This window comes from Pseudomonas sp. M2(2023) (genome assembly GCF_030263955.1).
Classification (GTDB): Bacteria; Pseudomonadota; Gammaproteobacteria; order Pseudomonadales; family Pseudomonadaceae; genus Aquipseudomonas; species Aquipseudomonas asiatica.
The window spans coordinates 1,835,828-1,891,304 of sequence record NZ_CP127114.1; the positions used below are offsets into that span (position 1 = coordinate 1,835,828).

At 62.6% G+C, this 55,477-nt stretch carries 54 protein-coding genes and 4 pseudogenes (2 of these 58 cut by a window edge); 37 read left to right on the top strand and 21 right to left on the bottom strand.

What is annotated here, in order from left to right:
• A protein-coding gene (rssB, locus tag QN085_RS08480; protein ID WP_015269551.1) for a two-component system response regulator RssB crosses the window boundary here: on the top strand, positions 1–357 show its end. It extends 828 nt beyond the left edge of the window; only the last 357 of its 1,185 coding nucleotides appear in the window; its start codon lies off the left edge, out of view; it ends in the stop codon at positions 355–357.
• Positions 354–836 carry an anti-sigma factor antagonist RssC gene (gene rssC, locus QN085_RS08485; protein WP_013971741.1) on the top strand — a complete coding sequence of 161 codons (483 nt, stop codon included), beginning with the start codon at positions 354–356 and terminating at the stop codon, positions 834–836. The genes rssB and rssC overlap by 4 nt, the downstream gene beginning before the upstream one ends.
• A gap of 140 nt (positions 837–976) precedes the next feature.
• Here rssC and QN085_RS08490 read toward each other — a convergent pair whose 3' ends face one another.
• The 3 genes from QN085_RS08490 to dusA form a co-directional block, all read right to left on the bottom strand.
• A complete protein-coding gene (locus QN085_RS08490) occupies positions 977–2,827 on the bottom strand; it encodes an alkaline phosphatase D family protein (protein ID WP_039614143.1) in 1,851 nt (616 codons plus the stop codon).
• Between the two features lie 206 nt (positions 2,828–3,033).
• Positions 3,034–3,960, bottom strand: a complete 927-nt coding sequence (gene tal / locus QN085_RS08495; RefSeq protein WP_023660668.1) for a transaldolase — start codon at positions 3,958–3,960, stop codon at positions 3,034–3,036.
• A 345-nt stretch (positions 3,961–4,305) separates the two neighbouring features.
• A complete protein-coding gene (gene dusA, locus QN085_RS08500; protein ID WP_047595296.1) occupies positions 4,306–5,316 on the bottom strand; it encodes a tRNA dihydrouridine(20/20a) synthase DusA in 1,011 nt (336 codons plus the stop codon).
• 104 nt (positions 5,317–5,420) lie between these two features.
• Between dusA and QN085_RS08505 the strand changes: the two are divergent.
• The 13 genes and pseudogenes from QN085_RS08505 to QN085_RS08565 form a co-directional block, all read left to right on the top strand.
• A pseudogene (locus QN085_RS08505) lies at positions 5,421–5,879 on the top strand (site-specific integrase); the annotation flags it as partial.
• Positions 5,858–6,316: pseudogene (locus QN085_RS08510) on the top strand (phage major tail tube protein); the annotation flags it as partial. The pseudogenes QN085_RS08505 and QN085_RS08510, both read left to right, overlap by 22 nt.
• A 48-nt stretch (positions 6,317–6,364) precedes the next feature.
• Complete coding sequence (locus QN085_RS08515) at positions 6,365–6,661, top strand: phage tail assembly protein (RefSeq protein WP_056804617.1); 297 nt, start codon at positions 6,365–6,367, stop codon at positions 6,659–6,661.
• A 131-nt stretch (positions 6,662–6,792) separates the two neighbouring features.
• The gene (locus QN085_RS08520; protein ID WP_502945368.1) at positions 6,793–10,683 is read left to right on the top strand and encodes a phage tail tape measure protein; all 3,891 of its coding nucleotides are present in this window, start codon (positions 6,793–6,795) and stop codon (positions 10,681–10,683) included.
• A gap of 9 nt (positions 10,684–10,692) precedes the next feature.
• Positions 10,693–11,538, top strand: coding sequence for a phage tail protein (locus tag QN085_RS08525; RefSeq protein ID WP_232859054.1), 846 nt, complete (start codon positions 10,693–10,695; stop codon positions 11,536–11,538).
• The gene (locus tag QN085_RS08530) at positions 11,513–11,719 is read left to right on the top strand and encodes a tail protein X (protein ID WP_285690397.1); all 207 of its coding nucleotides are present in this window, start codon (positions 11,513–11,515) and stop codon (positions 11,717–11,719) included. The genes QN085_RS08525 and QN085_RS08530 overlap by 26 nt, the downstream gene beginning before the upstream one ends.
• A gap of 60 nt (positions 11,720–11,779) precedes the next feature.
• Positions 11,780–12,823, top strand: a complete 1,044-nt coding sequence (locus QN085_RS08535) for a phage late control D family protein (RefSeq protein WP_285690399.1) — start codon at positions 11,780–11,782, stop codon at positions 12,821–12,823.
• 37 nt (positions 12,824–12,860) lie between these two features.
• The gene (locus tag QN085_RS08540) at positions 12,861–13,430 is read left to right on the top strand and encodes a glycoside hydrolase family 19 protein (RefSeq protein WP_285690401.1); all 570 of its coding nucleotides are present in this window, start codon (positions 12,861–12,863) and stop codon (positions 13,428–13,430) included.
• A complete protein-coding gene (locus QN085_RS08545) occupies positions 13,430–13,951 on the top strand; it encodes a lysis system spanin subunit (RefSeq protein WP_285690402.1) in 522 nt (173 codons plus the stop codon). The genes QN085_RS08540 and QN085_RS08545 overlap by 1 nt, the downstream gene beginning before the upstream one ends.
• Before the next feature lie 151 nt (positions 13,952–14,102).
• Positions 14,103–14,897 carry a DNA adenine methylase gene (locus tag QN085_RS08550; RefSeq protein ID WP_285690404.1) on the top strand — a complete coding sequence of 265 codons (795 nt, stop codon included), beginning with the start codon at positions 14,103–14,105 and terminating at the stop codon, positions 14,895–14,897.
• A gap of 709 nt (positions 14,898–15,606) precedes the next feature.
• Positions 15,607–15,870 carry a type II toxin-antitoxin system HicA family toxin gene (locus QN085_RS08555; protein ID WP_285690407.1) on the top strand — a complete coding sequence of 88 codons (264 nt, stop codon included), beginning with the start codon at positions 15,607–15,609 and terminating at the stop codon, positions 15,868–15,870.
• Entirely contained in the window at positions 15,860–16,303 is a 444-nt protein-coding gene (locus QN085_RS08560) for a type II toxin-antitoxin system HicB family antitoxin (protein WP_285690409.1), read from the top strand. The genes QN085_RS08555 and QN085_RS08560 overlap by 11 nt, the downstream gene beginning before the upstream one ends.
• Positions 16,300–16,812: a hypothetical protein gene (locus QN085_RS08565; RefSeq protein WP_285690411.1), complete on the top strand. Its 513-nt coding sequence runs from the start codon at positions 16,300–16,302 to the stop codon at positions 16,810–16,812. Before QN085_RS08560 ends, QN085_RS08565 begins: the two co-directional genes overlap by 4 nt.
• Positions 16,813–17,517: 705 nt before the next feature.
• On the opposite strand, the gene QN085_RS08570 is transcribed toward QN085_RS08565, so the two are convergent.
• The 3 genes and pseudogenes from QN085_RS08570 to QN085_RS08575 all read right to left on the bottom strand — a co-directional run bounded on the left by QN085_RS08570 (position 17,518) and on the right by QN085_RS08575 (position 19,845).
• Positions 17,518–18,384 (bottom strand): hypothetical protein, encoded by an 867-nt coding sequence (locus tag QN085_RS08570; protein ID WP_285690413.1) that lies wholly within the window; start codon positions 18,382–18,384, stop codon positions 17,518–17,520.
• Between the two features lie 287 nt (positions 18,385–18,671).
• Positions 18,672–18,773: pseudogene (locus QN085_RS25955) on the bottom strand (tRNA dihydrouridine(20/20a) synthase DusA); the annotation flags it as partial.
• A gap of 202 nt (positions 18,774–18,975) precedes the next feature.
• Positions 18,976–19,845, bottom strand: coding sequence for an AraC family transcriptional regulator (locus QN085_RS08575; protein ID WP_023660670.1), 870 nt, complete (start codon positions 19,843–19,845; stop codon positions 18,976–18,978).
• Positions 19,846–20,251: 406 nt separating this feature from the next.
• Between QN085_RS08575 and QN085_RS08580 the strand changes: the two genes are divergently transcribed.
• Positions 20,252–21,289, top strand: a complete 1,038-nt coding sequence (locus tag QN085_RS08580) for a sterol desaturase family protein (RefSeq protein WP_013971788.1) — start codon at positions 20,252–20,254, stop codon at positions 21,287–21,289.
• Between the two features lie 33 nt (positions 21,290–21,322).
• On the opposite strand, the gene puuE is transcribed toward QN085_RS08580, so the two are convergent.
• The 5 genes and pseudogenes from puuE to QN085_RS08605 form a co-directional block, all read right to left on the bottom strand.
• Positions 21,323–22,216, bottom strand: a complete 894-nt coding sequence (puuE, locus tag QN085_RS08585; RefSeq protein WP_023660671.1) for an allantoinase PuuE — start codon at positions 22,214–22,216, stop codon at positions 21,323–21,325.
• Entirely contained in the window at positions 22,216–23,088 is an 873-nt protein-coding gene (locus QN085_RS08590) for a GNAT family N-acetyltransferase (RefSeq protein ID WP_023660672.1), read from the bottom strand. The genes puuE and QN085_RS08590 overlap by 1 nt, the downstream gene beginning before the upstream one ends.
• A gap of 639 nt (positions 23,089–23,727) precedes the next feature.
• A pseudogene (locus QN085_RS08595) lies at positions 23,728–23,922 on the bottom strand (nucleotidyltransferase family protein); the annotation flags it as partial.
• Between the two features lie 456 nt (positions 23,923–24,378).
• A complete protein-coding gene (locus tag QN085_RS08600; RefSeq protein WP_023660674.1) occupies positions 24,379–24,819 on the bottom strand; it encodes a type II toxin-antitoxin system YafO family toxin in 441 nt (146 codons plus the stop codon).
• 8 nt (positions 24,820–24,827) lie between these two features.
• On the bottom strand, positions 24,828–25,331 hold the full coding sequence (locus tag QN085_RS08605; protein ID WP_023660675.1) for a hypothetical protein: 504 nt from the start codon (positions 25,329–25,331) through the stop codon (positions 24,828–24,830).
• A gap of 503 nt (positions 25,332–25,834) precedes the next feature.
• Between QN085_RS08605 and QN085_RS08610 the strand changes: the two genes are divergently transcribed.
• From QN085_RS08610 to QN085_RS08640, 7 genes are all read left to right on the top strand, one after another.
• Complete coding sequence (locus QN085_RS08610) at positions 25,835–26,089, top strand: hypothetical protein (RefSeq protein ID WP_015269621.1); 255 nt, start codon at positions 25,835–25,837, stop codon at positions 26,087–26,089.
• A gap of 103 nt (positions 26,090–26,192) precedes the next feature.
• Positions 26,193–26,480, top strand: a complete 288-nt coding sequence (locus QN085_RS08615; protein WP_015269622.1) for a DUF3077 domain-containing protein — start codon at positions 26,193–26,195, stop codon at positions 26,478–26,480.
• Positions 26,481–26,590: 110 nt separating this feature from the next.
• On the top strand, positions 26,591–27,166 hold the full coding sequence (locus QN085_RS08620) for a hypothetical protein (protein WP_023660676.1): 576 nt from the start codon (positions 26,591–26,593) through the stop codon (positions 27,164–27,166).
• Positions 27,167–27,632: 466 nt separating this feature from the next.
• Positions 27,633–28,115: a formate dehydrogenase subunit gamma gene (locus QN085_RS08625; protein WP_013971800.1), complete on the top strand. Its 483-nt coding sequence runs from the start codon at positions 27,633–27,635 to the stop codon at positions 28,113–28,115.
• On the top strand, positions 28,109–29,686 hold the full coding sequence (locus QN085_RS08630) for a formate dehydrogenase beta subunit (RefSeq protein WP_013971801.1): 1,578 nt from the start codon (positions 28,109–28,111) through the stop codon (positions 29,684–29,686). Before QN085_RS08625 ends, QN085_RS08630 begins: the two co-directional genes overlap by 7 nt.
• Positions 29,683–32,565, top strand: a complete 2,883-nt coding sequence (gene fdhF, locus QN085_RS08635; RefSeq protein ID WP_013971802.1) for a formate dehydrogenase subunit alpha — start codon at positions 29,683–29,685, stop codon at positions 32,563–32,565. Before QN085_RS08630 ends, fdhF begins: the two co-directional genes overlap by 4 nt.
• Complete coding sequence (locus QN085_RS08640) at positions 32,562–32,765, top strand: formate dehydrogenase subunit delta (protein WP_013971803.1); 204 nt, start codon at positions 32,562–32,564, stop codon at positions 32,763–32,765. The genes fdhF and QN085_RS08640 overlap by 4 nt, the downstream gene beginning before the upstream one ends.
• Positions 32,766–32,907: 142 nt before the next feature.
• On the opposite strand, the gene uspL is transcribed toward QN085_RS08640, so the two are convergent.
• The gene (gene uspL, locus QN085_RS08645) at positions 32,908–33,771 is read right to left on the bottom strand and encodes a universal stress protein UspL (RefSeq protein WP_013971804.1); all 864 of its coding nucleotides are present in this window, start codon (positions 33,769–33,771) and stop codon (positions 32,908–32,910) included.
• A 154-nt stretch (positions 33,772–33,925) separates the two neighbouring features.
• Here uspL and QN085_RS08650 point away from each other — a divergent pair, with 154 nt between their 5' ends.
• On the top strand, positions 33,926–34,543 hold the full coding sequence (locus QN085_RS08650; protein WP_013971805.1) for a MiaE family protein: 618 nt from the start codon (positions 33,926–33,928) through the stop codon (positions 34,541–34,543).
• 22 nt (positions 34,544–34,565) lie between these two features.
• Here QN085_RS08650 and QN085_RS08655 read toward each other — a convergent pair whose 3' ends face one another.
• The gene (locus tag QN085_RS08655; protein WP_013971806.1) at positions 34,566–34,886 is read right to left on the bottom strand and encodes an ElaB/YgaM/YqjD family protein; all 321 of its coding nucleotides are present in this window, start codon (positions 34,884–34,886) and stop codon (positions 34,566–34,568) included.
• 129 nt (positions 34,887–35,015) lie between these two features.
• Between QN085_RS08655 and QN085_RS08660 the strand changes: the two genes are divergently transcribed.
• Positions 35,016–35,279, top strand: coding sequence for a hypothetical protein (locus tag QN085_RS08660; protein ID WP_003256287.1), 264 nt, complete (start codon positions 35,016–35,018; stop codon positions 35,277–35,279).
• A gap of 18 nt (positions 35,280–35,297) precedes the next feature.
• On the opposite strand, the gene QN085_RS08665 is transcribed toward QN085_RS08660, so the two are convergent.
• Positions 35,298–35,780 carry an LEA/WHy family protein gene (locus QN085_RS08665; protein WP_013971807.1) on the bottom strand — a complete coding sequence of 161 codons (483 nt, stop codon included), beginning with the start codon at positions 35,778–35,780 and terminating at the stop codon, positions 35,298–35,300.
• A 135-nt stretch (positions 35,781–35,915) separates the two neighbouring features.
• On the opposite strand from QN085_RS08665, the gene QN085_RS08670 reads away from it, so the two are divergent.
• Together QN085_RS08670 and QN085_RS08675 are read left to right on the top strand one after the other, a co-directional pair.
• Positions 35,916–37,037 carry a sigma-70 family RNA polymerase sigma factor gene (locus tag QN085_RS08670; protein WP_013971808.1) on the top strand — a complete coding sequence of 374 codons (1,122 nt, stop codon included), beginning with the start codon at positions 35,916–35,918 and terminating at the stop codon, positions 37,035–37,037.
• A 274-nt stretch (positions 37,038–37,311) separates the two neighbouring features.
• Complete coding sequence (locus tag QN085_RS08675; RefSeq protein WP_052484836.1) at positions 37,312–39,690, top strand: TonB-dependent receptor; 2,379 nt, start codon at positions 37,312–37,314, stop codon at positions 39,688–39,690.
• Between the two features lie 114 nt (positions 39,691–39,804).
• Here QN085_RS08675 and QN085_RS08680 read toward each other — a convergent pair whose 3' ends face one another.
• A complete protein-coding gene (locus QN085_RS08680) occupies positions 39,805–40,695 on the bottom strand; it encodes a LysR family transcriptional regulator (protein ID WP_023661939.1) in 891 nt (296 codons plus the stop codon).
• A 102-nt stretch (positions 40,696–40,797) separates the two neighbouring features.
• Here QN085_RS08680 and QN085_RS08685 point away from each other — a divergent pair, with 102 nt between their 5' ends.
• From QN085_RS08685 to QN085_RS08710, 6 genes are all read left to right on the top strand, one after another.
• Complete coding sequence (locus tag QN085_RS08685; protein ID WP_015269635.1) at positions 40,798–41,877, top strand: extracellular solute-binding protein; 1,080 nt, start codon at positions 40,798–40,800, stop codon at positions 41,875–41,877.
• Positions 41,878–41,902: 25 nt separating this feature from the next.
• On the top strand, positions 41,903–42,868 hold the full coding sequence (speB, locus tag QN085_RS08690; protein WP_013971812.1) for an agmatinase: 966 nt from the start codon (positions 41,903–41,905) through the stop codon (positions 42,866–42,868).
• A 185-nt stretch (positions 42,869–43,053) separates the two neighbouring features.
• Positions 43,054–43,371 carry a hypothetical protein gene (locus QN085_RS08695; RefSeq protein ID WP_013971813.1) on the top strand — a complete coding sequence of 106 codons (318 nt, stop codon included), beginning with the start codon at positions 43,054–43,056 and terminating at the stop codon, positions 43,369–43,371.
• A gap of 23 nt (positions 43,372–43,394) precedes the next feature.
• Complete coding sequence (locus tag QN085_RS08700; RefSeq protein ID WP_023662596.1) at positions 43,395–44,546, top strand: PQQ-dependent sugar dehydrogenase; 1,152 nt, start codon at positions 43,395–43,397, stop codon at positions 44,544–44,546.
• 151 nt (positions 44,547–44,697) lie between these two features.
• Positions 44,698–45,804, top strand: a complete 1,107-nt coding sequence (gene zapE / locus QN085_RS08705; protein WP_013971815.1) for a cell division protein ZapE — start codon at positions 44,698–44,700, stop codon at positions 45,802–45,804.
• Positions 45,805–45,818: 14 nt separating this feature from the next.
• The gene (locus tag QN085_RS08710) at positions 45,819–46,400 is read left to right on the top strand and encodes a DinB family protein (protein WP_013971816.1); all 582 of its coding nucleotides are present in this window, start codon (positions 45,819–45,821) and stop codon (positions 46,398–46,400) included.
• Between the two features lie 130 nt (positions 46,401–46,530).
• Here QN085_RS08710 and QN085_RS08715 read toward each other — a convergent pair whose 3' ends face one another.
• The 3 genes from QN085_RS08715 to QN085_RS08725 form a co-directional block, all read right to left on the bottom strand.
• The gene (locus tag QN085_RS08715; RefSeq protein ID WP_013971817.1) at positions 46,531–47,529 is read right to left on the bottom strand and encodes an alpha/beta fold hydrolase; all 999 of its coding nucleotides are present in this window, start codon (positions 47,527–47,529) and stop codon (positions 46,531–46,533) included.
• A gap of 75 nt (positions 47,530–47,604) precedes the next feature.
• Complete coding sequence (locus tag QN085_RS08720; protein ID WP_013971818.1) at positions 47,605–48,042, bottom strand: YqaA family protein; 438 nt, start codon at positions 48,040–48,042, stop codon at positions 47,605–47,607.
• Positions 48,042–48,470 carry a DUF411 domain-containing protein gene (locus QN085_RS08725; RefSeq protein WP_015269641.1) on the bottom strand — a complete coding sequence of 143 codons (429 nt, stop codon included), beginning with the start codon at positions 48,468–48,470 and terminating at the stop codon, positions 48,042–48,044. The genes QN085_RS08720 and QN085_RS08725 overlap by 1 nt, the downstream gene beginning before the upstream one ends.
• Positions 48,471–48,762: 292 nt before the next feature.
• Between QN085_RS08725 and QN085_RS08730 the strand changes: the two genes are divergently transcribed.
• A complete protein-coding gene (locus QN085_RS08730) occupies positions 48,763–49,389 on the top strand; it encodes a hypothetical protein (protein WP_230397112.1) in 627 nt (208 codons plus the stop codon).
• Between the two features lie 9 nt (positions 49,390–49,398).
• On the opposite strand, the gene trhP is transcribed toward QN085_RS08730, so the two are convergent.
• Complete coding sequence (gene trhP, locus QN085_RS08735) at positions 49,399–50,718, bottom strand: prephenate-dependent tRNA uridine(34) hydroxylase TrhP (protein ID WP_013971822.1); 1,320 nt, start codon at positions 50,716–50,718, stop codon at positions 49,399–49,401.
• A 133-nt stretch (positions 50,719–50,851) separates the two neighbouring features.
• On the opposite strand from trhP, the gene QN085_RS08740 reads away from it, so the two are divergent.
• Complete coding sequence (locus QN085_RS08740; protein ID WP_013971823.1) at positions 50,852–51,916, top strand: AI-2E family transporter; 1,065 nt, start codon at positions 50,852–50,854, stop codon at positions 51,914–51,916.
• Positions 51,917–52,032: 116 nt separating this feature from the next.
• Here the strand turns inward: QN085_RS08740 and phnX are convergent, their stop codons facing one another.
• Entirely contained in the window at positions 52,033–52,860 is an 828-nt protein-coding gene (gene phnX / locus QN085_RS08745) for a phosphonoacetaldehyde hydrolase (RefSeq protein ID WP_013971824.1), read from the bottom strand.
• 34 nt (positions 52,861–52,894) lie between these two features.
• Positions 52,895–54,001 (bottom strand): 2-aminoethylphosphonate--pyruvate transaminase, encoded by a 1,107-nt coding sequence (locus tag QN085_RS08750; protein WP_013971825.1) that lies wholly within the window; start codon positions 53,999–54,001, stop codon positions 52,895–52,897.
• Between the two features lie 112 nt (positions 54,002–54,113).
• Here QN085_RS08750 and QN085_RS08755 point away from each other — a divergent pair, with 112 nt between their 5' ends.
• Together QN085_RS08755 and QN085_RS08760 are read left to right on the top strand one after the other, a co-directional pair.
• The gene (locus QN085_RS08755) at positions 54,114–54,977 is read left to right on the top strand and encodes a LysR substrate-binding domain-containing protein (RefSeq protein ID WP_013971826.1); all 864 of its coding nucleotides are present in this window, start codon (positions 54,114–54,116) and stop codon (positions 54,975–54,977) included.
• Between the two features lie 57 nt (positions 54,978–55,034).
• Positions 55,035–55,477 carry the 5' portion of an AraC family transcriptional regulator gene (locus tag QN085_RS08760; protein ID WP_024086600.1) on the top strand. The gene runs 580 nt beyond the window's last position, so only the first 443 of its 1,023 coding nucleotides appear in the window; its start codon is at positions 55,035–55,037; the stop codon falls past the right edge of the window.

A 55,477-nucleotide genomic window follows, 5' to 3' on the forward strand; every position in this document is an offset into this window, starting at 1 on the left:
GACACCGGCCTGCTGACCTACGCCGTTGGCGGCCATCTGCCGCTGCCGGTGCTGCACACCCCCGAGCACACCCGCTACCTGGAAGGCCGCGGCCTGCCGGTGGGGCTGTTCGACGAGGCTACCTACCAGGACCTGGTAGTGGAGCTGCCGCCGCAGTTCAGCCTCAGCCTGATGTCCGATGGCATTCTGGACCTTTTGCCGGGTGACACGCTCAAAGATAAAGAAACCGCCCTGCCGGAAATCGTCAGGGCAGCAGGTGGCAGCCTGGATGGGCTGCGTCAACGATTCGGATTGGCTACGCTTGGGGAGATGCCGGATGATATCGCCCTATTGGTGTTGAGCAGGAACCTTCAATGAGTACCGGTAGAATCCAGTTCGCCGAGCAGAGCGGTACCTTCGTCCTGAAATTCGTCGGTGAAGTGCGGCTGACCCTGTGTTCGGCGCTGGATGCGACGATCGAGAAGATTTTCACCGCGTTGAACTTCTCGGCGATTGTCATCGACCTGACCGAAACCGAGAGCATCGACAGCACTACCCTGGGCCTGCTGGCCAAGCTGTCGATCCTGTCGCGCCAGAAGGTGGGCCTGTTGCCGACCGTGGTCACCACCAACCCGGACATTTCCCGGTTGTTGCAGTCGATGGGCTTCGATCAGGTGTTCAACATCGTCGATCGGCCAATCCCGTGTCCGGAATGCCTGACCGACCTGCCATCCCAGGACCAGAACGAAGATGTGGTGCGCTCCAAGGTGCTGGAGGCGCACAAGATCCTCATGGGCCTGAACGACTCCAACCGCGAAGCCTTCCATGACCTGGTCAATGCGCTGGAGCGGACCTGATCTTCAGCCTGTACCGGCCTCTTCGCGGGTAAACCCGCTCCCACAGGTTATGCACCAGTCTTGAGTCATGCACTCTACCTGTAGGAGCGGGTTTACCCGCGAAGAGGCCGGCAAGGCCAACACAAGCATTACCTGCCTGATCACCCTCGCCGCGCAAACTCGGTAGCCTCACCCCCACCCGCATCCAGCTGATACACCCGCGCCGGCCGCCCCTGTTCATCGAAGAACACCTGCCCCAACCCCGCACCGTTCCACAACCGCTCGCCAGCCTTGCTATGGCTGGGCGTACGCGGCACCACCTCCATTTCCCGCCGCTTGGTAAACCAGTTGAGCGGCGAGCGCGGCGCATACAGCCAGCGGTTGAGCCGGTCGAGCACATCCAGCAGGCGCCGCGGGAATTCGTTCTTGATCCCGCTGCTGGTCACCTGCCACAAGTGCGGGCTGCGCTGGCGGTGGCGGATCAGCACTTCATAGACGAACGAGTAATGCACATCGCCGGACAGCACCACGTAGTGCCCCGGCGTGCGCGAGTGGCGGAAGATGTTGAGGATGACCTGCGCTGCGCCGCGGTGGGCCATCCAGTTCTCGGCATCCACCAGCAGCGGGTAGCCCAGCCAGCTGAACAGCTTCTGCACCGTCTCGATCAGCTTCACGCCAAAAATCGGTGCAGGCGACACGATGATCGCCGAGGGGTGGTCCAGCAGTGCTTGCTGCAACTCGCTCAGCGCCTCCCAGTCGAGCAGCCCGGACGGCTTGGCCAGGCTGCTTTCGCTACGCCAGCGGCGGGTGCGGGTGTCCAGCACCAGCAAGGGTGGGTTGGTGGGCAGGCTGAACTGCCAGCCCTGGAAGCGCAGCAGTGCGCCGATCAGCTCATCCTGGGTCTGGCTGTTCAACGCCTGGCATTGCCCGACCAGTGGCTTGCAACCCTGCGGGTCGTTACCCCAGGCCTGGCACAGCAGGTAGCCGAGCAGGGCATTGCCGATGATCCGCCGCGAGAAGGGGTGGCCGTAGGCGGTTTCTTCCCATAGCGCCGATAGGTTCCAGTCGTCGGTGATGTCGTGGTCGTCGAAGATCATCAGGCACGGCAGGTGGGCCATCACCCGCGCTACCTGGCCGAGGTTGTCGGCAAACGCCTGGATCAGCGGCAGCTCCTGCCGGTAACGTGCCTGGCGCGGTGCGGTGAGCCCGTCGGGCATGTCCAGGTTCACCAGCTGCCAGGGCACCGGTGACCACACCAGCAGGTACATGGCCATGACCTCGGCGAAGGTCACCAGGTGGTTGTCGGCGTTGCTGGACGAGAAGATCGGCTTGCGCTTGCCGCCGAAAAAGCGCTCGCGCAGGGTTTCGTTGCGTTCCTGCGCCGGCAGCAGGTCGGCGCGGTGGTAATAGCAGGCCGGGTGCTGGTACAGCGCCTGGCTGTCGGGCACCACCGCGCCCTCCAGTTGCTCGTCGAACAGGCCCAGCCGCGCAATCAGGCTGTGGATGGCGCGCAGCATCGGGCCGGCGACGTCGTCGGCATAGACCTGGTCGCCGGTCATCAGCAGCACGGCGGGGCGGTCCGCGGGTTTTTCGCAGGCCTGCAGCAGGCGGTCGGCGCATAGCAGGCCATCGGCGGCCGGAAAATGCGGCTTGCGGCAGGAACCGTGCAGCAGGTGGTCGAGCCGATCGCGCAGTACCAGGCTTGGGCGCCGGGCGCCGGGGTAGAGCAGGTGCGGCGCCCAGCCTGCGATGCCCTGGCCGTTGATCAGCAGGTCATAGTCGAGCAGCTGGTTGCAGGGCAGCGGCTGGGCGAAGTGGATGTCCAGCAGGTGGATGAAGGCGTGCTGGCCCACCGCCACCACCTGGCAATCGACCTGGGCCTCGCCTGCCGGGAAGATGAATTCGGGTTGCAGCGGTTGCGTGGCGACCAGCCAGATGGCCAGGCGCTGGGGTTCCAGGCGGCGCAGTACCGGGCCGGCGAGTACGAGGGGCAATGGGGTAGAGGAGGTCATCGACAGCTCAGGTGGCTTCTCGGGCCTCTTCGCGGGTAAACCCGCTCCCACAGGTACAGCGCCAACTTCTGGCCTGTGGGAATCCTTGTGGGAGCGAGTTTACCCGCGAAGAGGCCCTGGAATTCAATACAAATCTAAGGCCAGGTAAAACAAAACGGGCGGAAAATGCTGAACACTTCCCGCCCGTCAGGCAATCCCGAAATGTATCAGGCCTTTTCAGCCATCAACATCTCCAGCTTCTCCTGGTCCCGCGCGAACTGGCGAATGCCCTCGGCCAGCTTCTCGGTGCCCATGGCATCTTCGTTCATGGCCCAGCGGAACTGACTTTCGTTCAGCTGTTGCTTGGCCTCGCCGGCATTGCCCGGCTTCAGCACCTGTGGCAGGTCGCCCTGGTCATCGCTGAGCTGCTGCAGCAGTTCCGGGCTGATGGTCAGGCGGTCGCAGCCGGCCAGCTGTTCGATCTGGCCGATATTGCGGAAGCTGGCGCCCATTACCACGGTGCCGTAGCCGTTGGCCTTGTAGTAGTTGTAGATGCGAGTGACCGACTGAACGCCCGGGTCTTCGGCGCCCACGTATTCCTTGCCGGTGCTCTTCTTGTACCAGTCGTAGATACGCCCCACGAACGGCGAAATCAGGAACACCCCGGCATCGGCGCAAGCCTGGGCCTGGGCGAAGGAGAACAGCAGGGTGAGGTTGGTCTGGATGCCTTCCTTCTCCAGCTTCTCGGCGGCGCGGATGCCTTCCCAGGTGGAGGCCAGCTTGATCAGCACGCGTTCGCGGCCAACACCGGCGGCTTCGTACAGCTCGATCAGCTTGCGCGCCTTGGCCAGCAGCGCGGGTTCATCGAACGACAGGCGGGCATCGACCTCGGTGGAGATACGCCCCGGGATGACCTTGAGGATGCCCGAGCCCACGGCCACCGCGAACTTGTCGCAGGCCAGGTCGACATTACCCTTGGCATCGGCCTTTACCTGCTTGAGCAGATCGGCGTAACCCGGGATGGCCGCAGCCTTGAGCAGCAGCGACGGGTTGGTGGTGGCATCGACCGGTTTCAGGCGGGTGATGGCGTCCAGGTCCCCGGTGTCGGCGACCACGGTGGTGAACTGCTTGAGTTGTTCCAGCTTGGAGGTCATGGGCGTGCTCTGTCCTGTGCAATGACTCGACATTACCCGAGCCCCGACGGCCACTCAAGGGCTCGCGAAGCGCGGTGCGAAAGGTGAGGATTCGAGTCGCAAGCGGCCCCTAGGTTCCGCATCTGCTTGCAAGGGCCGCTGGAGATACAACTGGCTTACACAAAATGTGGTGGTTTGCGCCATCCCTGTAGGAGCGGGTTTACCCGCGAACACCGGCGAAGCCGGTGCCATGTACCGAGTTGTTTTCTTCGCGGGTAAACCCGCTCCCACAGCATCTGCATATATCTGAACCCCTGCGGCATCCTGGAGGGGATGGTTTGCTGGCGATCAGGCTCACCTGCTGAATTACCGCCCCTGCAACAGCTCCACCGCCTGGTCGAACACCGCCAACGGCTCCGCCACCTTGTGGATATCCGCCGACAGCAACTGGCGGAAGCGCCGCGCCCCCTTGAACCCTTGGGCCAGCCCCAGGATATGCCGGGTAACGTGGTGCATCGCGCCACCACTTTCCATGTGCGCGACGATATAAGGCCGCAACTGCGCCAGCGCCTCGCTGCGGCTGACCACCGCCGCCTCGCTGCCGAACAGCTGCTGGTCCACCTCGGCCAGCAGGTAAGGGTTGTGGTACGCCTCACGCCCCAGCATCACCCCATCGAAGGTTTCAAGGTGTGCCTGGCACTCGGCCAGGGTCTTTATCCCGCCGTTGAGCACGATCTCCAGGTCCGGGAAGTCCGCCTTCAACTGCGCCGCCACGTCATAGCGCAGCGGCGGAATCTCACGGTTCTCCTTCGGCGACAGCCCTTCCAGGATCGCGATGCGCGCATGCACGGTAAAGCTCCCGCAACCTGCCTCGCGCACCTGGCCGACGAAGTCGCACAGCTCGGCGTAGCTGTCGCGGCCATTGATACCGATGCGGTGCTTGACCGTCACCGGGGTCGACACTGCATCGCGCATGGCTTTCACGCAATCGGCCACCAGCGCCGGGTGGGCCATGAGGCAGGCGCCGATCATGTTGTTCTGCACCCGGTCACTCGGGCAGCCGACGTTGAGGTTGACCTCATCGTAGCCAGCCTCCTCGGCCAGGCGGGCACAGGCGGCCAGGTCGGCCGGCACGCTGCCGCCCAGTTGCAGGGCCAGCGGGTGCTCGGAGACGTCGTGGCGCAGGAAACGCTGGGCGTCGTTGTGCAGCAGGGCACCGGTGGTGACCATTTCGGTGTACAGCAGGGTGTTTTTGGAAAGCAGGCGCAGGAAGAACCGGCAATGGCGGTCTGTCCAGTCCATCATGGGGGCAACGCTGAACCGGCGTGACGGCTCAGGGCGCGTGGTTTGTGGCTTTGAGGCTGATTCTAGGGGCATTCTGGTCTACGCATTTTTGTGCCGTTTTTGGGGGTTTTTGGGCGTTTTTGGTGTGACAGTGGTACGATGTACCACCGCCAATCACGCTTGTACCACCGAAAATCATGGCAACGATCAGAGCAAGGAAAAAGGCCGATGGGACGGTCAGCTACACCGTCCAGATCCGCCTCAAGAAAAAGGGTGTCATAGTTTACCAAGAAGCCCAGACATTCGCCCGCAAGCAGGCTGCTCAAGCCTGGGCGAAGCGACGGGAGACCGAATTGGCGGTACCTGGCGCTATCGAGCGGGCCAGCCGCAAGGGGCACACGGTCAAGGACATGATCGAGCGCTACCTGGTCGAAGCCGAGAAAGCCCGGCCGCTGGGTGAGACGAAGCGGCGAACATTGAATGCCATCAAAAAAAGCTACTTGGGCGAGAAGGTGGACTCCGACCTCACTCAGCAGGTGCTGGTGGATTACGCGCTCTGGCGCATGAGTCCTGAAGGTGGAGGCATTAAACCGCAGACGGCCGGCAATGACCTGGCGCACTTGGGGTCGGTACTGTCGCTGGCCAGGGCGGCGTACCGAGCTTGACCCTGCCCAAGCTCACCCTCAAAACCGAGGAACACCGTGCCGGCGGCATGGACATGGCAATCGAGCTGGACATGGGCATGGAGAAGATGGAATCCAACTTCACCACCACCGGCGTGCGCAAAGAGTCGCTGAAGTTCTTCGGCCTGGCCGACGGTAACGCCTTTAACGGCACGTTCCGGGGCTCCTACAAGGGCCAGAAGGGCGAAACCAAGGCGGTGATCGTCACCCTGCGCGGCACCCTGAAAGAGATCGACATGGGCGACTGGAAGGCCGGCGACAAGGCCGAGCTTAAGCACAGCGTTGCCACGACTTACTACAAGCTGGAAGTCGGCGGCGAAACCATCTACGAGATTGATCCGATCGGCATGAAGCGCGTCATCAATGGCGTCGACCAATTGGCCAGTCAGCGCCGCGACCTCGGCCTGTAACCCCTTCCAATCCTTTCATCTCCCTTTTCGATTCAAGGAAACCCGACCATGGCCAAGCCACTGCCGAAGTTCATCAAGCTCGATGCTGACCGCGTTACCGTAACGCTGACTAGCCCGGCCGAGCTCAACGGGGTCCAGCAGGACACCATCACCCTGCGCGCGCCGACAGTGCGCGATATCCGCAACTCCACCAAGACCTCCGACGGCGACGACGAACAGCGCGAGCTGAACCTGTTCGCCTCCCTGGCCGAGGTTCACGTCAAAGACCTCGAGGGTCTCAAGTACAAGGATTACAACCGCCTGGCCACTGGGTACAACTTTTTGGTGCGAGACGACGAGCTTTAATCCGGCCACGCAGAAGCAGGCTGCCAAGCGACTTGCGGCCGAGTTGAATTTCTCCGCCGCAGAGATCCTGACCATGTCCTACGCGGACATGGTTTGGTGGCTTACGGATTGAGCTTGTATAGGGGGCACCGATGGCAAGCAGGCTAGCGTTATCGCTGGTGATCGGGGGTGCCGTCGCCTCATCGGTAGGCGCTGCATTCAAGACGGTCGAGAACGGCATCCAGAAGCTGGAAGCCAAAGGCAACAAGGCCAAGGTGCTGAAAAGCACCATTGGCGAAACCATCAAGCTACGCGATGAGTGGAAGCGTGCACATGACAGCGGTGCTGCCGGTGCCGACAAACTCCAACGTAAGCTGGACAGCAATCTGGATACATTGCGCAAGCAAGGTGTCGAGGTTGGCCGCCTCAGTCGTGAGTATCAGCGCCTGGGGCGTGAGGCCAAAGCCGCCGACCTGCAGCTAAAGGGTCACCAACAGCTGCAGGCGGGCAAGTCTTCGCTGAAGTCGAACATTGGCCAGGCTGTGGTCGCTACAGGCGCCGCCGCCGTGCCGACGATGATCAGCGCGAACTATCAGGCGATCATCCGTGACATTGCGATCAAGGCTGATATCGTCAACAAGCCGCAAGAGCAGCAGCTGACCCGGACGGTGATCGACACGGCCGCCGACACCGGGATGGCGCGCAATGACGTGGCCGACCTGGTCAACCAGCTGGTCGGCGCCGGCATGGAGCTGGACAAGGCGCTGTCGTATGCGCCGGTCGCGGCCAAGTTCGCCATTGGTCAAGGCGCCTCGGGCGTCGACACGGCGTCGATGATCCAGGCGCTGCAGCAAAACGCCAAGATCAGCGACCCTAAGGTCATGCAGCAGGCTCTGGAGGCGATCGCCTACCAGGGCCAGGCGGGTAGCTTCGAGGCCAGTGACATGGCCAAGTGGTTCCCGCAGCTGCTGGCCGGCATGGAGAAAAACGGGATCACCGGGCTCGACGCGGTGACCTCGCTGGGCTCCATGCTGCAAGTGCAGATGAAGACCGCCGGCAGTTCGGACGAAGCGGCGAACAACCTCAAGAACTGGATGGAGAAGATTGGCTCCAGTGAGGTGGTCAAGGCCTACAAGGACGCTGGCATTGATTATCAGGGGTCGTTGAATACCGGCCTGCAGAAGGGCATGAACGTCATTGAGGCGTCCATGGCCCTGGCCATGAAGTACGTCGAGGCGACCGATCCGGCGAAGGCCAAGCAGATCGAAGCGGCCAAGGCCAATATCGACAAGGAGGTCGACCCGGAGAAGGCCAGGGCGGCGCTGGAGGCCCTGGAGAAGACCTTGCGCACCGGCGATATCTTTGCCGACATGCAGGTCAAGGCCGCGCTCACGGCCTACGGGCAAAACAGGGGCCTGTATGAGGAACTCAAAGCCGACTCCAAGAAGGCCACAGGCATCCTCGACAAGAACCTGGCTGAGCGCCGCGAAACATCAGCACAGCAGTGGGCCGAGACGGTTCAGGCAGCTGACGACGCAATGCGCAGCATTGGCGACGCGATCCGCCCAGCCACCGACATGGCGGCGAAGGGGCTGACGGCGGTTGCCCGTGGCATCACCACACTGTCGGATGAGTTCCCGGCCGTCGTGACGGGTATTGTCGGCACCGTGGCGGCCATCCTGGCGCTTAAGACTGCATCCAGTGCGTTCAAGATCGGGCGGGGCGTGTTCAATATCACGCGCGGTCGAGGTCTGGAAGGATTGGCTGGCCGGGTAGGGCGTGGTGGTCGGACGCCCATCGAGCTGCCCAAGACGGGCAACAAGGTGGTCGACACGGGCCTGGGTGTGCTGGGCAAGGTGTTTTCTTCCCGCTCGACCGAGGCGGCACCGGCCAATGACACCGTAACCGGCGGAAACGACCCGCAACGGGTGTTCGTGGTCAATGCCGATGCCATCGGCGGGATTGGCAGTAGCGTTGCAAATAGCGCCCCGGCAGCGTCTGCGAAGGGTAGTCGCAGAAGTCGCCGCCGGGAGCGCCGACGCGCGGTGCGACAGGGCACTGCGGTGCGGCCTGCTGCGAAGGTAGAAGCGCCCCAAACGCCGGTGGCCAGGCCTCGGCCGTCGCTTCCAGCAGCCTCGGCGGCGCTGACCGGCGCCGACGAACTGGGCAAGGTCGCGCGCTCGGTGCGTGGTGTCACGCGCCTGGCCAAGCGCCTACCGGGCGGCAATCTCATAGACGCCGGCGCAACCGCGCTCGATGTCGCGCTGAACGCCAAGACTCAGGATGAAAAGGCCGAGGGTTACGGCGGCGCCGCTGGCAGCCTGGCGGGTACCCTCGCGGGTGCTGCTGCAGGCGCTGCCATCGGTTCGGTGGTGCCGGTCATCGGTACTGCAGTGGGTGGCGCGGTGGGTGCTGTGCTGGGCGGTCTGGGTGGCGAATCACTAGGCGGCTGGCTGGGTAAGCGCTGGTTTGGCGACGAGCAGCCCGAGGCCGAGGATAAGGCGGAGCCGCCGTTGCCGGCAGCGCCGAAGCCTGCCCCTATGCCGACGGTGGTGGTCGATAACCGCGTGACGGCCGCCAAGGCAGTGCCGACGCCGCCGAGACCGGCCCTAGGTGATGCGGTGCGCAACATGGCCACCTCGGCCCCGGCCGAGTCTAGCGTGTCGTATGAGCCGCGCGATCCCGAGTCATTGGAGGCCAACCTGGTCCCGCCGAAAGCCCAACCGCAACCGCCGCCGGCAACGCCGCCGGCGAAGCTGGGCGAGACGGTGCGCGAGGTTCCCGGCAAGTCGACGCAGGTTCCTGTGGTGATCGACAACCGCGAGCGCAGGCCGTCCGCTGATGCTGTGCCACCACAAGCCACTACCCAGCCGGCGACCCCGTCGCCTGGTGTGGGCGATGTGGTGCGCGACCTAGCGGCCAAGCCGGTGCCGGCGGCACCTCGGGTACCCGAGCTGGTCCAGCCAGCCAAGGCGGGCGCTCCCGGCTTGGGTGACGCCGTGCGTCAGGTGGAGGCCCCGGTGCGTCCGGCACCTGAAGCTGGTCTCCCTGTGGGAGAGATGAGCGACGAGGAAATCGAGCGGCGTCATGACCAGCTGCCGGCCTTTGCCAAGCGCGACTTGTTCGAGGGTGTCGGGGGCTTTTCGGGTACCGGGGCAGGGTTGGGGGAAGACTTTTCGCCGACCCTGTCGCTGGATCCACCCGCTGCGCCGCCTCGCCCTGCGCCTGTGCCGGTTGATACTGGGCATGCACTTGGCATGGTCATGCGTGACCTGGTGGCTAGGCCGGTGCCGGCGGCGCCACGGATGCCCGAGCTGGCCCAGCCAGCTAAGGCGGCCGCTCCCGGTCTGGGTGACGCCGTGCGTCAGGTGGAGGCCCCGGCGCGTCCGGTGCCTAAAGCTGACCTCCCTGTGGGGGAGATGAGCGACGAGGAAATCGAGCGGCGCTATGACCAGCTGCCGGCCTTTGCCAAGCGGGACTTGTTCGAAGGTGTTGGGGGCTTTTCGGGTACCGGGGCAGGGTTGGGGGAAGACTTTTCGCCGACCCTGTCGCTGGATGCACCCGCTGCGCCGCCTCGCCCTGCGCCTGTCCCGGTTGATACTGGGCAGGCGCTTGGCATGGTCATGCGTGAGCTGGCGAAGGTGCCGCAGGTACCTGCTGGCATCGCGCCAGCCATTACCAAGGTCGTGGATCGCAGCCAGCCCGAGCTGCTGAAAGGTGAGCAGGGCGGGCCTTTGGACAAGGCCGGCTTGGGCGAAGTGGTGCGCGACATGGTGGCCAAGTCGGTGCCAGCAGCGCCACGGATGCCGGAGATGGCTCAGCCAGTCAAGGCGGCCACGCCTGACCCAGCACAGGCGCCGAAGGTGGACCAATCGTTTTCGTTCGCCCCCAGCATCAAGATCGATGTGCAGGGCGATGTGAAAGACCCTTCCCAGGTCGTTCGCGCAATCGAGTCCCCCCTGCGGCAGCTGTTCGATACGTGGCAGCGCGAAGTATCGGCGCGCATGACCTCGGCCCAACTGTACGACCAACCGCACGTTTAAGGAGGGCCTATGGCCTACATGGAGCAGCTGGAATCATCCCTGTCTGGGTTGGTTTCAGCTGGGGAGGCTGGGCGCAAGAGCATGGACGGGATGCTGGTCCCGCTCAATGGCGCCATTGGCAGTATCACGGGCGCCGCGTCGGAGCTGGAAAACATCCCGTTCGTGGGGCCCGAGGTCGGAGCCAAGCTGGGGCGGATCATGCGCAGCATCAACGTGGCGCAGTCGCAGGTGGGGCAAGTGGCGTCGATGTATAGCCGAGCCGTCACAGGCGCCGCCCAGGTGCAGGAACGGCTCGGCACGTTCAAGACAATGGCGGCCAAGGCCACGGCCGAGGCCCGGCGGGTGGCTGGGATGATCAGCCCGTCGCTGTCCAACGTGCTGCCCTCCGGCGGCTTGTTGCCAGAGGCTACGCCGAAGCCCGAGGCGGTCGCGCCGTTCCCGCACCTGTTGATCATCCAGCCGCATGACCCGAAAAAGCAGCCGTATTACTTCAACCTGGACACGGCCGCTTTTGACGAGCTGCGCCGGCAAACGTCGTTCCGCTGGGCTGGCCAAGAGCGCTTGCGCCGAAGCGTGGCACAGCAGGCGGTGGGCTTGGGTGAGGAAAAGATCACACTCAAGGGCGCGATCTTCCCCCACCACAAGGGCGGTATTAAACAGCTCAACGTATTGCGCAGCATCGGCCGCAACCTGCAGCCACTGAAATTGGTCACGGGCTATGGCGAGGTACTGGGCGACTGGTGCCTGGTCAGCCTCGACGAGGAACAAAGCCACCTGCTGGCGGGCGGTATCCCCCGTAAGCAGGGTTTCAACCTGGAGTTTGTGAGCTATGGCAACGATCTGCAGAACGTCTGACGGGGACCTGCTCGATGTGATCTGCCAGCACCATTACGGCAACCTCAACGGCACGGTCGAGGCCGTGCTCAAGGCCAACCCGGATTTAGCCAGGGAGCCGCAGCCGTACCGAGCCGGCCTGCTGATCGTCCTACCTGAACTGTCGGCGCCGGCGGTCGAGCTGCTGCAGCTGTTCGACTGACCCCACATTACGCATGACGAAGCCCCGCCCAGTGCGGGGTTTCTTGTTTCTGGAGCGCGCATGAAACCAACCTATCGAATTATTGCGGACCGCAAGGACATCACCGCGCTAATCAATGACCGCCTACTGCTGCTGCGGATCTCGGACAAGCCAGGCATGGAGTCGGATGAGTTTGAGCTGCGCATTGATGACCGCGATCAGGCTGTCGCCCTGCCTGGGCGGGGAGGGCTGGTGGAGGTCTTGCTGGGTTACGAAGGCCAGCCGCTCAAGCGCATGGGCGCGTACACGGTCGACGAAGTGCAGTTATCCGGCCCGCCTGATGAGCTGACTATTCGCGGCAAGGCCAGCGACATGCGCGGCAGCGGTAAGACCATCCGTAGCGGCAGTTGGGAGAATGTGCCGTTGTCCGAGATCGTCACTGAAATCGCCAAGCGCAACGGCTGGGAGGTGGTTTGCCCGGTCACGACAAAGGTCGAGCGGATCGATCAGCGCAACGAGTCGGACTTCAATTTTGTCACGCGCTTGGCGCGACAGTACGACAGCACCGCCAAGGTTGCCGACGGCAAGCTGCTGGTTATGCCCCGGCAGGGTGGGAAGAGCACGTCGGGCAAGTCATTGCAGGTCGTCACCGTCAACAAAACGGACGTCTCCCGCTATCAGTTCCGGCTAAGCGACCGCAGCACGCAGAAGGCAGTGAAAACCCAGCATCAGGATCAGAAGACCGGCGCTTTGAAGGTGGTCCAGCTGGACAACAACGAATCGCCGGACGGCCTGCCCCCAGTTCACACCGACCGCCATATCTACCCCAACGAGACTGCTGCCAGACAGGCCGCCAAAGCGCGGCTGGCCGCGTTCAACCGCAGCACCGCCGGTGTGCGCTTGGAGATGGCGGGCCGGCACGACCTGTTCGCAGAGTGCTCAGTGAATGCCCAGGGCTTCAAGGTCGGGCTCGATGGCGAGTACCTGGTGGAAAGCGTGGAGCAAGTGTTCACGGCCAGCGGGTGGACCACGACCGTGGAGTGCAACGGCGGCAAGAAGGGCAAGGCCAAGGCCTCTGGCAAGAAAAAGAAAGACGACAAGCCGCTCAAGGTTGAGCAGCTCTAACCCCCATGGCCGTATACGGCCGTCACTGGAGAAACCAATGGCTATCTCAGTTCAACAGCTGCAACAGATCCTTCCCAACGCCGGCCGCAAAGCCGGCGTTTTTGTTCCCGGCCTCAACGCAACAATGGGCAAGTACTCGATCATCACCCCTCGGCGTATGGCTGCGTTCCTTGCGCAAGTCGGCCATGAGTCGGGCCAGCTGCTGTATGTGCGAGAGCTCGGTAATGACGCCTACCTAGCCAAGTACGACACCGGGCAGTTGGCGGAGCGCCTCGGCAACACCCCGGCGGCTGATGGTGATGGTCAGCGGTATCGTGGTCGCGGGCTTATCCAGATCACGGGCCGCGACAACTACGAAGCCTGCAGCGAAGCGCTGTTCGGTGACAGCCGCCTGCTCAATACCCCCGACCTGCTCGAGCAACCGGTCTACGCCTCGCTGTCGGCCGGCTGGTACTGGCAGCGGGCGGGGCTTAATACCCTGGCTGACAAGGTGCTGCAGGCCGATGACTCGGTGTTCGAGCTAATCACCCGCCGTATCAATGGCGGCCTGAATGGGCTGAAGGATCGCCAGACCCTCTACAAGCGTGCGCTTGAGGTGCTGCAGTAATGCCGCTCAATTGGCGAATCGCACTTCTCGCCGCTGCTGTTGGGCTCTATGTGGGCGGACGAGGGGCCTGGATATGGCAGGCCAGCGAATACGGAAAGCAACTGGCAGACAAGGATCGAGCTCATGGTCGTGAACGTGAGGAGGCAGCAGCTGCAGCCTTGCAGCAGTTGGCAGCGCAGAAAAGTCAGCGACAAGCCTTGGAAGATCGCCTGCAAGAGCAGGGCAAAACACATTGGAAGGAGATGAACGATGCACAACAGATTCAAGCTCGCCTGCGTGACAGGCTGGCTACTGCTGATTTGCGGCTGTCAGTCCTTGTCGACGCCGAAACCTTTGCCGCCCCGGGTAGTGACCGTGGGGTGCGAGAAGCTGCCGGCACCGGAGGCGTGGTTCATGGAGCCGTTCGCGCCCAACTTGACCCAGCGCATGCTCAACGAATTGTTGGCATCACCGACGACGGTGACCGAGGACTGATCGCACTGAAGGCCTGCCAGGCCTACGTCCGCGAAGTCATCAAATGAAAAGAGGCGAGCCGGGTAGATGCGCCAACATCCAGCCCGGCCCGCCGAACTCGCAGACCATTCCTGCAAGTCCAGCCGTGGCCTCTGCCTTGTGCACAAAGCGCGGCGAGCCTAACACCTGTTTATTCATACAGTAAAGACTTGCATACCTATGACCTCTCCAATCATCCCTTGGATGGGTGGCAAACGCCGCCTGGCCGACCGCTTGATCCCTCTCTTTCCCCCTCATGAATGCTATGTTGAAGTCTTCGCCGGCGGAGCCGCGTTGTACTTCATGCGTCCCCAGCCCGCGCCCGTGGAGGTGCTCAACGACCTCAACGGCGACCTGGTAACGCTCTATCGGGTAGTGCAGAACCACCTTGAGGAATTTGTGCGCCAGTTCAAGTGGGCGCTCAGCTCGAGGCAAATCTTCGAGTGGCAGAAGATGACGCGCCCTGAAACCCTGACCGACATCCAGCGCGCCGCCCGGTTCTTTTACCTGCAGCAGCATGCCTTCGGCGGTAAAGTCACCGGGCAAACGTTCGGTACCGCGACAACGGGGCCGGCAATCAACCTGTTGCGCATCGAGGAGAACCTATCCGCCGCCTGGCAGCGACTCGCAGGCACCTACGTCGAGAACCTGTCCTGGCTCGCCTGCGCCGAGCGCTACGACCGACCACACACGTTCTTCTACATGGATCCGCCTTACTGGCAGACCGCTGGTTATGGACTTGATTTTCCGTTCGAGGAGTACGAGCGCATGGCTGACTTCATGCGCCGCTGCAAGGGCAGGGTGATGGTCAGCATCAACGACCATCCAGACATTCGGCGTGCCTTTGACGGCTTCCACTTCGAATGTCTGGATATCCGCTACAGCAGCACGAACCAGCGGCAAGGCAAGGCTGAGGTGACCGGCGAATTGGTGATCATGAACTGGCAGCCGTCATCGCTGGGGAGCTTGTTCTGAACTACCAGTGGCAGTCACGAACTGGATCTCCTCACTAGATCAAGGGTAGTAGGTCGGTCAGTGGCCCACTGGCTATCATCCCCGAAAGGAGCAAGATCGATGCATCTGAGTGAAGTGAGTCATACCACATCCATGAAAGCGTCAAGGCTAACCTAGCAACCCTCGAGATCCATGTCGAGGCGATTTCATCTGGAATAGAACACCTACGGGCGTGAGCGATCACACAGCTAGCGGTGGAAGCCCAACTCTCGACAGCGCACCCATAAGACTGGCTATCCGTTCACATCCCTCTTCCTGTCATTGCCTTGGCGAGTTCGACACCGCAAGCCTGGGCGATCAGCTGTACGGGACGGAGCTTATCAGTGCCTGAGGGTATGGAAGCCAGATAATTTGCCGCTCCGATTTTCCTATTCATGCTCCGCCGAAACGCCCCTCCATCAGAGAGTAGCTTCACCGCTTCCTTCGGACATCGCCCCCGACGCTTCAAAACACTCCATACGTTCTCAACCCAGGCGTCTCTAGGGGAACACTGCTGCAGATATGCGTTCATAGCTTTGTGAACGGCTTGTTCGAGTGAGACCAAAATGCCATGATTCGCGCCATCCCGTACGGAGCAGATCAGCAGGGTAGCACGGATGATACAGAAGCCATTTGCCAGCAATTTGCAACTGGATTATAGTTGCGGTGTGTACGCTCGCAGGAGCGTCGCATGAGCCAGATCGACAAGGTGATCGAAAAGCTCGTCAAGACCCCGGCGCCCAGGGATTTCACGTGGGCGCAGCTTCAAAAGGTGATGAAGCATTTTGGTTACAAGGAGTTGGAAGGAAGTGGATCAAGGAAAAAATTTGTGCATCCTACAACCAAACATAAAGTGTTATTGCACAAACGACACCCTGATAGCACTCTTATAGGTGCGCAAATCGAAGATATTATTGAAGCACTAAAATCACAGGGTTATTTATATGACGAATAAGACACTTGAGTACAAAGGATTTCAAGGGTCGATTGATTTTGACGTGCAGGCATATGTGATGCATGGCAAAATTCTTCATATCAACGACTTAGTTACGTATGAAGCGGAAAACCTCAAGGAGTTAGAGGCTGCTTTCAAAGAGGCCGTTGATGACTACCTTGAAACCTGTGAATTCCTTGGCGTTGCTCCCGAAAAACCGTTTTCGGGTTCGTTCAATGTTAGAGTCGGAACCTCGCTACATAAAGACTTAGCGATGTTTGCAGCCCGGCAAGACACCTCGATAAATGAAGTGGTTAAAGAAGCGCTGCGCTGCCATATTGATGGGAAGTATAATGAGGTGCATCACCATCATTATACGCAAAGTCTATATCAATCCGACGAGATAACTTTTAGTCCGCCAGCCACCCGCCCACATCTGGTACTTGTACAATGAGTCTCGATTTAATTACTCTCAAACACATAACGATTCGCAGTGTGCATGGAGATCATTTCAAGGCTGACGTAGTAGATGGAAATTCTTCTTTTAAAGCTCGGTTCAGCTTGTCAGTAGAGGGCGAAAGCAAATCAACGAGCGCCACTAAAGAGCTTCACTTTTCAGTCGGGCTGGAATTTGAAGCGACTTTGCACGACGTTGATAAACCTTTTTTTAAAATTGAGATAGCTGGAAATTTCAAGGCTGCCGCTAAAAATCGCGAAGTTGTCACGCAGTGGATCAATTCTAAAGAGGGCGCTCATGTCCTCGGTGCGACCCTTTACCCATACCTTCGCTCATTAGCTAAGCCGCTGATTGAAGGTCTAGGCGCATCACATATCGATTTCCCATGGAGTACTCCGCCTCTTGGAAAAGTGCTAATAACCGACACAGAAGAAGACTCTGAGCAATCGGTACCTTTGCCTCCAACGACAAATAAGCGCAAGGCGGCCCCAAAGCCTAAGCCTTAATTAAATTAAAACTGATCAGGTTTCATTATCACCGGATATACTAGGTGAGCATTAAACATTCTGGGCGCCATGGGAAGTGCTGCGCGTACGCTTGTGGCTTCATCCTATATGGGGGCCAGAATTGCCTGGGCCTGCTAGGGGCGAAAGACAAGCCACAGACCTTTCGAGCTGGGTATTTATTGACGTCTTATCGACACTACCTTGGCATTGGAGCCATCACAGTTAGTCGGGGATGAACTCGCCCTCTTCCTGGTGGCCCTGGAGTAGTGCTGGGGGCTTGCCCATCACTTAGGTCACATATGACGCTGTGTTGGCCTACGCTGTACCGCCCACCTCGATCACTTGAGACGCTATGGTTCATCCATAGCGAGCGCTCCTCCAGCGCTTCTCTGACGGCGACTGGTTCGAGCGCATCGGCTCAAGCGTGTCGGCTATGGTGGAGGCTTGTTCATCCAGGAGCATGCTTTAATTTCGAGAATTATTCGGGCAAATTTTGGAAAATCTCTAGGGCTCATTAGGCCTCTCCACCAACTCTTGAGAAGCTGGTTATGCTGGGTTACAGCGGCCCATTGAAAACGTCGGGCGTGTTCAAAGCCCTATGTTAGGCCTTACGTTAACTCAGCGAGGTCTGCTTTCTCCCTAAAGCCTGTCTAAAGACTTTGCATTGAAAGTCTTTAGTCCAGTGTTGGGGTTCTAAGAGTTAAGTTAAAAAGGTACTCCAGTAATCTTGGGGAATAACGGGTCGCTGAAATTTATGGTTTCCGCTGAGCCATTATTTTCGACTGTAATCCCATGACTTTCGAGGTCTATCAGGCGCCCAATGCTGTTGCCATTTACAAATAGCTCTTCACCGTGGCTGAATAATTCGTCGTTAAAGGAGTATCTCCTGCCTTTGGCTGTTGGAGAGGAGAGGGTTCGCCCTCGGATTTGCTTCGGGCCGGATTCAAGAGTTGAGATTCGGCTCGATATATCATTAAGGGAGGCAAGGATGAGGCTGGTGTCTTCCGATACTTCAATCTTATGTGGTAGCTGAGCAGGCTTCGTCCCTAGAAGCTGTATCATTGAATTTACATCGTTGGGGGCGGCGGCAGTTTCGGAGAGGGCCAAGGTTATTTTTGATATGTCTGCTTGAACCTCGTCAATTCGAAGAGTGTGACTGTACTCAGTTGTTCGTAGTCCTTGAATGTCAAAAATTCTTGAAGTGATTGTGTCTTTGATTAATACGGTGGGTAGGTTGAAGGCTTGGCGAACCCCAAGTTCATATAGTACGTTGGGGTTTCGACCGCTTAAATCGCAAATGACTATGTCGCTTTCAATAATTTTTTTAAGGATATCAATTATGATGTAGTTACTTGCTGCGACGAAGTCAGCTCTCTGAGCAGTATAGCCAGCGGCGACGCACGCAGGCTTTATAAGATATTCGTATACCCTTCTGAAGTGTCCGGGATCATATCCGTCCATATCAGCGATAGGCATCATCACAAAGCAAGTTTTCGCAGCGGAGCTAGGCTCGTTTTTTTTTACGGTTTTCTGTTCATTGGGAGTTTCAGAATTTTTTTCTTTAGCGGTCATCCAGACCTTCCTCTAGTTAGGAGAGCAAATTAAGAAATTGGTAAATAGTGAGCTTGTAGATGCGTTGCCTCGGAGCAAGCGATTATTCTTGACTTTCCGCTAGTTAATTTTGTTGCCCGATGGCTCAAGCTGATTGTGAGCGCTCATCGAGGTCCAAAGTAATTCCGATTAATAGCATTCTGACATGTCGTCCTGTCAAGAGGAATTTTTTAGCGATACTGGCTTACAGGTGGTACACAAATGGTACTCGTACAAGATGGCAGAGCTGAAAGCTAGATTCAATGTGCCCTACAGCTAAAATGGCACCAATCCATCATGGGTGCAACGCTGAAGCGACGGGAAGGCTCAGGGCGCGTGGTTGCTGGGTTGGAGCCTGGGTTTGTGGTCATATCGTTCAACGTGTCTTGTACCAAATTCAGCAATTTCGAGGGTGTTTGTAGCAAACCGAGGGAGCGACGTAGCAAAAGTCGGCGGCAGGAGATCGGTGATTGCCAGGGCAGGCAGCTAGTTTACCAAGAGAGCCGGGCATCCGTCTGGACTCGATCTATGCGCGGCCCTGCAGCCTTCTCCCCAGATTAGCCACCAGCCAACTTACTTGAGCGGCACGTAGATATCCGTTTGCCATTGCTCCAGCGGCGTTTCCGGATACACGCTCAAGTAGTGAAAGAACAACGGATGATCCCGCAGTTCCTCATCGCTCGAAGGCAGCCAGTCCCGATAAAGCGGATAGATGGTTTCGCCAATGTAGTCAGGCGAGCCGGTATGCCGGATCACGGCGCAGCGGCCCGCCGGGATGATGCGTTCGTGCACGCCGAAATCGTTGGGCTGCACGGCTTCGCATATCTCGCCACACACGGCGAAGCGAAAGGCGTGCGCCGGGGTGGTGTCGGGGTTGTCGTAGGGGATGCCGAAGGTTCGGCTGCTGGCCACCGGTGACTGGCGGCTCTGAATGCGCCATTGGCGAAAACGCGCAACGCTTTCACTGACCAGGCCGGGCGCCCCTTGGTGTTCGAGCGCGGCCACATGGGTTTCGGCGAAATCCACGATACGGATCTGCATGGTGATACTCCTTGAAAGATGAGGAACAACGAAAACCGCACTCCAGGCCTGCCAGTTCGGGGCCTTGGCGAATACGCTCGGCGCCATGCCAAACGCACGCTTGAAAGCCCTGGAAAAGGCTTCGGGGCTTTCGAAGCCGGCGCCGAAAGCTGCCTCCAGCACGGAGATGGCAGGCGAGGCGACCAGTTGGTGCGCCGCGCGTCGAAGCCTCATCAGTTGCACATACCGTGAAACCGGAATGCCCATGTATGCCGTGAACTGCCGATGGAAATGAAATGCCGAGAAGTGCGCGACGCGGCTCAGGGCATTTACCGACAGGTCACCTTCGAGGTGGCTGTCGATGTAGGCAAGCACGGCTTCGAACCGTTTCGCGTAGGTCGCTTTGTGCTGTGAGTCAGTCAACGAACGGAATCTCCGGGAGGTGCGGTGAGCGCTAGCATCCGTTGTTCAGCCATGCAGGCGCCTAGCCGGGATTGCTGTATCGGGGATTGTCTTGACCGTGCCGTGGATGGCACCGGTGCTTCGGTGTTCGCAGGGGAGGGCAGTAGGGTGAATGCAATCGCTGGCGCTTCCGTGCGAGGGGAAGCACCAGCGTAACCGGCCCGGCATGATCGGTCGACTGGGCGAAGCGGGTCGTTCACGCTGATCAATGAACTCCGAGCCTCGCCAGCGCACTCCGCCGCCCAGTTTCAACTGCGGCAGTGCCTGCAGGCGGGAGCTGGTGAGGCAGCACCAGGCCATGCATAAAACCACTGGAGTAAATCAATCTGATTTACAATTGCGTCCCTTTTGCCGAGGCTGACGTTTCGTGGATGCCCTGTCGCTTGTCTATGAGCACCTGACCGATTGGGTGATCACGCCTGTTACCGACCAGTTTCTCGGCATTTTCAATGTGAATGGCCGTTTCGGGGCCTTGTTCCTTTGCATCTCCTATGGCGCAGCCTATGGCCTGTTCCGCTTCAGGAAGCAGCGCGGCCTGAGCGACGCCCAATCGTTCTGGCAATTCATCGGCGGCGCCCGGGTACATCTGCATCCGTCGGCGCTGCTGGACTACCGCTACTACTTCGTGCGGGCCATCCTCAAGGTTGCACTGGTGCTGCCCGTCGTCCAACTGGTCGACCCCTACATCCTGCGCTCCGGCGATTACCTGGCCTTTTTCAGCAACCTCTGGGGCGCGCGCCCGCGCCTGGGCGAGAACCTTGCACTGTCCCTGCTCTACGGGTTGGGGGTGTTCCTGCTCAAGGACTTCATCCATTACTGGGCGCACCGGGCCTTTCACTCCCGCTGGCTCTGGGCCTTTCACAAAGTCCATCATTCGGCGCCCGTGCTGGTGCCGGCGACAGCGAGCCGGGTGCATTTCGTGGAAAAGATCGTCGAGAAACTGAGCACAGGCATTGGCATCGGCTTCTACGCCGGATGCTTCTGGTACCTCTGCGGCGGTGAAGTCAGCCGCTACACCCTGTTCGGCGTGACCTACCTGGTGTTCATCTTCAACAGCCTGGCGGCCAACCTGCGGCATAGCCATGTCTGGCTGTCGTTCGGCCCGCAGCTGGAACATGTGTTGAACAGCCCGGCCCAGCACCAGATCCATCACAGTGACGCCCCGCGCCATTTCAACCGGAACTTCGGCACCAACCTGTCCCTCTGGGACTGGATGTTCGGCACGCTCTATGTCACTACATCAACGCCCGAAAGCATCCGCTTCGGCACCGGTGAGCAGGACCACCAGCGTTACCTGACGGTCTATAGCCTGATCGTCACGCCCTTTGTCGAAACCGGCCGTAAGGTCCTGATGAAATGCCAGCGCAAGGCTGTGCTCGGCGCGTCCGGCAGGGCAGGCCGTTAGCTGATCCCGTGTTTGTTGCGAACGACTGACCGCTCAGGCGGGGAACTGGGCTATCCAGTGCCTGGCAATCTCTTCGCGCCGGCAGACCCACACCCCGTCGTGGCCCTGCACGTAATCGAGAAAGCGCGCCAGCGCCATCGCCCGACCAGGATGGCCGCTGATCCGCCCATGCAGGCCCACGCTCATCATCTTCGGGTGCTGCGCGCCCTCCTGCCACAACAGGTCGAAAGCATCCTTCAGCAGCCGGAAGAAGTCTTCACCGCAGGCGAAGCCATTGGGCAGCAGATAGCGGGCGTCGTTGTTGACCAGTGTGTACGGAATCACCAGGTGGGCGGGCGAGCCTGGGAGCCAATAGGGCAGATCATCGTTGTAGGCATCCGAGCTATAGAGAAACCCGCCTTCCTCACGCAACAGGCGGCGGGTGTTCTGGCTGACCCTTCCTGTATACCAACCTACGGGGCGTTTACCGCAGACCTGCTCGATCACCTCGATGGTGAGGCGGATATGGCGCCGCTCCTGGTCTTCAGGCATGTCGCGATAGTCCAGCCAACGGTAGCCATGCCCGGCAATCTCATGCCCGGCAGCGCAAAGCGCATGGCCAATCGCCGGGGTCAGTTCCAGTGCTCGGCCAACGGCAAAGGCGGTCAGCGGCAGGCCCCTGGCGCCGAACAGCTCCAGAATGCGCCACACACCTGCGCGCGATCCGTATTCGTACATGCCTTCGACGCTCAGGTCCGGTTCCCCCACACGCGGCGGGCGGCCGGGTAGCTCATGAAGCCAGGCCTCCGACTGTGCGTCGCCATTGAGCATGCATGACTCCGCACCCTCTTCGATGTTGAGTACGAACTGGACCGCGACGCGCGCCCCACCGGGCCATCGCGGGTGGGGTGGGTTGCCGCCATAACCGATCAGGTTGCGAGCGGACATCAGCCCAGCTCGAAGGTCGTGACGGCGAACACACGTTCGTGTGCGATCGCCGGAGGAGGGCCCAGGTACATTCGTGCGCAGCCGAAAACCTCGATCATGCCCTGTTGGCGCACAAGCGCCATCGCGGCGGGGTTATTCTCGGGGGCATCCAGAAACAGCGGGCAACCTCGCGCAAATTCTGCCAGGCGCGCGTAGAGGGCATTGGCTGCCAGCGCGTCATCGGCGAACAAGGGGCCGATCTTGTAGCCTTCCCGGCAGCGCCTTGCCACGCCATAGCCGCTAAGCCTGCCCTCGCGGCGGCAACCCACGGCGAGTGCATCGGCCTGGGCTATCCACCCGCTCAGGAAGGCTGCGCGCGCGGCAGGGAAGCAGGTGCGGTCGTAATCGACCACCTCATCGAACGGGAAGGTGGCCAACGGGACGATGTCCTGGTTGTCTACCTGCGAAGGCGCCGGGCGTTCGGTGGCCTTGGCACGAAAACGCATGTTGCGATGGGAGAAGACGAACCCACCCTTGGCGTAGTAGTCCTGCATTGCGAAGACGCCATCCATGCCAATGCTCGCGCCTGGGCGCAGGCGGGCGAGGAGTCGCTCGCGGCGTGCGTGCCAGAGGGTATCGCCCAGGCCTTGACCGCGATACTCAGGTCGGACGATGAAAAAGCCCATGAAACCGAATTCGCCGTTGTAGGAAGTGATGGCACCGCCGCCGATCAATTCGCCGCCCCGGGACGCCGCGATGAAGGCGGCAGGGTCCGTGGCCCAGTACAAATCGGCATCGTGAACGCCGGGATTCCAACCCTCACGGGCAGCCCAATCGACGAGCTCGTCCAGTTCGGGACGGGTCATGTTGCGTATGACCAGCTGATTCGACACCGCGAAATTCCCCCAGTCGCTGAACGGGCATGTGGTCCATCTGCACTCTCAACCCTTTGGGTATAGCTTTAACGCGAGTATTGATCTAGGCCGTTATGACACCTGCAGAATAGGCTCGTCGCCATTGAATGGTCCTGAGTGCCAGGGGTAGCTGCCGACCTGCGTAATAAGTTAGTTCACCACTTCATTGAGCATTTCGATCTCTGGTCAGAGTCAGGCTGCCAGGCTGCGGATGGTTATCTGGAGGAAAGCTACCAGACCATCAATCGGCATTGTTTGAACCTGCAATATTGGGCCAGAACCATGGTTGAGGCACGAGTCAAAATGGCTTCGTTTATACAGAGCCAGGCATTTTGAAGATGCGCTCGACGGCATACGGGAGGACGGCTCGGTCGATTGGCCTGGCAGTGGGATCTACTCCTGTTTACGTGAGGCAGAAGCCAATGGTAAGGCAGCGGGGGTAATGCCTGTCAGTTAACCAGTTTGGGGCCGCTTTGCGGCCCATCGCAGGCAAGCCAGCTCCCACAGTGATCGCACAACTTCTGAGTTTTACGCGGTCCCTGTGGGAGCTGGCTTGCCTGCGATGGGCTGCATGGCAGCCCCGTTCCAGCACGGCCTCTACAGGTCAAAAGCGCACGCTCACTCAACCAAGACCAGCCACGGCCAACGTGCCTGGTAGCTGGCAGCTTTTTCCCTGAACAAGCCTGGCCGTGGGTTCAGCTCGTTCATCCTGAGCAGGTCGTTCTGCAGGTCGTCCAGGCCATGTGTGCTGTAAAGCTCGTCAGTGCCGACATCGACCCCCAGGCAGGTCGACCGGATCAGATACCGGGGCAGCGCCGGATTTCGTGTAGTTGAATGCCTGAGCGAGGTGTTCCCTGGGGAGGGTTTACCCGCGAACTGGGCAGTCGGGGCTAGTCATGAAAGCGTTGGTTACACAGCTCTGCGCTACGGTGCGGACGATGGGTTCATAATGCATGCTTTTTCGAGTTTCGCAGGCTACGGCGCCAATTATTGCTCCGGCCAGGTCATCCGGTTGATCAGCATTCACTAACGAGTACTCAGATAATGAAAATTCTTGCCGAAGGGGTCACCGGTAAAGCGCTTTGCGAACACTGCCAGGTAGTGGTGCCTACGTACTATGCCCGTCGTGATGTACCGTTCAGCGATGGTCAAGGGGTGGTCAAGGATATCCTGGTGGGTGTGTGTTTCCGTTGCGATGGCGTGGTCGCCCTTACACCTCAATCTACGCCAGCCATCCGAGAGTCACGCCGTCGTTTCGGATAATCGCGATCAATTGTTATCGCGCCATTCTTTCGCCAGTCGAGCCAGATACTGCATGGTCGAAATATCCCGGGCTTTGGTGTGCGCATCCGGCCATAAAAAGGCCAGTATCAGATAGCGATCTTCATACAACTCGCCCTGGACGTAGATGAGTGCTGCGTCATCACCCGGCCGTCCCATCTTGCAAACTCTGTCATGCTGAGGAACGTTTTTGGGGAATAAGGCAGGTGGGATGCAGATATGGATGTGCATCAGACAAGCCTGAAACGCAAGTGGCGGCTGCGTGTAAGGTACGTCCCGCCCGAAGATCGAGGGGATGAGTTGGCGCCTGGATTCGATGTAGCGTAGGAATTCGCTTTTCAACACTTCCGACAAGCCGGGATGTTTCGCATCGACAGGAAGGAAGAACTCTTCAAACGTTTCGGGATGAAATGAAACCTCGACTGGCATTGGTCACCTTACGCCAGTCGGTTGAGCTTGCGGGTAGTGTGATCGGCAAGATCGCGAAGGCCAGGGGCACTCAGTGCGCTCTGGAACTCATCCGGCGTGAGGAAGAACTGCTGGTAGATCCCATCGATGACAACCATTTTGCTGCGTACCTTAGCCACTGCTCGGCGCAGGTTCTGGTGCTCATTGTAAAGAGCGGTTGGCACGTTTGCCGCTTGCAGTCCGCCCTCCAACTGCCTTACCGCTTTGAGCAACTCAGCATTCTTGAGGTATTTGGTCTGGTCGAAGGTATCCGATTTCATGAGTGCAACGACACGCCTCGAATAGATCGACTCCAGGACCAGCCAGCCATGAGTCAGCTCAGCGATTACGCTGCGCAGGTCAGGGGAAGAGGGGGGGGTAGCGCTGGCTTCACGAACCTCAACGGCACGTGATTGAAGTGAGAGAGTTGTGTAATCACCCACCAATGCGAGCGCGGCGACGATGAGCGCCGGTGCTGCTGCTTTGACTGGCATGAATACCTCCATTTGCTGCTCGGGTTTTGCTGCGATTACTGAAAACTTGGGGGCAATTATCGGCGTTGAAGCCTGATAGTCAATTGCTGCCAAGTCTGGAAATTGTAAGCCTAAAAAACGTTGAGCGTATGGTTCTGGTGCGTCGGTGTGAGCTGGTCCTACAAGACCGAATCAGTTTTTTCCCCTTCCGTGTAGTCCATTTCTGAATCATCCTTTTCAAGCCGTTTCACCATTGCGATGGAAACCTGAGCCCCCTAGTCTCGCCCTGTCGTTGCAAATTCAACGACCGGGTCTGCAAGCCTGGGGAAGTATCGAAAGCGTGCTCATCATCAAGCCGTTGGTCTGTGCCAATGGTTGTGCTTAATGGTGGCTGCGTACGGGTGACCTTCGGGTCAGCCGGGTTTTTCTCGATCTTCCCCGGTCTTGCAGGCCCGTACGCAGCCGCCACCCATTCTCTGCAAGGGATGGGGTGTGGTTTTCTCTCACGAAATCGAGATGTGACCATGCTCAAAATAGTCCCGGATCCCCCCATTTCCGACTCACCCCATCACTTGGAAGACACCCTGATCCAGGCCACGGAATACGTGCTGTGCGCCTTGTCCGTAGGCCATCACGCGATAGCCTCGCTCCCCAGATCTCCCGCCACGATCATGACCCTGGCGGTCATGCATGAAATGGAGGCTGTGCGCACGCTGCTGGAGTCGGCGATTGCGCAGGTGCAGCTCCGGGGCGGGCAGCCGGTGCATACATTGCATTGATGGGCTGATTTTCAAATTTTGCCAGCCTGGGCGGTGCGGTTTTCTTGCCGGGGACTGCAACCGGGAAGTCGCACTGGCCGGCAGATTCAAAAGAGGGTTTCAGATGGACAAGGAATTGGATGACGACACCGGCACACTGGGCCTGACCGTAGGCGCGGCCACGTTCCTGGACGGTGTGCTGGACGGCAAGAAACTGTTCCGCGTAGAACCGGGAAACTGCTGCGACCATGCCATCGAACAAGCGTCGGTATTGATGGACTGCTCACGGCGAGCGTCGTTCATCGGGGTGATGGACAACGAACCGGTGCTGGTCTGGGCTTCGCACTTTCTCTGCGACATGGCCAAGGCGCTGATGGATGACGCGCATATGGGCATGCGCAAGAACCGCTGACCCAGCCAGGCGTCGCGAAGCCGAGGCAGTGTGGGCTTGGCACCCTGCCAGTATTGTCTGATTGTCATGCAGGGGTTAGGTTGCTGGGCTCTTTTCAAGGAAGATGACCGATGAAACGGACCCTGCCGCTGGTATTCGCCTGCGCGCTTTTCCCCCTGCAAGCCTGTTCGGCGCTGGAAGTCGGCCAGTTCACCCTGGGCATGCCCAAGCCCCAGGCCATGGCCATTCTGCAGCAGCAGTTCGGCGAAGTTGAGCATTTCACCGGCTATCACTACCAGGTGCCCACCGAGTTCTTTCAGGGGAGCAACCCGAAGGGCGATTTCAACCTGGGCGGTATTGCCATCACGCAAGTGAAGGCATCGTTCAACGAGGCCGACCAGCTTCGCCAGGTGGAGGTGCGGCTGGCCAGCACCGACGAGGCGCGGGTCCAGCAACTGCTGCCGATGACCAGGCAGGCCAAGCCTGTGCCGAATAGCGGTGGCCGACTCGAGGCGTTTTCCGCAGACGGTGAGCTGGTGTACTGGGTGGCCAAGGACCGGGACTGGACGGTGGTGACCATCGCCGACAAGGCCAGCTCGGACCAGAACGTCAAAGCGCGGGCCAAGAGCGATGAGCGCTTTGCCCAGCTGAACCGCAAGTTCGACAAGCTGATCGAGACGGCCAAGGCGGTGGAAGGCAAGCACTGATCGACAAAGCCGTGCAGCTTTGAAGCTTGCTCATACCATGCATTCATGGGACTGCACATAACTCATTGAATTAGCAGGGACCCTGTGGGAGCGGCTTTAGCCGCGAACACCGGCGCAGCCGGTGCCATGCACCGCGTTGGATTCTTCGCGGCTAAAGCCGCTCCCACAGGGTACGCGTACCGCTTGCGAATTCAGTTCTCCAAGCGACAGCGCAGCAGACTGTATAAGGCCAGAAACAACCCGCGTCGGTTTCAGGATGCGCCTGGTCGTTCGCACGCAACCCCCCGGCGCCACAAGTGCCATGCTTGCAGGATGCCTCGGACCAGTGCGCGCAGACGTACGGCCGCAGGCAAGGAGGCCGCTGGCTCCACGCAACCGTGACGTGGCCGGCGCGCCGCAGCAGAACACGCCGGATACCTGCCCTCACAACAATTCAGGCAGGGTCCGTGATGCCGAGGTCCGCTGTATGCCTGATGAATTGCTCCACCTGCCTGTGATCCAACGCATTCTGGCCCGTGACAAGGATACCCCCGGCGCGCTGTTGCCGATCCTGCATGCCATCCAGCACGACATCGGCTACATCCCCGATGCCGCTGTCGCCGAAATTGCCCATGCCCTGAACCTCAGCCTGGCCGAGGTGCGTGGGGTTATCAGCTTCTACCACGATTTCCGCACCACGCCACCGGCGCGCCACACCCTGCGCCTGTGCCGCGCCGAGTCGTGCCAGAGCCGGGGCGCCGAGGCGCTGGCCGCGCAACTGCGCGAACAGCTGGCGCTGGACGACCACGGCACCAGCGCCGACGGCGCCATCAGCCTGCGCCCGGTGTACTGCCTGGGCGCCTGTGCCTGCTCGCCAGCGCTGGAGCTGGACGGCCAGGTGCATGCGCGCCTTACCCCGGAGCGCCTGCGCGCGCTGGTCAACGCTTGCCGGGAGGACGCAGCATGCTGAAGCTGTATATCCCCTGCGATTCGGTAGCCCGGGCCGTGGGCGCCGACCAGGTTGCCGATGCATTGCAGCGTGAGGCCGAGCGCCGCCAGCTGCCGCTGGATATCCAGCGCACCAGCTCCCGCGGGCTGTATTGGCTGGAGCCGCTGCTGGAGTGCGACAGCGCGCAAGGGCGCCTGGGTTTCGGCCCGGTCACCCCGGAAGACGTGCCGTCCTTACTCGACGCCTTGACCGGTGAGCCCGGTGAGCCCGGTGAACCTGGTGGCCACTCGCTGGCCCTGGGGCCGGTCGAGGACATCCCTTACCTCAAGACCCAGCAGCGCCTGCTGTTCGCCCGCGCCGGCATCACCCGCCCGTTGTCGCTGGACGACTACCGTGCCCATGGCGGTTTTGCCGGCCTTGAAGCGGCCGTGGCCCTGGATGGTGCCGAGGTGGTCGCCGCCGTGCTCGATTCCGGCCTGCGCGGCCGCGGCGGTGCTGCGTTCCCGGCCGGCATCAAGTGGCGCACCGTGCGTGACGCCGGGGCCGGGCAGAAGTACGTGGTGTGCAACGCCGACGAGGGTGACTCCGGTACCTTCGCCGACCGCATGCTGATGGAAGGCGACCCGTTCCTGCTGATCGAGGGCATGATCATTGCCGGCCTCGCCGTGGGTGCCGACAAGGGCTACATCTATGTGCGCTCGGAATACCCCGACGCCATCCGCGTGCTTGACCAGGCCTTCGCCATCGCCCGTGACGCCGGCTATCTCGGCAGCGACGTGGCCGGCAGCGGCCAGGCCTTCGACCTGGAAGTGCGGGTCGGCGCCGGCGCCTATATCTGCGGCGAAGAAACCGCGCTGCTCGAATCCATCGAAGGCAAGCGCGGCATCGTTCGCGCCAAGCCTCCGCTACCCGCGCTGCAGGGCCTGTTCGGCCTGCCGACGCTGGTGCACAACGTACTCACCCTGGCCTCGGTACCCGTCATCTTGGCCAAGGGCGCGGCGTTCTATCGCGACTTCGGCATGGGCCGCTCACTGGGCACCATGCCGTTCCAGCTGGCCGGCAACATCCGCCAGGGCGGCCTGGTGGAACGCGCCTTTGGTCTGACCTTGCGCGAGCTGGTGGAAGGCTATGGCGGCGGCACGGCCAGCGGCCGGCCATTGAAGGCCGCGCAGGTGGGTGGCCCGCTCGGTGCCTGGGTGCCGCCCAGCCACTTCGATACGCCGCTGGACTACGAAGCCTTTGCCGCCATGGGCGCGATGCTCGGCCACGGTGGTGTGGTAGTGGCCGACGACACCCTGAACATGGCCAGCATGGCGCGCTTCGCCTTGCAGTTCTGTGCCGAGGAATCCTGTGGCAAGTGCACCCCGTGCCGCATCGGCTCGACCCGCGGCATGGAAGTGGTCGACCGGCTGATCGCCACCAGCGACATGACCGAGCGGCATGACCAGGCCCTGTTGCTGCGCGACCTGTGCGACACCATGCAATACGGCTCGCTGTGCGCCATGGGCGGCATGACCGCTTATCCGGTGGCCAGCGCGCTGAAGTACTTCCCCGCCGATTTCGGGCTGACCCACACGGAGGCCGCGCAGTGATCAATTTCTTCGACCCCGCTTCTGATAAAAGCAGCGACCTCGGCACCCCGGCCCGTGACAGCGAGGTACAGGTCAGCCTGAGCATCGATGGCCGTGCCATCACTGTGCCCGCCGGTACGTCGGTGATGCGTGCCGCGGCCATGCTCGGCACCAGCATCCCCAAACTGTGCGCCACCGACAGCCTCGAAGCCTTCGGCTCGTGCCGCATGTGCATGGTGGAAATCGAAGGCATGCGCGGCTACCCGGCGTCCTGCACCACCCCGGTCAGCGAAGGCATGGTAGTGCACACCGAAACCCCGCGCCTGGCCGGCCTGCGCCGCAACGTGATGGAGCTGTACATCTCCGACCACCCGCTGGACTGCCTGACCTGTTCGGCCAACGGTAACTGCGAGCTGCAGACCGTGGCCGGCCAGGTGGGCCTGCGCGAGGTGCGCTACGGCTATGACGGCGCCAACCACCTTGCCGAAAAAAAGGACGTATCCAACCCGTACTTCGACTACGAGCCTAGCAAGTGCATCGTCTGCAGCCGCTGTGTGCGTGCCTGCGAGGACATCCAGGGCACCTTCGCCCTGACCATCACCGGGCGCGGCTTCGAATCGCGAGTGGCGGCGGCGGGTGGTGAGAACTTCCTCGCCTCCGAGTGCGTGTCTTGCGGCGCCTGCGTGCAGGCCTGCCCGACCGCGACCCTGACCGAAAAGAGCCTGGTACAGCTGGGCCAGCCCGAGCGTGCGGTCATCACCACCTGCGCCTATTGCGGCGTCGGCTGCTCGTTCCGCGCCGAAATGAAGGGCGACCAGCTGGTGCGCATGGTCCCGGACAAGAACGGCGGCGCCAACCACGGCCACGCCTGCGTCAAGGGCCGCTTCGCCTGGGGTTACGCCACCCACCCGGACCGCATCACCAAGCCAATGATCCGCAAGCGCCTGGAAGACCCATGGCAGGAAGTCAGCTGGGACGAGGCGGTGACCTACGCCGCCAGCGAGTTCCGCCGTATCCAGCTGAAGTACGGTCGCGATTCCATCGGCGGCATCACCTCCAGCCGCTGCACCAACGAAGAAGCCTACCTGGTGCAGAAACTGGTGCGCACGGCGTTCGGCAACAACAACGTCGACACCTGCGCGCGGGTATGCCATTCGCCCACCGGCTATGGCCTGAAGCAGACCCTGGGTGAGTCGGCCGGTACACAAAGCTTCGACTCGGTGATGCAGGCCGACGTGGTGCTGGTGATCGGCGCCAACCCCACCGACGCCCACCCGGTATTCGGCTCGCAGCTCAAGCGCCGCCTGCGCCAGGGCGCGCGGCTGATCGTGATCGACCCTCGGCGCATCGACCTGGTCGACTCGCCGCACGCCCGCGCCGAGCTGCACCTGCAACTGCGCCCCGGTACCAACGTGGCCATGCTCAACGCCCTGGCCCACGTGATCGTCACCGAAGGCCTGCTGGCCCAGCGCTTCATCGATGCCCGCTGTGAAACCGAGGATTTTGCCCGCTGGCGCGACTTCGTCAGCCTGGCGGAAAACGCCCCCGAAGTGCTTGGCCCGGTCTGCGGCGTGCCTGCCGAGCAGATCCGCGCCGCCGCCCGGCTGTACGCCACCGGCGGCAACGCGGCGATCTACTACGGCCTGGGCGTGACCGAGCACAGCCAGGGCAGCACCGCGGTGATGGGCATCGCCAACCTGGCCATGGCCACCGGCAACATCGGCCGTGAAGGGGTAGGGGTGAACCCGCTGCGCGGGCAGAACAACGTGCAAGGCTCGTGCGACATGGGCTCGTTCCCCCACGAACTGCCCGGCTACAGGCACATTTCCAACGAAGTTGTGCGCGCCGAGTTCGAGCAGGCCTGGGGCGTGACGCTGCAGCCTGACCCGGGCCTGCGCATCCCCAACATGTTCGAGGCTGCGCTGGACGGCAGTTTCAAGGCCCTTTACTGCCAGGGCGAGGACATTGCCCAGAGCGACCCCAACACCCAGCACGTCACCGCGGCCCTGCTGGCCATGGAGTGCGTGGTGGTGCAGGACATCTTCCTCAACGAAACAGCCAAGTTCGCCCATGTGTTCCTGCCGGGCAGCTCGTTCCTGGAGAAGGACGGTACCTTCACCAATGCCGAGCGGCGTATTTCGCGGGTGCGCAAGGTCATGGAGCCGTTGGCCGGGAAGGCCGACTGGGAGGCGACCATAGCCCTGGCCAATGCCTTGGGCTACCCGATGAGCTACCGTCACCCGTCCGAGATCATGGACGAGATCGCCCGCCTTACGCCTACCTTCCGCCGCGTCAGCTACGCCGAGATCGACCGCCACGGCAGCCTGCAGTGGCCGTGCAACGACGCAGCGCCGGATGGCACGCCGACCATGCACATCGACCAGTTCGTACGTGGCAAGGGGCGCTTCATGCTCACCGGCTACGTGCCCACCGAGGAGAAGGTCAACAACCGCTACCCGCTGCTGCTGACCACCGGGCGCATTCTCAGCCAGTACAACGTCGGCGCCCAGACCCGGCGTACCGGTAACGTTGCCTGGCATGACGCCGACCGCCTGGAAATCCACCCGACCGACGCCGAAAGCCGTGGCATCCAGGATGGCGACTGGGTCGGCATCGGCAGCCGCGCCGGGCAGACGGTGCTGCGCGCCAAGGTCAGCACGCGGGTGGCGCCGGGTGTGGTGTACACCACCTTCCACTTCCCAGAGTCGGGGGCCAACGTGATTACCACCGACAATTCCGACTGGGCCACCAACTGCCCTGAGTACAAGGTGACGGCGGTGGAGGTGGTGAAAGTGTTCCAGCCGTCGCAGTGGCAGAAACGCTACCAGGACTTCAGTGACGAGCAGCGGCGGTTGTTGAAGGAGCGTCGTATTGCCGAGAAAACCGAGGTACGCCGATGAGCAGTGAGAATCTGGTCAAGATGGCCAACCAGATTGCCCATTACTTCGACAGCGAGCCAGACCGGGCGCTGGCGGTGCAAGGGATACGGCAGCATCTGCAGAGCTTCTGGACGCCTGCGATGCGCCGGCAACTGGCGGAATGGGCCGAGGCCAATGCAGGGGAGGGGCTGGACCCGAAGGTGCAGGAAGCGTTGGCCTAGATACTTCTTGTAAGAAATCCCTGTGGGAGCGGGTTTACCCGCGAATGCGTCGTTGGACTCACCGCCGCTTTCGCGGGTAAACCCGCTCCCACAGGGGCCCTGCAATTTCAAGGAATCATGTGTCCTCCTGAGGAAGGCAAACTCAGCCGCGGGCGAGTTCTGCCAGGTGGGCAGTTACTTCCTCGGTCTTGAGCACCAGCACATCCCCCTCCAGCGAATCCAGCACCACCTCCGCGGTATTACCAATCAATGCCCCGGAAATCCCCGTGCGGCACACCGTGCCGATCACCGTTACCACGGCATCAAGCTTCTTCTCGGTATGCGGAATCAGCACATCCGCCGGCCCTTCGGCCACATGCAGGCACTCGTCGCTGATGCCGTACTCGGCCTGGAACGCCTTGCAAGCCTCGCGGTAGCGCTTCTCGATGGTCTCGCTCAGTTGGTACGCCGGGTCCGATGCCGACAGCATCGGCGACGGATGAGCGCTGATGACATGAAGCTCGCCCTTGGCCAGCCCGGCAATGGCATAACCATGGTCGATGATGCTGGCATGCAGGCGGCGGTGGTCCTCGTCCTGGTTGCCCACGTCCACCGCGGCCAGAATCTTGCCGCCGGTCCACGGCCGCTCGCTCTTGACCATGAGCACGGCACACGGGCATTGGCGCAGCAGCTTCCAGTCGCTGGGGGTGAGCAGGGCCTTTTTCAGCGGGTTGTCCGGGCGGTGTTCCTTGATCACCAGCTCGCAGCCCTCGGCCTGCTGCACGTAGATGATGGTGTCGTGCAGGTTGTCGCGCCAGGCCTCCTCATGGGTGACGCTGTCGTACCCGTCATCATGCAGCTGGCTGCTCAGCAGGCTTAGCAGCGCGCTGTGGTCATGCCTTTTGTCGCACATCAGCAGGTGCAGGCGGGCGCCGGTGACGCCGGCGATCAGCTTGGCCCGGGTCAGTGCCCGGCTGTGGGCGTGCTCGGGGTCGAGGACGACGAGGATGCTGCGGACGGCTTGCATGGGCGTTAACTCCCTTCAAAGGTGGCGACCAATGCCTGACTATAGTCGGCGCTTCCCCCGCTGGCGCTTGATGTACATCAAGCATAGTCACTGGCGCCGCCCGCCGCCGCCGGTATAATCGCCGGCCCTGCCTGTTCTTTGTGGTCGCACGCTCATGTCCCTGATCCCCGAAATCGACGCCTTTCTTGGTTGCCCGACACCAGACGCCTGGATCGAAGCGGCGCTCGCCGACCAGGAAACCCTGCTGATCGACCACAAGAACTGCGAGTTCAAGGCTGCCAGCACCGCCCTGAGCCTGATCGCCAAGTACAACACCCACCTCGACCTGATCAACATGATGTCGCGCCTGGCCCGCGAGGAGCTGGTGCACCACGAGCAGGTGCTGCGCCTGATGAAGCGTCGTGGCGTGCCGCTGCGCCCGGTGTCGGCGGGGCGATATGCGTCGGGGCTGCGGCGGCTGGTGCGCGCCCACGAGCCGGTCAAGCTGGTGGATACGCTGGTGGTGGGGGCGTTCATCGAGGCGCGCAGCTGCGAGCGCTTTGCCGCGTTGGTACCGCATCTGGACGAGGAACTGGGCCGCTTCTACCACGGCCTGCTGAAGAGCGAAGCGCGCCATTACCAGGGTTATCTGAAACTGGCGCACAACTATGGCGAAGAGGCAGACATTGCCCGCCGGGTGGACCTGGTGCGTGCAGCGGAGGTGGAGCTGATCCAGTCACCGGACCAGGAGCTGCGCTTCCACAGCGGTATCCCGATGGCGCAGGCCGCCTGATTCGCACCAGGCGGCCCAGGCGTCAGTGACGGCGGCCCAGCAGCAGGCCGACCACCAGCCCGAGGCCAGCGGAAATGGCCACGGTCTGCCACGGGTGGCCACCGATATAGTCCTGGGTAGCGTCCATCACCGGTTGCGCCTTGCTGCGTACCTTGTCGGCGGCATTGCGCGCCTGGCGTAGCTTGAGGCTTACCTGCGTGCGCAGGGTTTCCGCCTCGTCACCCACCAGGGCGGCGCTGTCGTTCAGCAGTTTTTCCGACTCTTCGATCAGCGCCTGCAGTTCGCTGAATACCTGGTCCTTGATCTGATCGCTGTCGGTCAGCGGGGCGTTTTTCCGGGCCATGAACTCGTCCTCGTCGATGGTGTGGCTTGAACAATGGATGCCGGCGCGTCGGGAAAGTTGCGGCGGCTTTGGGCTGTTGCAGTACCTGGGTGTAAGATAGCGGCCATTTTCAAACCTGCAGGTACCTTCATGAGTTTCAATCTGGCCAACATGAGCTTCGAGGAACGGGCGCAGATCGAGGCAGAGAAGGCCCGGCTGTTCGAGCTGTGGCAGAACAACCTGGGCAAGGCCAAGGGCGAAGCGGCACGGTTGATCGCCGAGAAACCACGGCGCAAAGGCAAATGGGCCGAGTGGGTGCGCGCCGAGCTGGATGGCATGTCGCCGCCCGAATACGCCAACATGGTGCGCAGCGAAGTCAACAAGCTGATGGCCGCAGCCAGCGCCAGCCGCTGATCACACCCCGCCAGGCGCCTACCAGTAGGCGCCCTTGGGCAGGTCCAGCTTGCCCTCGTCGGTAAAGCGCACGGTCCCCAGCAGCCCGCCGGCCAGCTTGCCGCGCAGCACATAGGGCAGGCCTTGCAGCGAGTCCACCTGGCCCAGCCCATAGGCCTGGCGCAGGAAGGAAAACGCCGTGATGCTCACCGGCACCACGATCACCGCTTCGCCATAACGGCCGATGTGCCCCTGCTGGTCGCTCACCCCGGCAGCCAGCGGCTGGCCGTTCACCTCCAGGTTCAGGGCGATGCCGTTGTAGTCGATCGGCGCCTCGTTGGGGTTTTGTACCCGCATCTTCACCGCCATGCGCAGTTCCAGCTCCTGCCCGGGCAGCGGCTCGATACCGATCACGCTGATATTGACCGGGTCGCGTGCCTGGAACAGCGCACAGGCCCCCAGGCCGCAGGCCAGCAGCAGGACCAGGAACAGGCGGGCGTAGCGGTGCAGACGGGCAGCCATGGAGTGCGACCTTGCCAGAGTGGGCGAATGGGCAGTGTGGCAAATACGCGTCGACGTTGAAGGTCACCGCCCAGATGAAAGATACTGTTTCTCATTAACGCCCGATAACTTCTCCTACTGGCCGTTCCCGAACCCATGCTGACTTCTCCCGCGCCGGGCCTGCTGGCAAGCTTCCAGGAGCACTACGACGACCTGCTTCAGTTCCTGACCCGGCGCATGAGCGACCGTCAGCGCGCTGCCGATGTCGCGCAGGAAACCTACCTGAAGCTGGTGAACATCGACCAGCAGGCGGTGCCGGTGCTGCACGCGCGCAGTTTCATCTTCCGCGTGGCCGGCAACCTGGCGATCGATGCCTTGCGCCGCGAGCAGCGCATTGCCGCCAGCCACGACGACAGCGAGCGGGCAGGTGAGGTCGCCTGCCCGGCGCCGGCCCCGGAAGCGGCCTTGCTGGCCCGGGAGCGCTTGCAGATCCTCGACCAGGCGCTGCTGCAGCTATCCGACAATGCCCGCCAGGCGCTGTTGCTCAACCGCGTCGACGGCCTGACCCAGGCGCAGATCGCGCAGCGCCTGGGGGTTTCCGAAAGCATGGTGGCGAAATACATCGGCCAAGCCCTGCGCCATTGCCGCAACTGGCTCAAACAGGCGGGGGTGGCTGCTGCACTGGTGTTGGCCGTTGGTGTGGCGGGTTGGCAGAAGGCGCCAATGCTGCTGGCGGATTACCACACCGGGGTAGGTGAGCGACAGGTGATTACGTTGGCAGATGGCACGCGGGTGACGCTGAACAGTGCCACAGCCCTGAGCGTGGTGTTCAGCGACCGTGAGCGGCGGGTGGTGCTGGAATCTGGTGAGGCCTTGTTCGAGACCGCCGATGATTCACGGCCCTTTGTGGTCGACACGGCCGGTGAGCGGGTGCAGGGGAGTGCGGCCACCTTCAGCGTGCGTCGCGATGGCCGCGTGGTATTGGCCCATGGCGAAGCCAAGGTTGGCGAACATGAACTGGCAGTAGCGGCCGATGCCGGCACGCAGATGGCCTGGCAGCGCGGCAAGCTGATCTTCAACGGCAAGCCGCTGGGGCAGGTGCTGGCGGAGCTCGAGCGTTATCGGCATGGGCGGATCGTGTTGTCCGATAGCAAGCTGGCGGCGATGCAGGTCAGCGGGGTGTTCGACCTCGATGAGCCGGAGGCCCTGTTGCGGACCCTTGAGCAGCGTTATGGGCTGAAGGTGACCTACCTGCCGTGGTTGGCCGTGGTTCATTGATTCGCCTGTGCCGGCCTCTTCGCGGCTGAAGCCGCTCCCACAGGTACTGCACAGGTCTGGAAGGCTGTGGAGATCCCTGTAGGAGCGGCTTTAGCCGCGAAGAGGCCGGCACAGGAAAAATTTTTTATCTTGCACTGCAAGTTCCTGCAAGCCAGATCGTCGTAGTGGGACTGATCAGCAACCAATTCTCATTTACGACTTGTCAGGAAGCTCATTCGTGCCTCTGAGGCTCAAGCCCTTGCACCGCCGCCGCGGTCCGCTTCACCATGCCCTGATGTCCTGCAGTGCCCTGGCCATGCTGGTCGGCCCGCTGCAGGTGTTTGCCTCGACCGCCACCGAACAGGCCCAGACTCAGGCCCGCCAGGTCCAGCTCGACCTGCCGGCCCAGCCGCTGGACCACGCCCTGACCACGTTCGCCGACCAGGCCGGCCTGCACCTGCTGTACACCACCGGCGACGTCGCCGGCCAATCCAGCCCGGCCTTGCAGGGCAGCTACAGCATCGAGCAGGCCCTGCAGCAGTTGCTGGCCGGCAGCGGCATGAGCTGGCACTTCAGCGATGCCCGCACGGTGACCCTGCGCAAGGCCGACGCTGCGCCGCAGGCGGTCAATCTCAAGCCGATCGAGGTCAGCGTGGCCTCGCGCACCAGCACCGCGATCAGTGAAATCCCCGGCACCGTGTGGGTGGTCGACCAGCAGCAGTTGCGCGAGCAGATCGACAGCGGCGTCAGCCTGAAGGAAGCCATCGGCAAGCTGGTGCCAGGCCTCGACCTGGCGCCGGAAGGCCGTACCAACTACGGCCAGAACATGCGCGGGCGCAATGTGCTGGTGATGATCGACGGGGTCAGCCAGAACAGCTCGCGCGGCCTGTCACGCCAGTTCGACAGCATTTCGCCGTTCAACGTCGAGCGCGTCGAAGTGCTGTCTGGCGCCAGTGCCATCTACGGTGGTGGCGCCACCGGCGGCATCATCAACATCGTGACCAAGAAGGGCGAACCCGGCCCGGCGCGTTTCGAGACCCAGCTCGGTGCCAGCAGCGGCTTCAACAACAGCGACGACCTGGCCACCCGCTTCGCCCAGTCGATCAGTGGCGGCAACGAACGGTTCAACGCCCGCCTGGGGGTTTCCGGAGAGCAGAACGAAGCCTTCTACGACGGCGCCGGCGACCAGATCTTCATCGACAACACCCAGACCGACCTACAATACAACCGCACCATCGACGTGCTCGGCACCTTGGGGATGCAACTGAACGACCAGCAGAGCCTCGACCTGCTGGCCCAGTACTATGACTCGGGCAACCACGGCAGCACCGGCATTTACTTCCCTAACCTGAACTACAACGCCCCATCCGACCTGGAAGACGCCGAGCTGCGCAGCGGCTACTCGTCGGACCTGGAGCCGCGCACCCGGCGCCTGCTGCTGAACGCCAACTACCACCACACCGACGTGCTGGGGCAGGACTTCTACCTGCAGGCCTCTTACCGCAAGGAAGACGACAACTTCTACCCGTTCCCGTACTACAACCGCGCCACGCCCACCGGCTCGCGCGGGGTGTACTTCGCCGCCTCGCAGCAAAACTTCGAAGTCACCAGCCTCAAGGGCCTGTTCGCCAAGCAGTGGGACGCGCTGAAGCTGACCTACGGCGTCGACCTGGACCGCGAGCGCTTCAATGCCGAGCAGACCACCTTCAACGCCCAGACGTCGTCCGAGTCGGGTGGCCTGGAGCTGGAAAAGGAAAGCAAGGCCGCGCGCTACCCCAGCTACCGGGTCGATGGCGTGTCGGTGTACGCGCAGCTGGACTGGCATGCCACCGATAACCTGACCCTGTCCGGCGGCGCCCGGCGCCAGCAGATGGATGTGGACGTCAGCGACTTCAAGGGTGTGCCGGGTGGCAGCAACGATTACCAGGTCAACCTGTTCAACGTCGGTGCCATCTACGACTTCAAGAATGGCCACCAGGTATGGACCAACTACGGCGAAGGCTTCGACCTGCCCGACCCGGCCAAGTACTACGGCAAGCCCGGGTTGAGCGTGGCCGACAACCCGCTGGCCGGCATCAAGAGCCGCCAGGTGGAACTGGGCTGGCGCTATGCCGACCTGGACTGGGATGCCCAGGCGGCGCTGTACTACATCTGGTCGGACAAGATCATCAACGTCGACTCGCAGACGCTGACCATCAATGTGGAAGACCAGAAAAGCCGCGACTTCGGTTTTGAGGGCGCGCTGACCCGGCACTTCCAGACCGGCTGGGAAACCGGTGGTACCCTGCACCTGACCCGCTCCGAGGAGGAGGATGTCGATGGCGGCTGGATCAAGCGCGATGCCCGCTATGCCTCGTTGTCCAAGGCTACCGCGTTCGTCGGCTGGAAGGGCGATGGCCGCAGTGCGCGGCTACAGGCCAACCATGCCTTCAGCCTGAAGGACGATGCCGACCACGAGATCGACGGCTACTCCACCTTCGACCTGCTGGGCAGCCAGGATACCGGCTTCGGCACCTTCAGCGCCGGCATCCAGAACCTGCTGGACAAGCAATACAGCACGGTCTGGGGGCAGCGTGCGACGCTGTTCTACTCGCCGACCTACGGGCCGGCGTACCTGTATGACTACCAGGGGCGCGGGCGTACCTACACGCTGACCTGGAGCATGGCTTACTGATGGGTGTTGTCTGTCCCGGCCTCTTCGCGGGTAAACCCGCTCCCACAGGCACGGCGCAGCCCTCAGGCTGTGTGAGAACCCTGTAGGAGCGGGTTTACCCGCGAAGAGGCCGGTTCAGGCAAACGACGCCAGCAAATCCTGCGCAAACGCCTGCTGTGCCTCGCCAACCGCTTGCGCCCGGTGCCTGGCCAGGGTAAACGGCACCACAAAGTCCAACCCCGGGTCCAGCGCCCATAACAGCCCCTCAGCCTCCCAAGCTTGCGCACAATGGCATGGCAGATAGCCAATATGCCGCCCCGACAGAATGAACGTCAGCACGCTCTCGATCTGCTCCGCCACCGCCATGCTGCGCTGGCTCTGGAACGGCTCACCGCCCTTGAGAAACCGGTACGGATGGCGCACCTGGTCCATCGCCAGCAACCGCTCCCGGCCAACGCCAGCCTCACCGAACAGCACATGGCCCTTGCCGCAATACAGCCGTTGCCGCTCCTGGAACAGCGGCTGGTAGTCGAAGGCTGCCTGGTTGCCGGAAAAGTAGCTGATGGCGTAATCCAGCCGCTGCTCCAGCAACAAGCGCTCCAGCTCTGCCGGTGGCGCACTGATCAGTTCCAGCTGCACCGCCTCCTCGCGCCTGCGAAACGCCGCAATGGCCGCCGCCAGCTTCAGGCTCACCGCCTTGTCCTGGCTCTCCGCCATGCCTATGCGCACGGTCCCCAGCAGCCGCCCGGCAACGCCATTGGCCTGCTGGCGAAACTGTTCGATGTTCAGCAATAGCCCACGGGCGGCGTCCAGCAACAACGCGCCCTTTTCCGTCAGGTGAAAGCCACCTTTGCCGCGGCTGCACAAGCGGTAGCCCAGCCGCGCTTCCAGCTGCGCCATGCGCTGGCTGATGGTGGGCTGGCTCAAGCCCAGCACGCCTTGCGCGGCGCTGAAACCACCGGCCTCGACTACAGTGACGAACAGCCGCAGCAGGTGCAGGTCGGGGTCGTGCACTTGTCCGAGCATTACATTGCTCCTGATGAATGGCAGCTTTGTAAACTTGCCATTCCTGCAATGTAACCCGGTTGGCATGCTCGCGGCATCCACCCATTTGCCGAGGTGTTCGCCATGCGTCGATCGTTGTGCCTGCTGTCCCTGGTCCTGGCCTTGCCGCTGCAGGCCGAAGAAAAGGTCGTCAACCTCTACAGCTGGGCCGACTATGTCGCCCCGCAAACCCTCCAGCGCTTCGAGCGGGAAACCGGCTACAAGGTGCGCTATGACACCTTCGACACCACCGAAGTGCTGGAAACCAAGCTGCTGACCGGTGGTAGCGGCTATGACGTGGTGGTGCCGTCGTCAACCGTACTGGCCCGGGCGCTCAAGGCAAATGCCCTGCAGCCGTTCGATCCCCAGGCCATGCCCGGCTATGCCAACCTCGACAAGGACCTGCTGGCCAAGCTCGCCGAGGCCGACCCCGGCAACCGCCATGCCGTGCCCTACACCTGGGGCACCCTGGGCCTGGGGGTGAATGTGGAAGCGGTGCGCCAGCGCCTGGGGGATGTACCGCTGGACAGCCTCGACCTGCTGTTCAAGCCCGAGTACGCCAGCCGGCTGAAGGACTGCGGCATTGCCATGCCCGACTCGCCCCAGGAGGTGATCGGCGTGGCCCTGAACTACCTGGGCAAGGACCCTTACAGCCAGGACAAGGACGACCTGGCCGCCGCGCAGAACCTGCTGAGCCAGCTGCAGCCGTCGATCAGCTACGTCGCCAATGGCCGGCAGATCAGCGACCTGGCCAACGGCAGCGTGTGCCTGGCGCTGACCTACAACGGCGATGCGGCGATGGCCGCCGACCAGGCGCGTCGCGCTGGCAAACCGTTCGAGCTGATCTACCGCATCCCCCGCGAAGGCACGCTGGTGTGGCAGGACAACCTGGTCATTCCCAAGGACGCCCCGCACCCCGAGGCCGCGCGGGCGTTCATCGCCTTCATGCTCAAGCCCGAGTCGGTCGCCGCACTGACCAACACGCTGTTCTTCGCCAACGCCAACCAGGCGGCCACGCCGCTGGTGGACGAAGCAGTGCGCAATGACCCGGACATCTACCCGTCGGCCGCGGTGCGCCAGCGCCTGTATGCCGACCGCAGCATGGCCTTGGCCGACCTGCGCCAGCGCAACCGCCTGTGGACCGCGTTCCGCAGCCGCCAGTAACCGATAACGACAAAGGAACCCGACCGTGGAGCAAGCCGCAAACAACGACCAGGCCATGACCCGCGACAGCCTGTATGGCACCGCTGCGGAAAGTACCTACGCCGGCATTACCAGTTTCTCTCGCCGCCGCTACAGCCGCGACCTGCGTGGTGTCGATGTGGTGGTCAGTGGTGTGCCGTTCGATACTGCCACCAGCAACCGCCCCGGTGCGCGCTTCGGCCCGCGGGCGATCCGCGCCGCCTCGGTGCAGCAGGCCTGGGCCCGGCACTGGCCGTGGGCGTTCGACCCGTTCGACCACCTGGCGGTGATCGACTATGGCGATTGCGCCTTCGACAGCGGCACCCCGCAGTCGGTACCGGACAGCATCGAGGCCCATGCCACGCATATTCTGGAAGCAGGCTGCGCCATGCTCACCCTGGGTGGCGACCACTTCATCAGCTACCCGCTGCTCAAGGCCCATGCCCGCCGCCATGGCCCGCTGGCGCTGATCCACTTCGATGCGCACAGCGACACCTGGCCGGACGAGGAAGGCAAGCGCATCGACCACGGCACCATGTTCTGGCATGCCGCCCGCGAAGGCCTGGTGGACCCGGCCAGCTCGGTGCAGATCGGCCTGCGCACCACCAATGACGACAGCCAGGGCTTTGCCATCCTCGACGCCCGCCAGGTGCACCGGCAGGGCACCGAGGCGGTGATTGCGGCGATTCGCCAGCGGGTGGGCGAGCGGCCGGTTTACCTGACCTTCGATATCGACTGCCTCGACCCGGCGTATGCGCCCGGCACCGGCACGCCGGTATGCGGCGGGCTGAGCACGGTGCAGGCGCTGGAGATCCTTGGCGGGCTGCGCGGCATCAACCTGGTGGGCATGGACCTGGTGGAGGTGGCGCCAGCCTATGACCATGCTGACATCACCGCGCTGGCCGGGGCGACCCTGGCGATGGAAATGCTGTGCCTGTATGCGGCGCGGCACAAGGTGGACAAGGGCCAGTAATTCGGCGTCCGTAGGGGTTTGTGGGAGCGGCCTTGTGTCGCGAAAGGGCTGCGTAGCAGCCCCCAAGGCCCATACTGAAACATCAGGAATCATCTCCACCCGCATTCACACTTTTTGCCGCGAACCCTTCGCGCCTTAGGCTATCAAACCCACCAGGCGCGGCATTTTCGTACAGGAGGTGAAGCATGACCCCGACCTTGCCCATCCTGGCCCTCGGCCTGGTGCTGTGCCTGCCCGCGCAAGCGGCCCCCGAGCCGCCCTTGCAACTCGCCGCCGGCAACAATAACCCCTACAACAGCCCGATCCAGCGCGCCAACCCCAACAGCCGCCAGGGCAGCATGCCGGCCACGCCTCCCGTGCGCGGCCCGTCCACCGACCCGTACCAGCGCACGCCCACCCTGGACAACCGCGGCATCGGCAATGGCGACAACCTGCGCCGCCAGCAGCAAACCCCGAACCTGGAGCCCAGCCGACCACCGCGCGGCAACCCGCGCGCGCCATGAGCGCCCTACGAAAGGAATCCTGCATGCTTCGAGCACCCTGGTTTGTAACCCTGACCGCCGCCGCACTCCTGCCCCTGCTGGCGCAGGCGGCGGCCGAACAGCAGTTTCGCAGTGAAGAAGGCACCTTGACCGTCAGCACCCTGGCCGATGGCCTGCGCAACCCTTGGGCCCTGGCGTTCCTGCCGGGCGGCAAGGACATGCTGGTCACCGAGCGTGCCGGCAACTTGCGGGTGGTCAATGCCGAAGGCAAGGTCGGCCCGCCGATCAGCGGTGTACCCAAGGTCTGGGCCGAGGGCCAGGGCGGCTTGCTGGATGTGGTGCTGTCGCCGGAGTTCGCCAAGGACCGCACCGTCTACCTGTCCTACGCCGAAGAGGGCAGTGACGGCAAGGCCGGTACGGCGGTCGGCCGTGGCCAGTTGTCCCAGGACCGCGCCCGGCTGGAAAACTTCAACGTCATCTTCCGCCAGCAGCCCAAACTGTCGGAGGGCAACCACTTTGGCTCGCGCCTGGTGTTCGACCGCGACGGCTACCTGTTCATCGCCCTCGGTGAAAACAACCAGCGCCCGACTGCCCAGGACCTGGACAAGCTGCAAGGCAAGATCGTGCGTATCTTGCCGGACGGCGAAGTGCCCAGGGACAACCCCTTCGTCGGCGAGGACAATGTGCGGCCGGAGATTTGGTCGTTCGGCCACCGCAACCAGCAAGGCGCCGCACTCAACCCATGGACCGGCAAGCTGTGGACCCACGAGCATGGCCCGCGCGGCGGCGACGAGATCAACATTCCCGAACCCGGCAAGAACTATGGCTGGCCGATTGCGACCCACGGCATCAACTACTCGCTGCTGCCGATCCCCGAGGCCAAGGGCGAGCATGTGCAGGGCATGGTCGACCCGCACCATGTATGGGAGAAGTCGCCGGGGATCAGCGGCATGGCGTTCTACGACAGCCCTAGGTTCAAGGCCTGGGACCACAACCTGTTCATTGGCGCGCTGGCTACCCAGGAGCTGATCCGCCTGCAACTGGATGGCGACAAGGTGGTGCATGAAGAGCGTTTGCTGGGTGAGCTGAAGGCGCGTATCCGCGATGTACGGGTGGGGCCGGATGGCTACCTGTATGTGCTGACCGATGACAAGGACGGCGCGTTGCTCAAGGTAGGCCTGGGCGACGGCACCTGACGCAGTACAGTACTTGTGGGAGCGGCCTTGTGTCGCGAAAGGGCCGCGCAGCGGCCCCAGCAATATTCGCCGTGACGCGAAAATCCTGGGGCCGCTCTGCGGCCCTTTCGCGACACAAGGCCGCTCCCACAAGGTATGTGTAGAATGCCGCATGGCTATCGATCCCCATTCCCTCTACCAGCAGGCCCTGACCACTCAGGGCTATGTCGCCGACCCCGCCCAGGCCCGCGCCGTCGAGGCGTTGCAGGCTTGTTTCCAGGCCGTCGAACAGGGCCGCCCCACCCAGGGTATCTACCTCTGGGGCCCGGTCGGCCGGGGCAAGACCTGGCTGATGGACCAGTTCCACCGCTGCCTGCGGGTGCCCAGCCGGCGCCAGCACTTCCATCACTTCATGGCCTGGGTCCACCAGCGCCTGTTCCAGCTCAACGGCACTGCCGACCCGCTGCTGGCGCTGGCCGGGGAACTGGCCGGGCAGATTCGCGTGCTGTGCTTCGACGAGCTGTTCGTCAACGACATCGGTGACGCGATCATCCTCGGCCGCCTGTTCCAGGTACTGTTCGACCAAGGCGTGGTGATTGTCGCCACCTCCAACCAGCCACCCGAGCAGCTGTACCGCGACGGTTTCAACCGCGAGCGGTTCCTGCCGGCCATCGCCGCCATCCAGCGGCACATGCAGGTGCTGCCGGTAGCCGGCGAGCAGGACCACCGCCTGCACCCCGGCGCTGAGCGCCAGCGTTACTGGGTGGCGCAAGCGGGGCAGGCCAGCCAGCTGGGCGAGGTGTTCCGCCAGCTCAGCCCCGGCGACGACGGCCACGATCAGCCTTTGGCGATCGGCTCCCGGCAGGTGCAGGTGGTGCGGCGCAGCGCGCAGGCCATCTGGTGCCGTTTCACCGACCTGTGCGAACAGCCGCTGGCGGCCATGGAGTTCATGGCTCTGTGCGACCGGTTCCCGGCCATCCTGGTGTCGGGCATTCCGGCGCTGGGGGGTGAACAGCGGGCCGGGCGCATTGCCCGGGGTACCGAGGATGCTGCGGCGCGGGTGGCAGCGGGCGACCGCGAGCTGCCGGCGCTGTCGCCCAAGGACGACGCGGTGCGCCGCTTCATAGCCCTGGTCGACGAATGCTACGACCGCCGGGTGGCGTTGTACCTGGAGGCACAGGTGCCGCTGGATGCCCTCTACACTCAAGGGTATCTGGCGTTCCCGTACCAACGGACCCTGAGCCGGCTACGGGAGATGCAACTGCAACGCTTCGCCTGAAAAGGAGCCGAACCATGGAGCCGCTGTCGCATCATCTGCTGACCCAGGCCTACAACAATGGCTGGGCCAACCACCGTCTGTACAAGGCCTGCCTGCAACTGACCCAGGACGAATTCGTCGCCCCGCGCTGCAGCTTCTTCCCGTCGATCAAGGCCACCCTCAACCACCTGCTGACGGTGGACTGGTTCTACCTGCACATGCTCGAGTGCGAGCAGCGTGGCGAGCAGCCCGACGCCGACGGCGAGCGCTTCTTCGACCCCGAACAGCCGTTTGCCACCTGCACCGACCTGCATGCCGAACAGGCCCAGGCCGATCACCGGCTGATCGCCTATTGCCGGGGCCTGCGCGATGGTGAGCTGGGGCGCTATGTGAGCATCGTGCGCCCTGAGCGGGTGCAGCGCGAGCAACGGCTGCGGCTGCTGGCGCACCTGTTCGAGCACCAGGTGCATCACCGCGGGCAGGTGCATGCGATGCTCAGTGACACGGCAGTGAGGCCGCCGCAGCTGGATGAGTTTTTCTGCGAGGAAGAGGCGGGGTTGCGGGCGGCGGACTTTGCCGAGCTGGGCTGGACCGAGGAGCAGGTCTGGAAAGTGTAGGGGGCTGCTTTGCAGCCCTTCGCGGGCTTGCCCGCTCCCACGGGTAGTGCACAGCTTCCCAAACCTGTGCAGTACCTGTGGGAGCGGGCGAGCCCGCGAAGGGCCGCAAAGCGGCCCCTCGACTATTGGCTCACTTGCCCAGCCACTCCACCAGCGTACGGTTGAACCGCACCGGCTCCTCGATCTGCGGCGCATGCCCCATGCCTTCAAAGGTAATCAGCTCACCCTTGGGAATCAGCTTGGCCACCTGCGGCCCCAGCACTGCATACTTGCCCAGCTTCGCTTTCACCTCCGGCGGCGCGATATCACTGCCGATGGCTGTGGTGTCCTGGTCACCGATCAGCAGCAGGGTGGGCATCTGCAGGTCCTTGAACTCGTGGTACACCGGCTGGGTGAAGATCATGTCGTAGATCAGCGCCGAGTTCCACGCCACCGCTTCATGCCCCGGCCCCTTGTTCAGGCCCACCAGCATCTGCACCCAGCGCTCGTACTCCGGCTTCCAGCGCCCGGCGTAGTAGGTCTTGCGCTCATACTCGCGCACGCCTTCGGCATCCAGCTTGAGCTCGCGCGCATACCACTGGTCCACCGTGCGGTAGGGCACGCCCAGGGCTTTCCAGTCTTCCAGGCCGATGGGGTTGACCATCGCCAGGCGCTCCACCTGCTGTGGGTACATCAACGCATAGCGGGTGGCAAGCATGCCGCCGGTGGAGTGGCCGAGCACGATGCTTTGCTTCACCCCCAGCTGTTCGAGCAGGGCATGGGTGTTGCTCGCCAGCTGCTGGAAGCTGTACTGGTAATGTGCCGGCTTGCTGGAGCTGCAGAAGCCGACCTGGTCGGGGGCGATGACCCGGTAGCCAGCCTTGCTCAGGGCATCGATGGTGGTTTCCCAGGTGGCGGCGCAGAAGTTCTTGCCATGCATCAGCACCACGCTGTGGCCGTTGGCCTGGCCCTGGGCGGGCACGTCCATGTAGCCCATCTGCAGGGCCTGGCCCTGGGACTTGAAGTCGAAATGCTTGAGCGGATGCGGGTAGCTAAAGCCCTCCAGCTGGGGGCCATAGGTGGGCGATTCGGCGGCGATGGCCGAACTGCCGGCGAGGCAGGCCAGGGCCAGGGCGGTTGCGCGCAGCATGGGGGCACTCCGTGTAGGGCCATGTAGGAAGGGGCGACTGTAGCAGTCAGTGGACCACGCGGAACGTGAAAGGTGTTACCAGGCGTGAAACCAGCCCAGGGTAATCATCGCCAGCACCCCATAGCGGCCGGCCTTGGCCAGGGTCACCAGCAGCAGGAAGCGCCAGAACGGCTCACGCATGATGCCGGCGATCAGCGTCAGCGGGTCGCCGATCACCGGCATCCAGCTGAGCAGCAGCGACCATTGCCCCCAGCGCTGGTAGCGCTGTTGCGCGCGCTCGAGCTGAGCAGGGCTGAACGGGAACCAGCGCTTGTCACGCAGGTGCTCGATGGCCCGCCCCAGCACCCAGTTGACCACCGAGCCCAGCACATTGCCCAGGGTCGCCACCAGCAGCAGGGTGGCCCAGGCCTCGGGCTGGCGCAGCAAAAGGCCGACCAGCACGGCCTCCGATTGCAGCGGTAGCAGGGTAGCGGCGCCGAAGGCGCTGAGGAACAGCGCCCACAGGCTGAGCATCAGTAGTTGGCGACCACGGTGTCCTTGCCGTCCTGGGTCACGCCGATGACCTGGTAGGCATCCTTGTGGTCACCCATTTCCATACCGGGCGAGCCCATGGGCATGCCCGGCACGGCCAGGCCCTTGAGGTCGTTGCGCTTGGCCAGCAGGCGCACCTGCTCGGCCGGTACGTGGCCTTCGACGAACTTGCCGTCGATCACCCCGGTATGGCACGACGCCAGGCGTGGCGCCACGCCCAGGCGTTGCTTCACCTCGCTCATGTTCGGCTCGACATGGTCGTTGACGGTGAAGCCGTTGTCGCGCAGGTGGCTGATCCAGGCCTTGCAGCAGCCACAGTTGGGGTCGCGGTAGACGTCGATGGTCTCGGCAGCCTGGGCCAGGCCGGTGATGGCCAGCAGGCCCAGGGGCAGCAGGTGTTTACGCAGCATCATGAAACACTCCTTCAAAAACGTGGGCGGATACCGGCGACCAGGCCTGTGCCTTGCTCGCGCCCGGTGTCGTTGCGGCCCCAGGGGGGGGCGGTATCCAGCGGTTGGCCAGCAGCATAGCGCAAGCGGCCTTCAGGCGCAGGGCGGCCTGTTGCCCTTCACCAGCGTTGCCAGGCAGCCAGTCTACCTGCCAGGTACTGGTTCCGGATGCCGGCCTGTCATCACGCTGGCTAACGTGCGGCACACCTATCTGAGAGCCTGCTTGATCATGCCCCTACCACTGGACTGCCTGTTGTACTCCAAGACCAATCTGATCGGCATCGGACCAAACCTGTCCGACGAGGAACGCCAGGACGTGCAAACGTTGCTGGACCATGCCGATGAGTTCGCAAGCCGCTTCCTCGACCGGGACGAGCTATGGAAAAGCTGGTTCGACCGCTTCCGCAATCGCCTGGAGAAACATGGCTGCGTAAGGATGGCCGCCCTGGAGTTGCCGCCGCAGGTCATCAGGGACCATGACGATTTCGATACCGGGCTCGAGCCCATTGGCACAGGCAGCACACCAACGCTGTTGGCCCAACTGGCGCGCGCATCCATGCAGGAACTGCGCATCAGTGCTCACGCCAGCAAGTTCCTGCAGTCGGGTTGGCAGAACGACGTCGCCTCATCGTTTCTGATAACACCCTGCCAGAAGGACGAGGAGGGCCAGATCCATCTGGCGGTCTACTCGTTTCGCTTCAATGCCACGGTGGAAATGCGCGACTTCGGATTCTGGAGCGAGGCCCAGCGTGACATCGTCGTGTGGAACACCGGCACTGTTTACCGTTTTGACCTGGAACGTTTCGCCGCTTTTCGCCAGCAGATTCGTAAGGAATTGGGCGACCGGCGGCTTGGCGCCATTACCAGGATCGAACTTTAGCCACCTCGCTCAAGCTGGCAGGTCACGCATCAGCAGGCCGTATGCCAATGGCACCTGCTCGGGAACAGGAAGGTAGATGGTGTGGCCATCGCCCGGGGCGACCTGCAGCGGTTGCTGCTGGCCATTGCTCATGTGCTCGAGATCGAAGTGGTAGTTGCCGCGTGGGGTCATCAGTTCCAGATGGTCGCCCACGGCGAAGCGGTTCTTCACCTTGACCTCGGCCAGGCCGTCGACGCGCACCCCGGTCAGTTCGCCAACGAACTGCTGGCGCTCGGACACCGAGTTGCCGCGCTGGTAGTTCTGGTACTCGTCGTGCACGTGGCGGCGCAGGAAGCCTTCGGTGTAACCGCGCTGGGCCAGGGACTCGAGGTTGTCCATCAGGGAGCGGTCGAATGGCCGCCCGGCCACCGCGTCGTCGATCGCCTGGCGGTACGACTGCACGGCGCGGGCGCAGTAGAAGTGCGACTTGGTGCGGCCTTCGATCTTCAGCGAGTGCACGCCCATGGCGGCCAGGCGCCCGACATGCTGGATGGCGCGCAGGTCCTTGGCATTCATGATGTAGGTGCCGTGCTCGTCTTCGAACGCCGGCATTTCGGTGCCGGGGCGGTTGCTTTCCTGCAGCAGGAATACCTGCTCGGTCGGTGCACCCAGGCCCAGCGTCGGCTGCACTTCGCGCACGATGTCGCCGGTGGCGTTTTCGGTGGCCGGGGTGGCGTCGTACTTCCAGCGGCAAGCGTTGGTGCAGCTGCCCTGGTTGGCATCGCGCTTGTTGAGATAGCCCGACAGCAGGCAACGGCCGGAGTAGGCCATGCACAGGGCACCGTGGACGAACACCTCCAGCTCCATTTCCGGCACCTGCTGGCGGATCTCTTCGATCTCTTCGAGCGACAGCTCGCGCGACAGGATCACCCGGCTCAGGCCCAGTTGCTGCCAGAACTGCACGCTGGCCCAGTTGACCGTGTTGGCCTGCACCGACAGGTGCACCGGCATCTGCGGGAAGTGCTGGCGTACCAGCATGATCAGGCCTGGGTCGGACATGATCAGCGCGTCCGGTGCCATCTCGACCACCGGCGCCAGGTCCTTGAGGAAGGTCTTGAGCTTGGCATTGTGCGGGGCAATGTTGACCACCACGTAAAAACGCTTGCCCAAGGCATGTGCCTCCTGGATGCCCAGGGCCAGGTTGGCATGGTCGAACTCGTTGTTGCGCACCCGCAAGCTGTAGCGTGGCTGGCCGGCGTAGACCGCGTCGGCGCCATAGGCGAAGGCGTAGCGCATGGTCTTGAGGGTGCCGGCGGGGGCCAGCAGTTCGGGCTTGGCGATAGGGGTCATGTGCGCACCGGAGCAAAAGGCGCGGATGCTAGGGCTGGCAGATACGGCCCGTATTGATTTGCATCAAGGGAATGGCGGCACTTTTGCCAAGGTGCGGCGCACTAATAACGCATAAACCATGCGAGGACCCGCGATGAACCAGACCGCCCTGCAGAACAAAGCCCTGGCAGTACTGCTGGCGCTGGTGACCATTGCCTTCATCTGGATCCTGCTGCCGTACTACGGTGCGATCTTCTGGGCGGTGATACTCGGCATCCTGTTCGCCCCGCTGCAGCGCCACCTGCTGCTGCGTTTCGGCCGAAGGCGCAATCTGGCTGCGGCGGCCACCTTGCTGGTGTGCCTGCTGGTGGCGATCCTGCCGGTGATCATCACCAGCGCGCTGCTGGTACAGGAGGGAGCCGCCCTGTACCAGCGCATCGAGCACGGGGAGCTGGATATTGCCGGTTATGTCGAGCGCGGCAAGGACATGCTTCCGGCGTTTGCCCAGCAGGGCCTGGACAGCATGGGCATGGGCAACCTCGACGGGCTACGCGACAAGATCAGCAAGTGGGCCACCCAGGGCAGCCAGGTGCTGGCCAGCCAGGCGTTCAACTTTGGGCAGGGCACGTTCGAGTTCGTGATCAGCTTCGGCATCATGATGTACCTGTTGTTCTTCTTTCTGCGCGAAGGCGCGGAAGTCGCCCGCCAGGTGCGTCTGGCAGTGCCGCTGCCCGAACACCAGAAGCGCCGTTTGCAACTGAAGTTCAACCGTGTGGTGCGGGCGACGGTAAAAGGCAACGTGCTGGTGGCCATTACCCAGGGGGCGCTGGGCGGTTTCATTTTCTGGGTGCTGGATATCCCGAGTGCGCTGGTATGGGCGGTGCTGATGGCGTTTCTGTCGCTGTTGCCGGCGGTGGGGGCGGGGATCGTGTGGGCACCGGTGGCGGCGTATTTCCTGCTGACCGGTGCGATTTTGTCGGGGGTGATACTGACCGCGTTCGGTGTGCTGGTGATCGGCCTGGTGGACAACTTGTTGCGGCCGATCCTGGTGGGCAAGGACACGCGCATGCCGGACTACCTGATTCTGGTGTCGACGCTGGGCGGGCTGGCGGTGTTCGGGCTCAACGGCTTCGTGATCGGGCCGTTGATCGCGGCGCTGTTCGTGTCGAGCTGGGCGATCTTCGCGGCAACCAAACCCCGGGTGCAGTTGCCGGAGTAGGGGCGGGCCTTGGGCAAGCCAGCTCCCACAGGTACGGCGTTGTTCTCAAGATTGTCGCTGGACCTGTGGGAGCTGGCTCGCCTGCGATGGGCCGCAACGCGGCCCCCATGACCGGGTCAGGATGTTTGCGGCATCTCACCCTTGGCCAGGCGCCGGTTGATGTCGGCGATCACTTCGGGCAGTTCGTTGATGGTGTCGATCAGGTAGTGCGGGCGGGAGCCGGCGAACAGGGCGTGGATGCGCTGGCGCTCGCTTTCCAGCTTCTCGGCGCTCAGCGCGCGGTAGCCTTCCCAGGTCAGCCCCAGGGCATTGCCCGAGCACACCAGGGCCACGGTCCACATGCCAGCACGGCGGCCCTCGAGAATGCCCGGCACGGTATCGTCGACCTTCACGCACGCCGCTACATCGTCGATACCCAGCGCGATCACGTTGGCCAGGGCCTGGGCCGGCCATGGGCGGCCGTTCGGGGTTTCGTCGGTAGCCACCACATGGTCGGCCACGTAGCCGTTCTGCGCGGCCAGCTCCACCACCTTGTCCATCACCACCTTCGGGTAGCCCGAGCAAGAGCCGATCTTCAGACCGTCTCGGCGCAGCCCGGTGAGAGTGTCCAGGGCGCCGGGGATCAGCGCCGAGTGCACGGCGATCTTCTCGATCTGCAGTGGCATGAAGCGGTTGTAGATGGCGGTGACATCATCGTCGGTCGGGGTACGGCCGAACACCTTGCGGTAGCGCTCGGCAATTTCCGGCACATCGCACAGGGTGCGGATGTGGTCCCACTTGCCCATACCCATCGGGCCGCGGGCTTCTTCGATGGACACCTGCACATCGAATTCGGCAAAGGCTTCGACAAAGATCTGGGTCGGGGCGAAGGAACCGAAGTCGACCACGGTGCCGGCCCAGTCAAGGATGGCGGCTTGCAGCTGGGTAGGGTTGCTGTAGTTCATGTGCGCTTGTTCCTGAAATTGGGTGGGCAAAGGGTCAGATGTCCAGCACTTCCATTTCCCGCAGCACCTCGGCCACGGCATTCACGGCGGCCTGCATGCCATCCGCTCCGACCACGCCGATGCAGCCGACACGGAAGGTTTCCACCTGGGTCAGCTTGCCCGGGTAGAGGATGAAGCCCTTGGCCTTGACCCGCTCGTAGAAGTCCTTGAACTGGTAGCGGGGATCGTTCGGTGCGTGGAAGGTGACGATGATCGGCGCCTGGATCTCGGCAGGCAGGAAGCTGCGCAGGCCGATGGCGGCCATGCCGTCGAGCAAGGTCTTGCAGTTGTCGGCGTAGCGCTGGTGGCGCGCTGGCAGGCCACCTTCCTCGTTGTATTGCTGCAGCGCTTCGTGCAGGGCAGCGACCACGTGGGTCGGCGGGGTGAAGCGCCACTGGCCGGTCTTGGCCATGTAGGTGTGCTGGTCGTGCAGGTCCATGGCCAGCGAGTGGGCGTTGCCTTCGGCAGCGGCCAGGGCGGTTTTCTCGGCGAACACGAAGCCCATGCCAGGTACCCCTTCCAGGCATTTGCCGGAGGCGGCGATCAGCGCCTCGAAGGGGATGGCGCGGGCATCGATCGGCAGTGCGCCGAACGAGCTCATGGCGTCGATGATCAGGCGCTTGCCGTGGCCTTTGATCACCTGGGCGATCTCGGGCAGCGGGTTGAGGATGCCGGTGCTGGTTTCGCAGTGGATCAGCGCGACGTGGGTGATGGCCGGATCGGCGGCCAGCAGGCGGTCGACGTCGGCGGCGGTGGTCGGCTGGTCTTCGGCGGTTTCGAAGGTGCTGTAAGCACGGCCCAGCACTTTGCAGATCTTCGCCAGGCGCTGGCCATAGGCGCCATTGATCAGCACCAGGACCTTGCCGTCACGCGGCACCAGGGTGCCGATGGCCGCTTCCACGGCGAAGGTGCCGCTGCCTTGCAGGGGTACGCAGTGGTGGCTGGCGCTGCCGTCGATGATGGCCAGCAGTTGCTCGCAGACACTGGCCGTCAGTTGGTTGAAGTCGCGGTCCCAGGAGCCCCAGTCCACCAGCATGGCTTGGCGGGTGCGGATTGATGTGGTCAGGGGACCGGGGGTCAGCAGAATCGGGGCGTTGCTCATTCCGTTATTCCTCACAAGCGGTGGGCTGAAACTACGGGGCCTAGGTTGCAATTGGCGCTGTCATCAATCAAATTGTTTGTTGTTATCCGAGCTATAATTCAGGCCGATAAATATGAACCTGTTCCAGTTGCGTGCCTTCGATGCCGTGGCCCGTGAGGGCAGCTTTACCCGTGCCGCCGCACGCCTGTTCATCAGCCAGCCGGCGGTGACCGGGCACGTGAAGGCGCTGGAGGAGCACTACCAGATCACCTTGCTGCGGCGTACCGCGCGGCGGGTGGAGTTGACCGAAGAGGGCACCCGCCTGGCGGCCATCACCCGCGCCATGTTCGGCCTGGCCGAAGAGGCGCAGGCCATGCTCGAGGCCAATCGGCAACTGCTGACCGGGCGCCTGGAGGTGGCGGCCGATGGCCCGCACCGGGTCATGCCGATGCTGGCGCTGCTGCGCGAGCGCTACCCGGGCATTACCGTCAACCTGCGCCTGGGCAATGCCCAGGAAACCTTGGCGGCATTGCTCAGCGAACATGCCGACGTGGCCGTGCTGACCGAGATCGAACCGCGCAAAGGCCTGCATTTGCAAAACCTGTGCGAGTCGCGGTTGTGCGCCTTGCTGCCGGCGGGGCATGCCTGGGCCAGCGGCGAGGGTGATTTGCCGCTGGCTGAGCTGCACCAGCAGATCATGGTGTTGCGCGAACCCAGCTCCACCACCCGGCGCACCTTCGACAAGGCCTGCAACAAGGCTGCTGTGCAACCTCGGGTGCTGCTGGAGCTGGACAGCCGCGAGGCGGTGACCGAAGCGGTGGCCTCGGAGCTGGGCATTGGCGTGGTGTCGTCCACCGAAGTCGCCAATGACCCGCGGGTAGTGGCACGCCCGCTGGCCGGTGACGGCCTGGTCAACCAGCACCTGATCGGCTGCCTGGAGCGCCGCCGTGAGCTGCGCCTGATCCAGGCGTTCCTAGGCCTGGCGGCGGGGCTGTGATGGCTGTTTTCAACGGGGCGGCCTAAGATGGCCGGCATTGAGCCGACAGGACCGTCGATGAGCGAGAAAGACACCATTTCCATGCAGCTGGTGCGCGAAGCGCTGTTGCAGACTTGCCCCGCCGGCGAGCCCGATACCGGCTTGCTGGCCCGGGCGGGTATCGCCGTCGAACAACTGCACCTGCCAGCGGCACGGGTCAGTGCCGAGTCCTATGCCCGGCTCTGGCGTCTGCTGGCGCGGCGCTGCAACGATGAGTTCTTCGCCATGGACCCGCGCGGCCTGCGCAGCGGCAGCCTGGCGTTCATGTGCCGTGCCAGCATGGGCCAGCCAACCCTGGGCGCCGGCCTGGAAACCGCGCTGGCGTTCCTGTCACTGATGCTTGAAGACCTGCAGCCAAGCCTGGTGCGCCAGCAAGGCCTGGCCGAAATCGTCATCAACGAACCGCGTGACACACCGCGCCGCGCTTTCACCTATTTCACCTTCTGGATGATCGTGCACGG

Excerpts from the sequence above, each read along its gene's own strand:
- phnX (WP_013971824.1), bottom strand. The coding sequence starts at position 52,860 with ATGAACTACAGCAACCCTACCCAGCTGCAAGCCGCCATCCTTGACTGG.
- tal (WP_023660668.1), bottom strand. The coding sequence starts at position 3,960 with ATGACCTCCAAGCTGGAACAACTCAAGCAGTTCACCACCGTGGTCGCC.
- QN085_RS08685 (WP_015269635.1), top strand. The coding sequence starts at position 40,798 with ATGCGTCGATCGTTGTGCCTGCTGTCCCTGGTCCTGGCCTTGCCGCTG.
- QN085_RS08640 (WP_013971803.1), top strand. The coding sequence starts at position 32,562 with ATGAGCAGTGAGAATCTGGTCAAGATGGCCAACCAGATTGCCCATTAC.
- puuE (WP_023660671.1), bottom strand. The coding sequence starts at position 22,216 with ATGTCCGCTCGCAACCTGATCGGTTATGGCGGCAACCCACCCCACCCG.
- QN085_RS08750 (WP_013971825.1), bottom strand. The coding sequence starts at position 54,001 with ATGAGCAACGCCCCGATTCTGCTGACCCCCGGTCCCCTGACCACATCA.
- QN085_RS08625 (WP_013971800.1), top strand. The coding sequence starts at position 27,633 with ATGCCTGATGAATTGCTCCACCTGCCTGTGATCCAACGCATTCTGGCC.
- QN085_RS08695 (WP_013971813.1), top strand. The coding sequence starts at position 43,054 with ATGACCCCGACCTTGCCCATCCTGGCCCTCGGCCTGGTGCTGTGCCTG.
- QN085_RS08525 (WP_232859054.1), top strand. The coding sequence starts at position 10,693 with ATGGCCTACATGGAGCAGCTGGAATCATCCCTGTCTGGGTTGGTTTCA.
- QN085_RS08740 (WP_013971823.1), top strand. The coding sequence starts at position 50,852 with ATGAACCAGACCGCCCTGCAGAACAAAGCCCTGGCAGTACTGCTGGCG.
- QN085_RS08660 (WP_003256287.1), top strand. The coding sequence starts at position 35,016 with ATGAGTTTCAATCTGGCCAACATGAGCTTCGAGGAACGGGCGCAGATC.
- QN085_RS08615 (WP_015269622.1), top strand. The coding sequence starts at position 26,193 with ATGGACAAGGAATTGGATGACGACACCGGCACACTGGGCCTGACCGTA.
- rssC (WP_013971741.1), top strand. The coding sequence starts at position 354 with ATGAGTACCGGTAGAATCCAGTTCGCCGAGCAGAGCGGTACCTTCGTC.
- QN085_RS08715 (WP_013971817.1), bottom strand. The coding sequence starts at position 47,529 with ATGCTGCGCGCAACCGCCCTGGCCCTGGCCTGCCTCGCCGGCAGTTCG.
- QN085_RS08670 (WP_013971808.1), top strand. The coding sequence starts at position 35,916 with ATGCTGACTTCTCCCGCGCCGGGCCTGCTGGCAAGCTTCCAGGAGCAC.
- trhP (WP_013971822.1), bottom strand. The coding sequence starts at position 50,718 with ATGACCCCTATCGCCAAGCCCGAACTGCTGGCCCCCGCCGGCACCCTC.
- QN085_RS08680 (WP_023661939.1), bottom strand. The coding sequence starts at position 40,695 with ATGCTCGGACAAGTGCACGACCCCGACCTGCACCTGCTGCGGCTGTTC.
- QN085_RS08650 (WP_013971805.1), top strand. The coding sequence starts at position 33,926 with ATGTCCCTGATCCCCGAAATCGACGCCTTTCTTGGTTGCCCGACACCA.
- QN085_RS08540 (WP_285690401.1), top strand. The coding sequence starts at position 12,861 with ATGGCTATCTCAGTTCAACAGCTGCAACAGATCCTTCCCAACGCCGGC.
- QN085_RS08675 (WP_052484836.1), top strand. The coding sequence starts at position 37,312 with ATGTCCTGCAGTGCCCTGGCCATGCTGGTCGGCCCGCTGCAGGTGTTT.
- QN085_RS08490 (WP_039614143.1), bottom strand. The coding sequence starts at position 2,827 with ATGACCTCCTCTACCCCATTGCCCCTCGTACTCGCCGGCCCGGTACTG.
- QN085_RS08725 (WP_015269641.1), bottom strand. The coding sequence starts at position 48,470 with ATGCTGCGTAAACACCTGCTGCCCCTGGGCCTGCTGGCCATCACCGGC.
- QN085_RS08720 (WP_013971818.1), bottom strand. The coding sequence starts at position 48,042 with ATGCTCAGCCTGTGGGCGCTGTTCCTCAGCGCCTTCGGCGCCGCTACC.
- QN085_RS08710 (WP_013971816.1), top strand. The coding sequence starts at position 45,819 with ATGGAGCCGCTGTCGCATCATCTGCTGACCCAGGCCTACAACAATGGC.
- QN085_RS08755 (WP_013971826.1), top strand. The coding sequence starts at position 54,114 with ATGAACCTGTTCCAGTTGCGTGCCTTCGATGCCGTGGCCCGTGAGGGC.
- QN085_RS08555 (WP_285690407.1), top strand. The coding sequence starts at position 15,607 with ATGAGCCAGATCGACAAGGTGATCGAAAAGCTCGTCAAGACCCCGGCG.
- QN085_RS08630 (WP_013971801.1), top strand. The coding sequence starts at position 28,109 with ATGCTGAAGCTGTATATCCCCTGCGATTCGGTAGCCCGGGCCGTGGGC.
- QN085_RS08550 (WP_285690404.1), top strand. The coding sequence starts at position 14,103 with ATGACCTCTCCAATCATCCCTTGGATGGGTGGCAAACGCCGCCTGGCC.
- QN085_RS08545 (WP_285690402.1), top strand. The coding sequence starts at position 13,430 with ATGCCGCTCAATTGGCGAATCGCACTTCTCGCCGCTGCTGTTGGGCTC.
- QN085_RS08520 (WP_502945368.1), top strand. The coding sequence starts at position 6,793 with ATGGCAAGCAGGCTAGCGTTATCGCTGGTGATCGGGGGTGCCGTCGCC.
- QN085_RS08655 (WP_013971806.1), bottom strand. The coding sequence starts at position 34,886 with ATGGCCCGGAAAAACGCCCCGCTGACCGACAGCGATCAGATCAAGGAC.
- QN085_RS08700 (WP_023662596.1), top strand. The coding sequence starts at position 43,395 with ATGCTTCGAGCACCCTGGTTTGTAACCCTGACCGCCGCCGCACTCCTG.
- QN085_RS08605 (WP_023660675.1), bottom strand. The coding sequence starts at position 25,331 with ATGCCAGTCAAAGCAGCAGCACCGGCGCTCATCGTCGCCGCGCTCGCA.
- QN085_RS08610 (WP_015269621.1), top strand. The coding sequence starts at position 25,835 with ATGCTCAAAATAGTCCCGGATCCCCCCATTTCCGACTCACCCCATCAC.
- zapE (WP_013971815.1), top strand. The coding sequence starts at position 44,698 with ATGGCTATCGATCCCCATTCCCTCTACCAGCAGGCCCTGACCACTCAG.
- QN085_RS08600 (WP_023660674.1), bottom strand. The coding sequence starts at position 24,819 with ATGCCAGTCGAGGTTTCATTTCATCCCGAAACGTTTGAAGAGTTCTTC.
- QN085_RS08665 (WP_013971807.1), bottom strand. The coding sequence starts at position 35,780 with ATGGCTGCCCGTCTGCACCGCTACGCCCGCCTGTTCCTGGTCCTGCTG.
- dusA (WP_047595296.1), bottom strand. The coding sequence starts at position 5,316 with ATGCCCCTAGAATCAGCCTCAAAGCCACAAACCACGCGCCCTGAGCCG.
- QN085_RS08565 (WP_285690411.1), top strand. The coding sequence starts at position 16,300 with ATGAGTCTCGATTTAATTACTCTCAAACACATAACGATTCGCAGTGTG.
- QN085_RS08560 (WP_285690409.1), top strand. The coding sequence starts at position 15,860 with ATGACGAATAAGACACTTGAGTACAAAGGATTTCAAGGGTCGATTGAT.
- uspL (WP_013971804.1), bottom strand. The coding sequence starts at position 33,771 with ATGCAAGCCGTCCGCAGCATCCTCGTCGTCCTCGACCCCGAGCACGCC.
- QN085_RS08530 (WP_285690397.1), top strand. The coding sequence starts at position 11,513 with ATGGCAACGATCTGCAGAACGTCTGACGGGGACCTGCTCGATGTGATC.
- QN085_RS08515 (WP_056804617.1), top strand. The coding sequence starts at position 6,365 with ATGGCCAAGCCACTGCCGAAGTTCATCAAGCTCGATGCTGACCGCGTT.
- QN085_RS08620 (WP_023660676.1), top strand. The coding sequence starts at position 26,591 with ATGAAACGGACCCTGCCGCTGGTATTCGCCTGCGCGCTTTTCCCCCTG.
- QN085_RS08570 (WP_285690413.1), bottom strand. The coding sequence starts at position 18,384 with ATGACCGCTAAAGAAAAAAATTCTGAAACTCCCAATGAACAGAAAACC.
- QN085_RS08535 (WP_285690399.1), top strand. The coding sequence starts at position 11,780 with ATGAAACCAACCTATCGAATTATTGCGGACCGCAAGGACATCACCGCG.